General features: G+C 53.0%; 56 protein-coding genes, 1 rRNA gene and 1 pseudogene (1 of these 58 cut by a window edge). 29 read left to right on the forward strand and 29 right to left on the reverse strand.

Annotated features, from left to right (window positions below; genetic code table 11):
- Nucleotide 1 precedes the first annotated feature (1 nt).
- Nucleotides 2-117, forward strand: a 5S ribosomal RNA gene (gene rrf / locus ACHHZ6_RS21495).
- A gap of 99 nt (nt 118-216) precedes the next feature.
- On the opposite strand, the gene mobB is transcribed toward rrf, so the two are convergent.
- Together mobB and mobA are read right to left on the reverse strand one after the other, a co-directional pair.
- Nucleotides 217-720, reverse strand: a complete 504-nt coding sequence (gene mobB / locus ACHHZ6_RS21500; protein WP_182273223.1) for a molybdopterin-guanine dinucleotide biosynthesis protein MobB — start codon at nt 718-720, stop codon at nt 217-219.
- Entirely contained in the window at nt 717-1,301 is a 585-nt protein-coding gene (mobA, locus tag ACHHZ6_RS21505) for a molybdenum cofactor guanylyltransferase MobA (RefSeq protein WP_182273224.1), read from the reverse strand. The genes mobB and mobA overlap by 4 nt, the downstream gene beginning before the upstream one ends.
- A gap of 68 nt (nt 1,302-1,369) precedes the next feature.
- Here mobA and ACHHZ6_RS21510 point away from each other — a divergent pair, with 68 nt between their 5' ends.
- From ACHHZ6_RS21510 to dsbA, 3 genes are all read left to right on the forward strand, one after another.
- Nucleotides 1,370-1,639: a YihD family protein gene (locus ACHHZ6_RS21510; protein WP_010436801.1), complete on the forward strand. Its 270-nt coding sequence runs from the start codon at nt 1,370-1,372 to the stop codon at nt 1,637-1,639.
- Nucleotides 1,640-1,714: 75 nt separating this feature from the next.
- Complete coding sequence (locus ACHHZ6_RS21515) at nt 1,715-2,701, forward strand: serine/threonine protein kinase (protein ID WP_182919147.1); 987 nt, start codon at nt 1,715-1,717, stop codon at nt 2,699-2,701.
- A gap of 27 nt (nt 2,702-2,728) precedes the next feature.
- On the forward strand, nt 2,729-3,352 hold the full coding sequence (gene dsbA / locus ACHHZ6_RS21520) for a thiol:disulfide interchange protein DsbA (RefSeq protein ID WP_395122989.1): 624 nt from the start codon (nt 2,729-2,731) through the stop codon (nt 3,350-3,352).
- 23 nt (nt 3,353-3,375) lie between these two features.
- Here dsbA and ACHHZ6_RS21525 read toward each other — a convergent pair whose 3' ends face one another.
- The gene (locus tag ACHHZ6_RS21525; protein ID WP_182273227.1) at nt 3,376-4,284 is read right to left on the reverse strand and encodes an acyltransferase; all 909 of its coding nucleotides are present in this window, start codon (nt 4,282-4,284) and stop codon (nt 3,376-3,378) included.
- 438 nt (nt 4,285-4,722) lie between these two features.
- Between ACHHZ6_RS21525 and polA the strand changes: the two genes are divergently transcribed.
- Complete coding sequence (polA, locus tag ACHHZ6_RS21530; protein WP_182273228.1) at nt 4,723-7,515, forward strand: DNA polymerase I; 2,793 nt, start codon at nt 4,723-4,725, stop codon at nt 7,513-7,515.
- A 312-nt stretch (nt 7,516-7,827) separates the two neighbouring features.
- Here the strand turns inward: polA and yihA are convergent, their stop codons facing one another.
- On the reverse strand, nt 7,828-8,457 hold the full coding sequence (gene yihA / locus ACHHZ6_RS21535) for a ribosome biogenesis GTP-binding protein YihA/YsxC (protein WP_182273229.1): 630 nt from the start codon (nt 8,455-8,457) through the stop codon (nt 7,828-7,830).
- Between the two features lie 580 nt (nt 8,458-9,037).
- On the opposite strand from yihA, the gene yihI reads away from it, so the two are divergent.
- Together yihI and hemN are read left to right on the forward strand one after the other, a co-directional pair.
- On the forward strand, nt 9,038-9,553 hold the full coding sequence (gene yihI, locus ACHHZ6_RS21540; protein ID WP_182273230.1) for a Der GTPase-activating protein YihI: 516 nt from the start codon (nt 9,038-9,040) through the stop codon (nt 9,551-9,553).
- A 188-nt stretch (nt 9,554-9,741) separates the two neighbouring features.
- Complete coding sequence (gene hemN / locus ACHHZ6_RS21545) at nt 9,742-11,115, forward strand: oxygen-independent coproporphyrinogen III oxidase (RefSeq protein ID WP_182919143.1); 1,374 nt, start codon at nt 9,742-9,744, stop codon at nt 11,113-11,115.
- 99 nt (nt 11,116-11,214) lie between these two features.
- On the opposite strand, the gene ACHHZ6_RS21550 is transcribed toward hemN, so the two are convergent.
- From ACHHZ6_RS21550 to glnA, 4 genes are all read right to left on the reverse strand, one after another.
- On the reverse strand, nt 11,215-11,325 hold the full coding sequence (locus ACHHZ6_RS21550) for a YshB family small membrane protein (RefSeq protein WP_148422545.1): 111 nt from the start codon (nt 11,323-11,325) through the stop codon (nt 11,215-11,217).
- 109 nt (nt 11,326-11,434) lie between these two features.
- Complete coding sequence (glnG, locus tag ACHHZ6_RS21555) at nt 11,435-12,847, reverse strand: nitrogen regulation protein NR(I) (RefSeq protein WP_182273232.1); 1,413 nt, start codon at nt 12,845-12,847, stop codon at nt 11,435-11,437.
- Between the two features lie 11 nt (nt 12,848-12,858).
- Nucleotides 12,859-13,908 (reverse strand): nitrogen regulation protein NR(II), encoded by a 1,050-nt coding sequence (glnL, locus tag ACHHZ6_RS21560; protein ID WP_182919142.1) that lies wholly within the window; start codon nt 13,906-13,908, stop codon nt 12,859-12,861.
- A gap of 286 nt (nt 13,909-14,194) precedes the next feature.
- Nucleotides 14,195-15,604 (reverse strand): glutamate--ammonia ligase, encoded by a 1,410-nt coding sequence (gene glnA / locus ACHHZ6_RS21565; protein ID WP_182273234.1) that lies wholly within the window; start codon nt 15,602-15,604, stop codon nt 14,195-14,197.
- 378 nt (nt 15,605-15,982) lie between these two features.
- Here glnA and typA point away from each other — a divergent pair, with 378 nt between their 5' ends.
- The 5 genes from typA to fabY all read left to right on the forward strand — a co-directional run bounded on the left by typA (nt 15,983) and on the right by fabY (nt 20,834).
- On the forward strand, nt 15,983-17,806 hold the full coding sequence (gene typA / locus ACHHZ6_RS21570) for a ribosome-dependent GTPase TypA (RefSeq protein WP_182273235.1): 1,824 nt from the start codon (nt 15,983-15,985) through the stop codon (nt 17,804-17,806).
- 133 nt (nt 17,807-17,939) lie between these two features.
- On the forward strand, nt 17,940-18,539 hold the full coding sequence (gene yihX, locus ACHHZ6_RS21575) for a glucose-1-phosphatase (RefSeq protein ID WP_182273236.1): 600 nt from the start codon (nt 17,940-17,942) through the stop codon (nt 18,537-18,539).
- Nucleotides 18,533-19,414 (forward strand): virulence factor BrkB family protein, encoded by an 882-nt coding sequence (locus tag ACHHZ6_RS21580; RefSeq protein ID WP_182273237.1) that lies wholly within the window; start codon nt 18,533-18,535, stop codon nt 19,412-19,414. Before yihX ends, ACHHZ6_RS21580 begins: the two co-directional genes overlap by 7 nt.
- Entirely contained in the window at nt 19,411-19,848 is a 438-nt protein-coding gene (dtd, locus tag ACHHZ6_RS21585; protein ID WP_182273238.1) for a D-aminoacyl-tRNA deacylase, read from the forward strand. The genes ACHHZ6_RS21580 and dtd overlap by 4 nt, the downstream gene beginning before the upstream one ends.
- 44 nt (nt 19,849-19,892) lie before the next feature.
- Nucleotides 19,893-20,834, forward strand: a complete 942-nt coding sequence (fabY, locus tag ACHHZ6_RS21590) for a fatty acid biosynthesis protein FabY (RefSeq protein WP_182273239.1) — start codon at nt 19,893-19,895, stop codon at nt 20,832-20,834.
- A 13-nt stretch (nt 20,835-20,847) separates the two neighbouring features.
- On the opposite strand, the gene ACHHZ6_RS21595 is transcribed toward fabY, so the two are convergent.
- On the reverse strand, nt 20,848-21,765 hold the full coding sequence (locus tag ACHHZ6_RS21595) for an alpha/beta hydrolase (RefSeq protein WP_182273240.1): 918 nt from the start codon (nt 21,763-21,765) through the stop codon (nt 20,848-20,850).
- A gap of 149 nt (nt 21,766-21,914) precedes the next feature.
- Between ACHHZ6_RS21595 and ACHHZ6_RS21600 the strand changes: the two are divergent.
- Nucleotides 21,915-22,155: pseudogene (locus ACHHZ6_RS21600) on the forward strand (PIN domain-containing protein); the annotation flags it as partial.
- Between the two features lie 39 nt (nt 22,156-22,194).
- Here ACHHZ6_RS21600 and fdhE read toward each other — a convergent pair.
- The 4 genes from fdhE to fdnG are packed head-to-tail and all read right to left on the reverse strand — an operon-like array spanning nt 22,195 to nt 27,718.
- Nucleotides 22,195-23,124: a formate dehydrogenase accessory protein FdhE gene (gene fdhE / locus ACHHZ6_RS21605; RefSeq protein WP_182273241.1), complete on the reverse strand. Its 930-nt coding sequence runs from the start codon at nt 23,122-23,124 to the stop codon at nt 22,195-22,197.
- The gene (gene fdoI, locus ACHHZ6_RS21610) at nt 23,121-23,756 is read right to left on the reverse strand and encodes a formate dehydrogenase cytochrome b556 subunit (RefSeq protein WP_182273242.1); all 636 of its coding nucleotides are present in this window, start codon (nt 23,754-23,756) and stop codon (nt 23,121-23,123) included. The genes fdhE and fdoI overlap by 4 nt, the downstream gene beginning before the upstream one ends.
- Nucleotides 23,753-24,655, reverse strand: coding sequence for a formate dehydrogenase subunit beta (fdxH, locus tag ACHHZ6_RS21615; protein ID WP_395122990.1), 903 nt, complete (start codon nt 24,653-24,655; stop codon nt 23,753-23,755). Before fdxH ends, fdoI begins: the two co-directional genes overlap by 4 nt.
- A gap of 12 nt (nt 24,656-24,667) precedes the next feature.
- On the reverse strand, nt 24,668-27,718 hold the full coding sequence (fdnG, locus tag ACHHZ6_RS21620) for a formate dehydrogenase-N subunit alpha (protein WP_395122991.1): 3,051 nt from the start codon (nt 27,716-27,718) through the stop codon (nt 24,668-24,670).
- Nucleotides 27,719-28,101: 383 nt separating this feature from the next.
- Here fdnG and fdhD point away from each other — a divergent pair, with 383 nt between their 5' ends.
- A complete protein-coding gene (fdhD, locus tag ACHHZ6_RS21625; protein WP_395122992.1) occupies nt 28,102-28,938 on the forward strand; it encodes a formate dehydrogenase accessory sulfurtransferase FdhD in 837 nt (278 codons plus the stop codon).
- A 114-nt stretch (nt 28,939-29,052) separates the two neighbouring features.
- The gene (locus ACHHZ6_RS21630) at nt 29,053-29,265 is read left to right on the forward strand and encodes a DUF1471 domain-containing protein (RefSeq protein ID WP_182273246.1); all 213 of its coding nucleotides are present in this window, start codon (nt 29,053-29,055) and stop codon (nt 29,263-29,265) included.
- Nucleotides 29,266-29,304: 39 nt separating this feature from the next.
- On the opposite strand, the gene ACHHZ6_RS21635 is transcribed toward ACHHZ6_RS21630, so the two are convergent.
- On the reverse strand, nt 29,305-29,628 hold the full coding sequence (locus ACHHZ6_RS21635; RefSeq protein WP_182273247.1) for an AzlD domain-containing protein: 324 nt from the start codon (nt 29,626-29,628) through the stop codon (nt 29,305-29,307).
- Nucleotides 29,628-30,287 (reverse strand): AzlC family ABC transporter permease, encoded by a 660-nt coding sequence (locus tag ACHHZ6_RS21640; protein ID WP_182273248.1) that lies wholly within the window; start codon nt 30,285-30,287, stop codon nt 29,628-29,630. The genes ACHHZ6_RS21635 and ACHHZ6_RS21640 overlap by 1 nt, the downstream gene beginning before the upstream one ends.
- Before the next feature lie 102 nt (nt 30,288-30,389).
- On the opposite strand from ACHHZ6_RS21640, the gene ACHHZ6_RS21645 reads away from it, so the two are divergent.
- The 6 genes from ACHHZ6_RS21645 (at nt 30,390) to ACHHZ6_RS21670 (ending at nt 35,836) form a co-directional block, all read left to right on the forward strand.
- Nucleotides 30,390-30,938: a helix-turn-helix domain-containing protein gene (locus ACHHZ6_RS21645; protein WP_182273249.1), complete on the forward strand. Its 549-nt coding sequence runs from the start codon at nt 30,390-30,392 to the stop codon at nt 30,936-30,938.
- Nucleotides 30,939-31,115: 177 nt separating this feature from the next.
- On the forward strand, nt 31,116-31,736 hold the full coding sequence (gene sodA, locus ACHHZ6_RS21650) for a superoxide dismutase [Mn] (protein WP_182273250.1): 621 nt from the start codon (nt 31,116-31,118) through the stop codon (nt 31,734-31,736).
- A 195-nt stretch (nt 31,737-31,931) separates the two neighbouring features.
- Nucleotides 31,932-32,609 carry a 6-hydroxyaminopurine reductase gene (gene yiiM / locus ACHHZ6_RS21655; protein ID WP_182273251.1) on the forward strand — a complete coding sequence of 226 codons (678 nt, stop codon included), beginning with the start codon at nt 31,932-31,934 and terminating at the stop codon, nt 32,607-32,609.
- Nucleotides 32,610-32,790: 181 nt separating this feature from the next.
- Nucleotides 32,791-33,495 (forward strand): UTRA domain-containing protein, encoded by a 705-nt coding sequence (locus ACHHZ6_RS21660; protein ID WP_182273252.1) that lies wholly within the window; start codon nt 32,791-32,793, stop codon nt 33,493-33,495.
- An 8-nt stretch (nt 33,496-33,503) separates the two neighbouring features.
- On the forward strand, nt 33,504-34,469 hold the full coding sequence (locus tag ACHHZ6_RS21665) for a sugar phosphate isomerase/epimerase family protein (protein WP_395122993.1): 966 nt from the start codon (nt 33,504-33,506) through the stop codon (nt 34,467-34,469).
- 116 nt (nt 34,470-34,585) lie between these two features.
- Complete coding sequence (locus ACHHZ6_RS21670; RefSeq protein ID WP_182274602.1) at nt 34,586-35,836, forward strand: MFS transporter; 1,251 nt, start codon at nt 34,586-34,588, stop codon at nt 35,834-35,836.
- Nucleotides 35,837-35,880: 44 nt separating this feature from the next.
- On the opposite strand, the gene cpxA is transcribed toward ACHHZ6_RS21670, so the two are convergent.
- Both cpxA and cpxR read right to left on the reverse strand, forming a co-directional pair.
- Nucleotides 35,881-37,254, reverse strand: coding sequence for an envelope stress sensor histidine kinase CpxA (gene cpxA, locus ACHHZ6_RS21675; RefSeq protein ID WP_182273254.1), 1,374 nt, complete (start codon nt 37,252-37,254; stop codon nt 35,881-35,883).
- The gene (cpxR, locus tag ACHHZ6_RS21680; RefSeq protein ID WP_003862004.1) at nt 37,251-37,949 is read right to left on the reverse strand and encodes an envelope stress response regulator transcription factor CpxR; all 699 of its coding nucleotides are present in this window, start codon (nt 37,947-37,949) and stop codon (nt 37,251-37,253) included. The genes cpxA and cpxR overlap by 4 nt, the downstream gene beginning before the upstream one ends.
- Before the next feature lie 149 nt (nt 37,950-38,098).
- On the opposite strand from cpxR, the gene cpxP reads away from it, so the two are divergent.
- The 6 genes from cpxP (at nt 38,099) to ACHHZ6_RS21710 (ending at nt 44,142) form a co-directional block, all read left to right on the forward strand.
- Nucleotides 38,099-38,605: a cell-envelope stress modulator CpxP gene (gene cpxP, locus ACHHZ6_RS21685; RefSeq protein ID WP_182273255.1), complete on the forward strand. Its 507-nt coding sequence runs from the start codon at nt 38,099-38,101 to the stop codon at nt 38,603-38,605.
- 149 nt (nt 38,606-38,754) lie between these two features.
- Nucleotides 38,755-39,648, forward strand: a complete 894-nt coding sequence (gene fieF, locus ACHHZ6_RS21690; RefSeq protein WP_182273256.1) for a CDF family cation-efflux transporter FieF — start codon at nt 38,755-38,757, stop codon at nt 39,646-39,648.
- Nucleotides 39,649-39,822: 174 nt separating this feature from the next.
- On the forward strand, nt 39,823-40,785 hold the full coding sequence (pfkA, locus tag ACHHZ6_RS21695; protein ID WP_182273257.1) for a 6-phosphofructokinase: 963 nt from the start codon (nt 39,823-39,825) through the stop codon (nt 40,783-40,785).
- Between the two features lie 134 nt (nt 40,786-40,919).
- On the forward strand, nt 40,920-41,909 hold the full coding sequence (locus ACHHZ6_RS21700) for a sulfate ABC transporter substrate-binding protein (RefSeq protein ID WP_395122994.1): 990 nt from the start codon (nt 40,920-40,922) through the stop codon (nt 41,907-41,909).
- Nucleotides 41,910-42,020: 111 nt separating this feature from the next.
- Entirely contained in the window at nt 42,021-42,764 is a 744-nt protein-coding gene (locus ACHHZ6_RS21705) for a CDP-diacylglycerol diphosphatase (protein WP_182273259.1), read from the forward strand.
- Nucleotides 42,765-42,837: 73 nt separating this feature from the next.
- On the forward strand, nt 42,838-44,142 hold the full coding sequence (locus ACHHZ6_RS21710) for an SLC13 family permease (RefSeq protein ID WP_395122995.1): 1,305 nt from the start codon (nt 42,838-42,840) through the stop codon (nt 44,140-44,142).
- Between the two features lie 82 nt (nt 44,143-44,224).
- Here ACHHZ6_RS21710 and tpiA read toward each other — a convergent pair whose 3' ends face one another.
- Nucleotides 44,225-44,992 carry a triose-phosphate isomerase gene (gene tpiA / locus ACHHZ6_RS21715; RefSeq protein WP_010436926.1) on the reverse strand — a complete coding sequence of 256 codons (768 nt, stop codon included), beginning with the start codon at nt 44,990-44,992 and terminating at the stop codon, nt 44,225-44,227.
- Between the two features lie 111 nt (nt 44,993-45,103).
- Nucleotides 45,104-45,700: a DUF1454 family protein gene (locus tag ACHHZ6_RS21720; protein ID WP_182273261.1), complete on the reverse strand. Its 597-nt coding sequence runs from the start codon at nt 45,698-45,700 to the stop codon at nt 45,104-45,106.
- Between the two features lie 112 nt (nt 45,701-45,812).
- Here ACHHZ6_RS21720 and ACHHZ6_RS21725 point away from each other — a divergent pair, with 112 nt between their 5' ends.
- Nucleotides 45,813-46,232 carry a DUF805 domain-containing protein gene (locus ACHHZ6_RS21725; protein WP_182273262.1) on the forward strand — a complete coding sequence of 140 codons (420 nt, stop codon included), beginning with the start codon at nt 45,813-45,815 and terminating at the stop codon, nt 46,230-46,232.
- Here ACHHZ6_RS21725 and fpr read toward each other — a convergent pair whose 3' ends face one another.
- The 4 genes from fpr to ACHHZ6_RS21745 form a co-directional block, all read right to left on the reverse strand.
- A complete protein-coding gene (gene fpr, locus ACHHZ6_RS21730) occupies nt 46,233-46,979 on the reverse strand; it encodes a ferredoxin--NADP(+) reductase (protein WP_182273263.1) in 747 nt (248 codons plus the stop codon). It abuts the gene before it with no gap.
- A 96-nt stretch (nt 46,980-47,075) separates the two neighbouring features.
- Entirely contained in the window at nt 47,076-48,086 is a 1,011-nt protein-coding gene (glpX, locus tag ACHHZ6_RS21735; RefSeq protein ID WP_182919134.1) for a class II fructose-bisphosphatase, read from the reverse strand.
- A 109-nt stretch (nt 48,087-48,195) separates the two neighbouring features.
- Nucleotides 48,196-49,704, reverse strand: coding sequence for a glycerol kinase GlpK (glpK, locus tag ACHHZ6_RS21740; RefSeq protein WP_182273265.1), 1,509 nt, complete (start codon nt 49,702-49,704; stop codon nt 48,196-48,198).
- A 21-nt stretch (nt 49,705-49,725) separates the two neighbouring features.
- Nucleotides 49,726-50,571, reverse strand: coding sequence for an MIP/aquaporin family protein (locus ACHHZ6_RS21745; RefSeq protein WP_182273266.1), 846 nt, complete (start codon nt 50,569-50,571; stop codon nt 49,726-49,728).
- A 398-nt stretch (nt 50,572-50,969) separates the two neighbouring features.
- On the opposite strand from ACHHZ6_RS21745, the gene zapB reads away from it, so the two are divergent.
- A complete protein-coding gene (zapB, locus tag ACHHZ6_RS21750; protein WP_014072349.1) occupies nt 50,970-51,209 on the forward strand; it encodes a septal ring assembly protein ZapB in 240 nt (79 codons plus the stop codon).
- A 97-nt stretch (nt 51,210-51,306) separates the two neighbouring features.
- Here the strand turns inward: zapB and rraA are convergent, their stop codons facing one another.
- From rraA to cytR, 6 genes are all read right to left on the reverse strand, one after another.
- Nucleotides 51,307-51,792 (reverse strand): ribonuclease E activity regulator RraA, encoded by a 486-nt coding sequence (gene rraA / locus ACHHZ6_RS21755; RefSeq protein WP_182273268.1) that lies wholly within the window; start codon nt 51,790-51,792, stop codon nt 51,307-51,309.
- Nucleotides 51,793-51,884: 92 nt separating this feature from the next.
- Nucleotides 51,885-52,811: a 1,4-dihydroxy-2-naphthoate polyprenyltransferase gene (menA, locus tag ACHHZ6_RS21760; protein ID WP_182920084.1), complete on the reverse strand. Its 927-nt coding sequence runs from the start codon at nt 52,809-52,811 to the stop codon at nt 51,885-51,887.
- Between the two features lie 62 nt (nt 52,812-52,873).
- Entirely contained in the window at nt 52,874-54,205 is a 1,332-nt protein-coding gene (hslU, locus tag ACHHZ6_RS21765; RefSeq protein ID WP_182273269.1) for an HslU--HslV peptidase ATPase subunit, read from the reverse strand.
- Between the two features lie 9 nt (nt 54,206-54,214).
- Nucleotides 54,215-54,745 (reverse strand): ATP-dependent protease subunit HslV, encoded by a 531-nt coding sequence (hslV, locus tag ACHHZ6_RS21770; RefSeq protein WP_182273270.1) that lies wholly within the window; start codon nt 54,743-54,745, stop codon nt 54,215-54,217.
- Nucleotides 54,746-54,839: 94 nt separating this feature from the next.
- On the reverse strand, nt 54,840-55,835 hold the full coding sequence (ftsN, locus tag ACHHZ6_RS21775) for a cell division protein FtsN (RefSeq protein WP_395122996.1): 996 nt from the start codon (nt 55,833-55,835) through the stop codon (nt 54,840-54,842).
- 93 nt (nt 55,836-55,928) lie between these two features.
- Nucleotides 55,929-56,431 carry the final stretch of a DNA-binding transcriptional regulator CytR gene (cytR, locus tag ACHHZ6_RS21780; protein ID WP_182273272.1) on the reverse strand. It continues 523 nt past the right edge of the window, so the window shows 503 of its 1,026 coding nt (coding positions 524-1,026); its start codon lies off the right edge, out of view; it ends in the stop codon at nt 55,929-55,931.

Here is a 56,431-nt window from a genome sequence, read left to right on the forward strand (position 1 = left end):
GCCTGGCGGCTTTAGCGCGGTGGTCCCACCTGACCCCATGCCGAACTCAGAAGTGAAACGCCGTAGCGCCGATGGTAGTGTGGGGTCTCCCCATGTGAGAGTAGGGAACTGCCAGGCATCAAATAAGTGAAGAGGCCATCCGGAAGGATGGCCTTTTTGCGTTTATGCACAGTAAAAACCTGCAGGCCAGGTCAGGCAAAGCCGCCGCCCGGTAAGTCAGACCGCACGCCACCTCAAAATAAATTCCGTAATCCCATCCACATCATTCAAATTCAGCACCGGTACCTCCAGGGGTAAGGCAACGTCACTGGCTACTGCAACCACATGCTCATCCAGCGTCAACTCGCTAACGTCATGCCCAGCATCACTTCTGAATAACAGGATTTTAGGCACTGCCTCATGCTTAAATCCCTCTACCAACACCAGATCCAGAGTGGAATGATCCATCCGACTGACCAGGTAAGCGAGATCCAGCGGTGCTTCATCCGGTGTTTCAGTCATCAACGCCCAGCGCTGATGACTCGCCACCATCGTTTGTGCTGCTCCTGCCTTACGCAACTCATAGCTGTCTTTGCCGGGTTTATCGACATCCATATTGTGGTGTGTGTGCTTAATCAATCCGGGACGAATACCTTTAGCACAAAGTGCAGGTATCAGTTTCTTCAGCAGCGTGGTTTTACCTGTTCCGCTCCAGGCAGAAATCGCTAATACGGGGATCATTTATTCTCCTGCATGGTCTGCAAATCTTCGGTCGTATTCACATTCACAAACGCAGATTTCAGATCGCTAAAATCAATCGGATGGCCGCCTGACTGACGCATAAACACCATCACCCTTCGCTCTCCTGTCGCCAGATAATTTTGCAGGTCAGGTACTAACGATCTGTTAATCAATGCGATAGCAGGATGATCGCGCTCGCCGTCATGCACCCAGACAACAGGGAAATCACCGCGCTGCTGCACCAGACGTTCAACCAGACAGGCCGGGATAAACGGCGTATCACACGAACAAAAGAGAAACCACTCACCCTTTGACTGTTGCATAACCGAGAGCATCCCAGCCAGCGGCCCAGGGTAATCCGCCAGGTTATCCTGATACACAGGGAACCCGCTGCGTTGGTAAATATCGATATGGCGATTAGCACTGATAGCGATTGCCGACACCTGATTTGCAAGCGTATCAGCGACATGTCGCCATAATGGCTTACCGTTGAGGAGCTGAAGACCTTTATCTTTTCCGCCCATGCGCGTTGCTCTGCCACCGGCCAACACGACCCCGATAATTTCCTGGCACTGATTCACTAATATCGCCTCTTTTATTGTGGGATTGACCCTGCTAACGTGTCTCTCTAAATGAAAGGAGCACCACCATGAAATGTAAACGTCTTAATGAAGTCATTGAACTCCTCCAGCCGGCCTGGCAAAAAGAGCCTGAGCTGAATCTGATGCAATTTTTACAGAAACTGGCGAAAGAGTCAGGTTTTGACGGTGAACTGACGGACCTTTCTGACGACATCCTGATCTACCACCTCAAAATGCGCGATTCCGCCAAAGATGCTGTCATTCCTGGTATTCAGAAAGATTATGAGGAAGATTTTAAAACCGCATTACTGCGTGCGCGTGGCGTAATTAAAGAGTAAAAGCTTGTAAGCGGCGACACCGAAATCGCCACAAGATGATATCCTGAATCATTCGTATAATTTCCGGATGATCGGATGAACGACCAGGCTTTTACTTTCCAGACATTACACCCGGATACCATTATGGATGCGCTGTTCGAGCAGGGCATCCGGGTGGATTCCGGGCTAACCCCTTTAAATAGCTACGAAAACCGCGTCTACCAATTTCAGGATGAGGATCGTCAGCGCTTCGTCGTAAAGTTCTATCGTCCTAAGCGCTGGTCTGCAGAACAAATTCAGGAAGAGCATCAGTTTGCCCACGATTTGCTGGATGACGATGTTCCCGTTGCTGCACCCCTGAAATTTAATAACCAAACGTTGCTGACGCACGAAGGGTTTTACTACGCCGTATTCCCCAGTCTGGGCGGCCGTCAGTTTGAAGCTGATAATATTGATCAAATGGAATGGGTTGCCCGTTACCTGGGACGCATTCATCAAACGGGACGTAAAAAACCGTTTATTGCCCGCCCGACTATCGGTATTCAGGAATATCTCATCGAACCCCGCCAGGTATTTGAAACCTCGGCACTCATCCCTGGCGCATTAAAGGATAATTTCCTCAACGCGACGGATAAACTTATTGATGCGGTTAAAGCCTGCTGGCGTGATGATATTTCAACGCTGCGTCTTCATGGTGATTGCCATGCAGGCAATATTCTCTGGCGTGATGGCCCACTGTTTGTCGATCTCGATGATGCGCGTATGGGACCCGCTGTTCAGGATCTGTGGATGTTGCTCAATGGCGACAAAACTGAGCAACGCATGCAGCTTGAAACTATTATTGAAGCGTATGAAGAATTTAGCCCTTTTAATTCAGACGAAATTGCCCTGATAGAACCTTTACGCGCGATGCGTTTTGTTTATTATCTTGCCTGGTTAATCAGGCGTTGGGATGACCCCGCATTCCCCCGAAATTTCCCGTGGCTTACCGGGGAGGATTACTGGCGCAACCAGATATCCACATTTACTGAGCAGGTTAAGGTTCTTCAGGAACCCCCTCTGCAATTAACGCCGATGTATTAATTGGACACACCCAGGAGAGAGTTAATCATGAAAAAAATTTGGCTGGCGCTGGCAGGTATGATTCTGGCATTTAGCGCTTCTGCTACACAGTTTACCGACGGTAAGCAGTACATCACGCTGGATAAGCCAGTGGCCGGCGAACCACAAGTTCTGGAGTTCTTCTCATTCTACTGCCCGCACTGCTATCAATTTGAAGAGGTGCTGCATGTTTCTGACAATGTGAAGAAAAAGCTGCCGGAAGGTACCAAAATGACCAAGTACCACGTTGAATTCCTGGGCCCATTGGGTAAAGACCTGACTCAGGCGTGGGCGGTTGCGATGGCGCTGGGCGTGGAAGATAAAATCACCGCTCCAATGTTTGAAGCCGTACAGAAAACCCAGACCGTTCAGACCACTGCGGATATTCGTAAAGTGTTCGTGGATGCCGGTGTGAAAGGTGAAGACTACGACGCGGCATGGAACAGTTTTGTGGTGAAATCTCTGGTTGCCCAGCAGGAAAAAGCGGCTGCTGACCTGCAGTTGCAGGGTGTTCCGGCGATGTTTGTTAATGGCAAATATCAGCTGAACATGCAGGGTATGGATACCAGCAGCATGGATATCTTCGTACAGCAGTATGCAGACACCGTGAAATACCTGGTTGGGAAGAAGTAAGATTGTTGATGTAAAAACGCCGGTCACTGACCGGCGTTTTTGCATGAAGATTTAATGTTGTCTATCTGCTCGTCTTTCTCTTTCCAGAGTGTGTTAAGCCAGAGCTGGAAACGACGTTTGAAATTCTTATCATTAACGTAATCGCCATGCAGTTCCGCTTCAATCGGTACCAGATCAACACGAACAACAATACGTGTCAGTTTGCCGCTGAGCATGTCGAAGAACGGCGTTGTGTCGTTCTCCGGGTAGCAGAGCGTGACGTTCAGTAATTTATCGAACTGCTCACCCAGCACGTTCAGCGCCATCGCAATGCCCGCAGCCTTAGGGGGCAGCAAGTTTTGATATGGGGAGCGAGTCTGTTGGCGCTTCTCTTCAGTAAAGCGGGAGCCTTCAACAAAGTTAACAATCGTCGTAGGATGCGCGCGAAACTTCTCACAGGAGCGACGTGTGGTTTCCACATCTTTACCGCGACGCTCAGGATGACGAATTAAATAACTGCGTGAATAGCGTTTCATAAACGGCATATCCAGCGCCCAACAGGCCAGACCGATAAAGGGTACCCAGGCCAGTTGTTGTTTCAGGAAGTATTTGTTCATCGGGATATGCTTGCGGAACAACACGCATAAAACCACGATATCAGCCCAGCTGTGGTGGTTGCAGATCAGCAGATACCAGTTCTTTTTGTTGAGCCTTTCCAGACCTTCAACATCCCACTTCAGGTGAGGGTTCAGGTACAGCAAGATGGCCAACCCTTCGCACCAGCAATACATCATGAAATTACAAAACGCAGACACAGCCCGCCACACCGAGGGGAGAGGTAACAGCAGTTTAATTATTCCGGCGACAATGATCGGCACAGAACAGGCGATAGTCACAAGAATAGTTAAAATGATGCTTAACAGTAATGTTATTGCAGCGAGCAATCTCGACATGATGAGCTTTTTCAGATAGTTAGCTGTAAGGAGGCGACGGTTATCCGGCGCTGGGCGCTGATTTTACCAGAAATTAGACAAAAGAATGGCGCTTTCACGCTGCGAGTTTGTGGCTTTTCCTGCTCAGCAGCGAATTTATCCATGTTTGAGCTGTTAACGGGTCTTATATCCACATAGACTAAATAGTCATCAGACAGGTATGCCAATGATGGGTAATATATAACGAATTGATTTAAAACAGGAAAATATACTGCCGCATACAATGATAGCGGCAGTTATTCATCTGAATTGAAAGTATGCACAAACTTATCCACAGTTTTATTTTTGCGAACGATCCTCACGATCGCAAAATCTTTTCCTGTATCAGGTGCTAATAACTGATGTTTTCATCCTTCTGTGGCATCCTTTACCCATAAATTGATTAAAGGCACGGACATTATGGTTCAGATCCCAGAAAACCCTCTTATTCTCGTCGACGGCTCTTCTTACCTGTATCGGGCGTATCATGCGTTTCCTCCTCTGACCAATAGCGCAGGGGAACCGACCGGCGCAATGTACGGCGTCCTGAACATGCTGCGCAGCCTGATCCTTCAGTATCAGCCAACCCATGCGGCAGTCGTTTTTGATGCGAAAGGAAAAACCTTCCGCGACGAGTTGTTTGAGCATTACAAATCTCACCGTCCACCAATGCCTGACGATCTGCGTGCGCAAATTGAGCCACTGCATACGATGGTAAAAGCGATGGGTCTGCCGCTGCTGGCCGTTTCAGGTGTTGAAGCCGATGACGTGATTGGTACGCTGGCGCGTGAAGCTGAAAAAGTGGGCCGTCCGGTACTGATCAGTACCGGTGATAAAGATATGGCGCAGCTGGTGACACCCGGGATCACCCTGATTAACACCATGACGAACACCATTCTGGGTCCAGAAGAGGTGGTTGCAAAATATGGTGTGCCACCGGAGCTGATTATCGACTTCCTTGCATTAATGGGTGACTCTTCGGATAACATCCCTGGCGTGCCAGGGGTGGGTGAAAAAACTGCACAGGCCCTTCTGCAGGGATTGGGTGGCCTGGATACGCTGTACGCCGAGTCTGACAAAATCGCGGGTCTCACCTTCCGTGGTGCGAAAACGATGGCCACGAAGCTGGAAGATAATAAAGAGGTGGCTTATCTCTCCTATCAGCTGGCGACGATCAAAACTGACGTTGAGCTTGAGCTGGGCTGTGAACAACTTGAAGTGCAGCAACCTTCAGCTGACGATCTGCTGAACCTGTTTAAGCAATATGAATTCAAGCGTTGGATCACCGACGTAGAAAGCGGCAAGTGGCTGCAGGCCAAAGGGGCTAAGCCCACAGCGAAGCCGAAAGAGACGGTTGTTGTAGTTGCAGAAGAGCAGGCAGAAGAAGAAGCCGTAACCCTCTCCTTCGACAACTATGAAACCATTCTCGAAGAGTCGCAACTGGTCGCCTGGATCGAGAAACTGAAAAAAGCGCCAGTATTTGCCTTCGATACGGAAACCGATAGCCTCGATAACATCTCTGCCAATATGGTTGGCCTGTCGTTTGCGACAGAGCCTGGTATCGCGGCCTATGTCCCTGTTGCACACGACTACCTGGACGCGCCGGATCAAATCTCGCGCGACCGTGTGCTTGAGCTGATGAAACCGATTCTTGAAGATGACAAGGCGCTGAAGGTCGGGCAAAACCTGAAATACGATCGCGGTATTCTGCAAAACTACGGCATTGAGCTGCGTGGTATCGCTTTTGATACCATGCTGGAATCCTACATTCTGGACAGCGTAGCAGGCCGTCATGATATGGATTCCTTATCTGATCGCTGGTTGAAGCATAAAACAATCACCTTTGAAGAGATTGCCGGTAAAGGCAAAAATCAGCTGACCTTTAACCAGATTGCTCTGGAAGAGGCGGGTCGCTATGCGGCAGAAGATGCCGACGTGACGCTGCAGCTGCACCTGAAGATGTGGCCAAAACTGCAGAAAGAAGAAGGCCCGCTGAATGTGTTTCGGCATATCGAGATGCCACTGGTGCCAGTACTCTCCCGCATCGAACGCAACGGCGTAAAAATCGACCCAACGGTACTGCATAACCACTCTGGCGAGCTTGCACAGCGTCTGACCGAGCTTGAGCAAAAAGCCCATGAGCTTGCAGGTGAGCCGTTTAACCTCTCATCTCCTAAACAGCTGCAAACTATTCTGTTTGAAAAGCAGGGCATCAAGCCGCTGAAGAAAACCCCTGGTGGCGCGCCATCAACCTCTGAAGAGGTGCTGGAAGAGCTGGCGCTCGATTACCCGCTGCCAAAAGTGATTCTGGAGTATCGTGGTCTGGCGAAGCTGAAATCGACCTATACCGATAAACTGCCGCTGATGATCAACCCGAAAACGGGCCGCGTACATACTTCTTACCATCAGGCGGTGGCGGCAACCGGGCGACTCTCATCGACCGATCCAAACCTGCAGAACATTCCGGTACGTAATGAGGAAGGTCGCCGCATTCGTCAGGCCTTTATCGCACCAGAGGATTACCTGATTGTCTCTGCGGACTACTCGCAAATCGAACTGCGTATTATGGCGCATCTGTCGCGTGATAAAGGTTTGCTGACGGCGTTTGCTGAAGGGAAGGATATCCACCGGGCGACGGCTGCCGAAGTGTTTGGTCTGCCGCTGGACAGTGTGACAAACGAACAGCGACGCAGCGCGAAAGCGATCAACTTCGGTCTGATTTACGGGATGAGCGCTTTTGGCCTTTCCCGCCAGCTCAACATTCCTCGCAAAGAATCGCAGAAGTATATGGATCTCTACTTTGAGCGTTATCCGGGCGTACTGGAGTACATGGAACGCACCCGAGAGCAGGCGAAAGAGAAAGGCTATGTTGAAACGCTGGACGGTCGTCGTCTCTACCTGCCGGACATCAAATCCAGTAACGCCGCGCGTCGCGCTGGCGCAGAGCGTGCTGCGATCAACGCCCCAATGCAGGGGACAGCTGCTGACATCATTAAACGCGCGATGATCGCCGTGGATGCGTGGCTGGAAAAAGAGAAGCCACGCGTGCGCATGATCATGCAGGTACACGATGAACTGGTGTTCGAAGTGCACAAAGACGAGCTTGAAACCGTATCGAAAAAGATCCACGAACTGATGGAAAGCAGCATGACACTGGACGTGCCATTGCTGGTGGAAGTGGGGAGTGGTGAAAACTGGGATCAGGCTCACTAAGAGTCAGGAGAATAACGCGCGTTTTATGTAAGTTAGCAACATAACGACGTGCGTTTTGTGACGATCATTAGAATTCCCTATGTAAAGAGTGAAAAAAAACTACAAAAAGTGCTTTGTCTACAGATAAAAAAGGGGTAGAGTTAACGACGTAGGGTACAGAGGTAAGATGTTCTATCTTTCAGACCTTTTACTTCACGTAATCGGATTTGGCTGAATATTTTAGCCGCCCCAGTCAGTAATGACTGGGGCGTTTTTTATTGCGGTAAAGAAAATTTCAGGCAAAAAAAAGCGCGGACATTGCCGCGCTCGCTATTACTCTTCTTCCGCTTCTGTCGCGGGCTCCAGCTCGTTAAACCAGCTATCGAGCTTCTGACGCAGCTTGTCCACGCCCTGCTTTTTCAGCGAGGAGAACGCTTCAACCTGCACATCACCGTTGAATGCCAGTACCGCTTCGCGAACCATATTCACCTGTGCTTTACGCGCACCGCTTGCCAGCTTATCGGCTTTTGTCAGCAGCACCAGCACAGCAATATCGCTTGCCACGGCCCAGTCGATCATCTGCTGATCGAGATCTTTCAGCGGGTGGCGAATATCCATCAGCACCACCAGGCCTTTCAGGCACTGGCGCTTTTCCAGATATTCACCCAGCGCACGTTGCCACTTGATCTTCATCTCTTCCGGTACCTGCGCATAGCCGTAGCCCGGTAAATCGACAAGACGTTTGCCTTCTGCCACTTCAAACAGGTTGATCAGCTGAGTACGGCCAGGCGTTTTTGAGGTACGCGCCAGGCTCTTCTGATTGGTCAGCGTATTCAGGGCGCTGGATTTTCCCGCATTGGAGCGGCCAGCAAATGCCACTTCAATACCCGTATCAGAAGGTAAGTGGCGAATATCAGGCGCACTGGTGACAAAATGCGTCTGTTGGTAGTTCCAGGTAGTCACGTGGTCGTCTCCAAAAATCGTAATCTGTGGGGGATTATACCCGAATGCAGACAAAAGGCTTTTCTCATCGCACTCTGCCTGTAGGCGAACACCCTGGCGGCTGTAGGAGATTTGCCATAGATGCTATAGGAGATTTAAGAGAAATCGCAGGCGTTAAAAAACACAAACTGTTTAAAATCAGATTGTTGTGCTTGAGTAATTATCCGAAAATCCTTTTTTGTACCCTCTCATTGCTTGTTAGTTTAAGCGAACAGGGTAAAGTGTGTGCCAGGGCGAGGATGCCAACAGGATAACGACTTAAGGATAAGGGTCAGGAGCGCCAGGAGGCGAAGACTCAGGATTGTCAGGATGATAAGCGCCTGGAGGCGTTTAAACAGGAAATGGAACCGTACACGGACGGTATATCCGCCAAGGGATAAACAGGGCTTGTTGTAGGCAAACACGGAATGTCTGACCCACTAAGGGTTGTGAGTCAGGAAAAAAGGCGACAGATTGCTCTGTCGCCTTTTTTCTTTGCTTGCTTTCTGCTAGATTTCGCCGCAATTCTATACTGAAGAAAACGACTTAAAGATAAAACATCATGAAAAAACCGACCTCCACAGCGGGCGCTAAACGCCCTGCAAAAGCACGCCGCAAAACGCGCGAAGAACTGAACCAGGAAGCGCGCGATCGCAAACGTGAGAAAAAGCATCGTGGTCATGCTGCGGGTAGCCGTGCGGGCGGTAGCGATGCCACGGGTGCTTCTGCAAAAGGAAAGCAGCAGAAAGATCCACGTATTGGCAGTAAAACTCCCATTCCACTGGGCGTGACAGACACCCCGGTCACTAAGCAGCACAAACCAAAGAGCGAGAAACCTATGCTTTCACCGCAGGCTGAGCTGGATTTGCTGGAGAATGATGAGCGCCTGGATGCGCTGCTGGAACGTCTCGAAGAGGGAGAAACCCTGACCGCTGAAGAGCAGTCATGGGTTGATGCCAAACTGGATCGCATTGATGAACTGATGCAGAAGCTGGGCCTGTCTTACGACGATGACGAAGATGAAGAAGAAGACGAAAAGCAGGAAGATATGATGCGTCTTCTGAAGGGTGGAAACTAACATTTGCACCTGGCAGGCACGATAGTCCTGCTTATAACCCTTCCGGTTATATGTTATCTGGTGTGGTTATTCGTTAAACTACGGCGGTTGTCGCGGCGACAGAAGTGGCTGCGCACCCGGATGATGGCCCGCAGTGGGGCCAGAACGGGCCGCCGTATACGAACGCGACACCAACGGAAGGAGTGAGCATGTCTGTACCATCTATCGACTGGGATTTGGCCCTAATCCAGAAATATAACTATTCCGGGCCGCGTTATACGTCATACCCAACTGCGCTGGAGTTCTCCGATGCTTTCGGCGAAGCGGATTTTCAGCAGGCTGTCGCGCGCTACCCTGAGCGCCCGCTGTCGCTCTACGTCCATATTCCGTTCTGCCACAAGCTCTGCTACTTCTGCGGCTGCAATAAAATCGTTACCCGTCAGCAGCACAAAGCCGATCAGTATCTGGATGTGCTCGAACAAGAAATTCTGCATCGTGCGCCACTGTTTACTGGACGCCATGTTAGCCAGCTTCACTGGGGTGGCGGTACGCCAACCTACCTGAATAAAGCGCAGATCAGCCGTTTGATGACACTGCTGCGCGGCAACTTCAATTTTAATGACGATGCTGAAATCTCGATCGAGGTTGATCCGCGCGAAATCGAGCTGGATGTACTGGATCACTTACGCGCCGAAGGGTTCAACCGCCTGAGCATGGGCGTCCAGGATTTCAACAAAGAAGTGCAGCGCCTGGTGAATCGCGAGCAGGATGAAGAATTTATCTTTGCCTTACTTAACCACGCGCGTGAAATCGGGTTTACCTCGACCAATATCGACCTGATTTACGGCCTGCCAAAGCAAACGCCAGAGAGTTTCGCCTTCACGCTGAAACGTGTGGCAGAACTCAATCCTGACCGTTTGAGCGTCTTTAACTATGCGCATCTGCCGACGCTTTTCGCCGCCCAGCGGAAAATCAAAGATGCCGATCTGCCTTCTGCTCAACAGAAGCTGGATATTTTGCAGGAAACCATCACCTCGCTGACCGAAACCGGCTATCAGTTTATCGGCATGGATCACTTTGCCCGTCCGGATGACGAACTGGCGATTGCTCAGCGTGAAGGGGTTCTGCACCGTAACTTCCAGGGGTATACCACCCAGGGTGATACCGACTTGCTGGGGATGGGCGTCTCCGCCATCAGTATGATCGGCGACTGCTACGCGCAAAACCAGAAAGAGCTGAAGCTTTATTATCAGCAGGTAGATGAAACCGGCAATGCCCTGTGGCGCGGTATCGCGTTAACGCGTGACGACTGCATTCGTCGTGATGTGATTAAGGCGCTGATCTGTAACTTCCGTCTCGGTTTTAGTGACGTAGAAGCACAATGGGATCTGCAGTTTAGCGATTATTTCGCGGAAGACCTGAAGCTGCTTGCACCGCTGGCGAAAGATGGGCTGGTGGATGTTTCGGAGAGCGCCATTGAGGTTACGCCAAAAGGGCGTCTGTTGATTCGTAATATCTGTATGTGCTTCGACGCTTACCTGCGTCAAAAGGCACGTCTGCAGCAGTTCTCACGGGTGATTTAAGATGCACTGCCGGGTGGCGTTTCGTTTACCCGGCCTGCATTTCGCGTTTAGTAGGCCGGGTAAGGCGAAGCCGCCACCCGGCTTTTCATTGGCTACCCGCTAGCTAAACAACCCAACCAGTGCCGCACACAATACCGCTGCAACGGCAGTTTGCGGTGTGTGGCTTTCGGCTGCTCCGCTAGAGAGCAAACTCACTAATGATTCCAGCATGATGGTTCCCCCCATTTCCGGGCACGATCATACAAATTTCACCGATACAGTAAAGCGCAAAATAACAGCAATTTGCGCTCAATTAATCATCTTTACACAGCGGTAAAAATCACTCCATGCCCAGCTCTTTCAGCTTACGTGTCAGGGTATTGCGTCCCCATCCCAGTAAGCGAGCGGCTTCCTGTTTATGACCCTGCGTATGACGAAGCGCGGTGGTTAACAGCGTGCGCTCCATCTCAGGCTGAGCCTCAGAGAGTAAATTTTGATGACCGGAACGCAGCGCGCGATCGGCCCACTGTGCCAGCAGCGTCGCCCAGCTGTCCGGTAGTGCGTGTCCGGTACTGCTTTCTGGCGCGGTTGCTTCAAACAGTTCAGCGGGTAAATCCTGAATCAGAACTTCCTGCCCGGCGGCCATGACGGTTAACCAGCGGCAGGTGTTTTCCAGCTGACGCACGTTGCCCGGCCAGGCCAGACGGGTAAGGGCGGCGTCAGTTTCCGGGTGTAGCTGCTTGGCTTCCACACCCAGCTCACGGGCGGCCACCTGCAGAAAATGGCGTGCCAGGCGAGGAATGTCTTCACGACGCTCGCGCAGTGGCGGAAGATGTACACGGATCACGTTCAGGCGGTGGAATAAGTCCTCGCGGAATTTCCCTTCCTGCACGCGCAGCTCCAGGTTCTGGTGCGTTGCGGCAATAATACGGACGTCCACTTTTACTGGCGCATAGCCGCCCACGCGATAAAACTGTCCGTCGGCCAGTACGCGCAGCAGGCGGGTCTGAACATCCAGCGGCATATCGCCGATTTCATCCAGGAAGAGAGTGCCTCCATCGGCCTGTTCGAAGCGCCCCTGGCGAATGGTATTTGCGCCGGTAAACGCCCCTTTTTCGTGGCCGAACAGTTCGGATTCGATCAAATCCTTCGGGATCGCCGCCATATTCAGGGCGATAAACGGCGCTTTTGCCCGCGGGCTGTGGCGGTGCAAGGCGTGGGCAACCAGCTCTTTGCCGGTACCTGATTCACCGTTAATCAATACGCTGATGGACGAGCGCGACAAACGACCAATGATACGAAATACATCCTGCATGGCTGGCGCTTCGCCGATGATGTCCGTTGTTGGGCCAAAATCGGGGGTATGACGGGGCTGCTGCTGCTCCTGGTAGTGGCTAATGGCACGTTCAACCAGAGCGACAGCTTCGTCAATATCAAACGGTTTGGGCAGGTAGTCGAATGCCCCTTGCTGATAAGCGCTGACGGCTGCATCCAGATCGGAGTGCGCCGTCATTATGATGACCGGAAGCATAGGATGGCGTTGTTTGATCTGCTTTAAGAGCGCCAGCCCGTCCATTCCCGGCATGCGAATATCCGAAAGCAGAACATCCGGGGTTTTGGTGGTGAGCGCATCGAGCACTTCGCTGCCGTTCTCAAACGTCGTGCAGCTTAATCCTGCTCCGGTGAGTGCGCGTTCCAGCACCCAACGGATGGAGCTATCGTCATCGACTACCCAGACTATCCCTCGTTGCATAAACGTCACCTTTATTTTTTAATCGGCAGGAAAACCGAAAACTCGGTATGTCCCGGCCAACTGGTAAATTCAATTTTGCCAGAGTGTTGGTCGATCAAATTGCGGGCAATGGATAACCCCAGACCAGTGCCGCCTTCGCGACCGCTCACCATCGGGTAGAACAACGTGTCCTGTAAATGTGACGGAATGCCCGGCCCGTTATCCTCAACGTCGATGCGTGCTGCCAGGCGATAGCGCACGCCGTGCAGTGTCAGCTGGAATGCGGTGCGGGTGCGCAGAATGATTTCGCCCCCTTCCGGTCCCAGAGCCTGCAACGCATTGCGCACAATATTCAGCAGAACCTGTTCAATCTGGTCAGGATCGTGCGCCAGTTCCGGCAGGCTTGGGTCGTAATCACGCACCAGCGTGACGTTCTCCGGCAGTTCCATCGAGACGAGCTTCACTACCCGTTCAGCCACTTTATGAATGCTTTCTGAAACATGCATACCCGGCTGTTGCGGCCCCAGAAGACGGTCGACCAGATTGCGCAGGCGATCGGCCTGCTCAATGATGACGTTGGTGTACTCCGCAAGTGTTGGGTCGGGCAGTGCCTTGGTTAACAGCTGTGCTGCGCCGCGTAACCCTCCCAGCGGGTTTTTGATTTCATGAGCCAGCCCCCGTACCAGGTCACGGGCGGCAATTTGCTGCGCATGCTGGAGCTGTTCCTGGCTGAGGCGGCGCTGGTTGTCCATCGGTGCCATTTCAAGCAGGATGAACCCTTCAGGCAGACGCTGCGCCGTTAGCGAAAGAATATGTGAGCGTCCGTCGATCACCAGCGTCACTTCGTTATCGGTGAACCCCTGACCGGACTGCAAACTTTCCTGCATCAGGCCAATATTCAGCGAAAAATAGCTCAACAATTCCGGAAGTGGGGTACCAAACAGTTTGCGTGCGCTTTGTGCGAGCAGTTGCTGCGCCGCCGGGTTGGCGTAATGTACAGCCAGCTCGTCGTCGACCAGCAAAATACTGTTAATTAAAGAATTGAGGATCTGCCCAGCATCGGGCAGCGTGCCAGTTGCCATTCAGCAGTCTCCTGGAGTTGGTTGCACTAATTTAGTGCAGTATAGCTTTTTCGTTGCAAAAAGCGCGTGAGATCAGTTTGTTGGTGGAGAAAAAAGCCCATCCGAAGATGGGCTGAAAGTTTCCACGGCAACAAAAAATCCTCTCGCGTCTTTCTCGCCGCAGCCGCGTTGGCTGCCTTCGTTCACCCCGGTCACATAGCTATCTATGCTCCCGGGGATTCACTCAGTTGCCGCCTTGCTGCGACAAGAAATCCGCCGAGTATTAATTTCTTTCTTTAATTCTGACTTAAACGCTGTAGTACAGTTCGAATTCAACTGGGTGCGGAGTCATACGCACACGGTCGTTCTCTTCAATACGCAGAGCGATGTAAGCATCGATAGCGTCGTCAGTGAACACACCACCAGCAGTCAGGAACTCGCGGTCAGCGTCCAGCGCGTTCAGTGCTTCTTCCAGAGAACCGGCAACCTGTGGGATCTCTTTCGCTTCTTCTGGCGGCAGGTCATACAGGTTTTTGTCCATTGCTTCGCCTGGGTGGATCTTGTTCTTGATACCGTCCAGACCGGCCATCAGCAGTGCTGCGAAGCACAGGTATGGGTTAGCCGCTGGATCCGGGAAGCGAACTTCGATACGACGCGCTTTCGGAGAAGCCACCACCGGGATACGGATAGAAGCAGAACGGTTACGTGCAGAGTATGCCAGCATCACTGGTGCTTCGTAGCCCGGAACCAGACGCTTGTAAGAGTTGGTGGTTGGGTTCGCCAGGGCGTTGATTGCCTTAGCGTGTTTGATTACGCCGCCAATGTAGAACAGTGCCTGCTCAGACAGACCTGCATACTTATCGCCAGAGAACAGGTTGGTACCGTTCTTGGACAGGGACATGTGGCAGTGCATACCGGAACCGTTATCGCCGAACATTGGTTTTGGCATGAAGGTTGCGGTCTTACCGAAACGGTGCGCAACGTTGTGCACAACGTATTTGTAGATCTGAATCTCATCCGCTTTCTTGGTCATGGTGTTGAAGCGGGTTGCGATTTCGTTCTGGCCAGCAGTTGCGACTTCGTGGTGGTGTGCTTCAACCACCAGGCCCATCTCTTCCATCACCAGACACATGGTAGAACGAATGTCCTGTGAAGAATCGACCGGAGGAACCGGGAAGTAACCGCCTTTCACGCCAGGGCGGTGACCTTTGTTACCACCTTCGTATTTGGTGGAAGAGTTCCATGCGCCTTCGATATCATCGATAGCAACGTGGGAACCAGAAATTGAAGCGCCGAAACGAATGTCGTCAAACAGGAAGAACTCTGGTTCTGGCCCGAACAGAACGGTGTCTGCGATGCCGGTAGAACGCAGATACTCTTCAGCGCGTTTAGCGATGGAGCGTGGGTCGCGATCGTAACCCTGCAGCGTGCCTGGCTCGAGGATATCGCAGCGGATGATCAGCGTCGGCTCTTCGAAGAATGGGTCAATGAGTGCAGTCGTCGCGTCCGGCATCAGAACCATGTCGGATTCGTTAATGCCTTTCCAGCCGCCAATGGAGGAGCCGTCAAACATTTTGCCTTCTTCAAAGAACTCGGCGTTCACCTGATGAGCAGGAATAGTGACGTGCTGTTCTTTACCTTTGGTATCGGTGAAGCGCAGATCAACAAACTTCACTTCATGTTCGTTCAGCATCGTCAAAACGTGTTCAGCGGACATACTTAACTCTCCAGATTGGTCATTGTCGTCGTGGTAACGAGGTCTTCAATTTCTGTTTGTACTGGCCGTGTGCCATGTATTTTTATAAAGCGAAATCTGTGCCAACTTTTAAAATACCCCCAAAAGGCGTTATCATGCGCACCATAGTGCAAAAGGGCTGCACCATGATAGTCATGTTGCACCAGTATAGTGCTTCAATGTGAACATTGAGCACCATATTGGTGCAATTTACGTGAAAGCGCCCTTTTACCGCTCCGTGAAAGCGATCACAAAGCATCCCTGCAATACTTGTTTGCGGGGGATGTTTGTGATCCTGTTTTGTAGTGCGATTAATCCGTGTACAATAACGCGCTATTTCTAAATGCCTGAGGCAAAGTTGTGATCGAAAATTTGCGTAACATCGCCATCATCGCGCACGTTGACCATGGTAAAACTACCCTGGTTGATAAGCTGCTGCAGCAATCCGGTACGTTTGATGCGCGTGCCGAAACCCAAGAACGCGTGATGGACTCCAACGATTTGGAGAAAGAGCGTGGGATTACCATCCTCGCGAAAAACACCGCGATTAAATGGAATGACTACCGTATCAACATCGTTGATACCCCAGGGCACGCCGACTTCGGTGGTGAAGTTGAACGTGTAATGTCCATGGTAGACTCCGTTCTGCTGGTCGTTGACGCAATGGATGGCCCAATGCCACAGACGCGCTTCGTGACCAAAAAAGCATTTGCCCACGGTCTGAAGCCAATCGTAGTTATCAACAAAGTTGACCGTCCTGGCGCGCGTCCTGACTGGGTTGTTGACCAGGTATTCGACCTGTTCGTTAACCTCGACGCGACTGACGAGCAGCTGGACTTCCCTATCGTTTATGCTTCTGCGCTGAACGGTATCGCAGGTCTGGATCACGAGAACATGGCTGAAGACATGACCCCGCTGTACCAGGCGATTGTTGACCGTGTTCCTGCACCAAACGTTGATCTCGACGGCACCCTGCAGATGCAGATCTCTCAGCTCGACTACAACAACTACGTTGGTGTTATCGGCATTGGTCGTATCAAGCGCGGTAAAGTTAAGCCTAACCAGCAGGTTACTATCATCGATAGCGAAGGCAAAACCCGTAACGGTAAAGTCGGTAAAGTGCTGACTCACCTGGGTCTGGAGCGTATCGATAGCGACGTGGCTGAAGCAGGCGACATCATCGCGATCACCGGTCTGGGTGAGCTGAACATCTCCGACACCATCTGCGACCCGCAGAATGTTGAAGCGCTGCCAGCCCTGTCCGTTGATGAACCAACCGTATCCATGTTCTTCAACGTCAACACCTCTCCGTTCTGTGGTAAAGAAGGTAAGTTCGTTACCTCTCGTCAGATCCTTGACCGCCTGAACAAAGAGCTGGTGCACAACGTTGCACTGCGCGTTGAAGAAACACCAGACGCTGACGCATTCCGCGTTTCCGGTCGTGGTGAGCTGCACCTGTCTGTTCTTATCGAAAACATGCGTCGTGAAGGTTTCGAGATGGCGGTTTCCCGTCCGAAAGTTATCTTCCGCGAAATCGACGGCCGTAAACAAGAGCCGTTCGAAAACGTAACGCTGGACGTTGAAGAGCAGCACCAGGGTTCTGTCATGCAGGCTCTGGGTGAGCGTAAAGGCGACCTGAAAAACATGAATCCAGATGGCAAAGGCCGCGTACGTCTCGACTACGTGATCCCAAGCCGTGGCCTGATCGGCTTCCGTTCAGAGTTCATGACCATGACTTCTGGTACCGGTCTGCTGTACTCCACCTTCAGCCACTACGACGACGTTCGTCCAGGCGACGTGGGCCAGCGTAACAACGGCGTTCTGATCTCCAACGGTCAGGGTAAAGCGGTTGCATTCGCACTGTTCAGCCTGCAGGACCGCGGTAAGCTGTTCCTGGGTCACGGTGCTGAAGTTTACGAAGGCCAGATCATCGGTATTCACAGCCGTTCTAACGACCTGACTGTAAACTGCCTGACCGGTAAGAAACTGACCAACATGCGTGCGTCCGGTACTGACGAAGCAACGGTTCTGGTTCCACCGATCAAGATGACCCTGGAGCAAGCTCTGGAATTCATCGATGACGACGAACTGGTAGAAGTGACTCCACAGTCTATCCGTATCCGTAAACGTCACCTGACTGAGAACGACCGTAAACGTGCAATGCGCGGTGCGAAAGAAGAGTAATTCACTCCTCTTTTAGTCTGCAAAACCCCGTCCTTGTGGCGGGGTTTTTCTTTTTCTGACCTGGGTTCTGGCGCATAGCCAAACCTTATCTTTCCCGCTACAGTTACTTTTCCACGGCGAGCAGGAGATAAACATGCTTTATATCTTTGACTTAGGAAATGTAATCGTCGATATCGATTTTAATCGTGTGCTGGGTACATGGAGTGATTTCAGCCGTGTTCCACTGGCGACGTTAAAACAGAGTTTCGCGATGGGGGAGACTTTCCATCAGCACGAGCGCGGCGAGATCAGCGACGAAGAATTCGCTGAACGTTTCTGTCATGAAATGGAGCTGCCGTTAAGCTATGAGCAGTTCTCCCACGGCTGGCAGGCGGTGTTTGTTGCGATCCGCCCGGACGTCATCGTCACCATGAAAAAACTGCGTGAGCAGGGGCATCGGGTAGTGGTTCTGTCAAATACCAACCGTCTGCACACCACGTTCTGGCCAGATGAATACCCTGAAGTGCGTGCGGCGGCAGATAAAATCTATCTCTCCCAGGAGATGGGCATGCGCAAACCCGAAGCGCGAATTTATCAGGCTGTTCTCCAGGCGGAGGGATTCTCTGCGGCCGATGCGGTCTTTTTCGACGACAACGCCGATAATATAGAGGGAGCTAACCAGTTAGGTATCACGTCAATTCTGGTGACCGGAAAAGAGACGATACCGAACTACTTTGCGAAGCAGCTATGCTAAAAACCGTTCAGCAAAAAGCCACTCACCATACCCGCCCGTTGCGTGCGTGGCTAAAACTCCTCTGGCACCGCATTGACGAGGACAACATGACGACGCTGGCGGGGAACCTCGCGTATGTGTCGTTACTCTCACTGGTGCCGCTGGTGGCCGTCGTCTTTGCGCTTTTTTCTGCTTTTCCGATGTTTGCAGATGTCAGCCTGCAGCTTCGTCATTTTGTCTTTGCGAACTTCATTCCTGCCACTGGCGATGTTATACAGAACTATATTGAGCAGTTCGTTGCCAACTCCAGCAAGATGACGGCAGTGGGGGCGTGCGGCCTGATCGTGACGTCGCTGCTTCTGATGTATGCCATTGATAATGCGCTTAACACCATCTGGCACAGTAAAAAAGTGCGCCCGAAAGTGTACTCTTTTGCCGTGTACTGGATGATTTTAACGCTCGGCCCGTTGTTAGCGGGTGCGAGCCTGGCTATCAGCTCGTATCTTCTTTCGTTGCGCTGGGCCAGTGACTTAAACGGCGTTATTGATAATGTTCTGCGAATCTTCCCGCTGATTTTATCGTGGTTCTCTTTCTGGCTGCTCTACAGTGTGGTACCGACCACTCGCGTGCCTAACCGCGACGCTATCGTCGGGGCGCTAGTGGCGGCGGCGTTCTTTGAACTGGGCAAAAAAGGCTTTGCCCTCTACATCACCATGTTCCCTTCTTATCAGCTGATTTACGGCGTGCTGGCGGTGATCCCCATTTTGTTTGTCTGGGTTTACTGGACCTGGTGTATCGTCTTGCTTGGTGCCGAAATAACTGTCACTCTCGGCATATATCGCGAACTCAAAAAAGCAGCTGAAGCTGAAAAACAACAAGAAGAAAACCAACCATGATTGCATTGATACAGCGCGTAACCCGTGCCAGCGTCACCGTGGAGGATGAGGTGACGGGTGAAATTGGCCCAGGACTTTTGGTGTTGTTAGGTGTCGAAAAGGATGACGACGAACAAAAAGCTAACCGCTTGTGTGAGCGTGTGCTGGGTTACCGCATTTTCAGTGATGCGGAAGGCAAGATGAACCTGAACGTCCAGCAGGCGGGTGGCAGTGTGCTGGTTGTTTCCCAGTTTACGCTGGCCGCAGATACCGAGCGCGGCATGCGTCCTGGCTTCTCCAGGGGGGCTGCCCCGGATCGTGCAGAAGCACTTTATGAGTATTTTGTTGAGCGTTGTCGCCAGCAGGAAATGAATACGCAAACCGGACGATTCGCTGCAGATATGCAGGTCTCGCTGGTGAACGATGGCCCCGTCACATTCTGGCTCCAGATATGAGCCAGTTGGCGGCGTGGCCGCGGGTAACAAGAGAGAGTACAGCTATGTATCACCTTCGAGTACCGCAAACGGAAGAAGAGTTAGAGGTGTATTACCAGTTCCGCTGGGAAATGCTGCGCAAGCCATTACATCAACCGAAAGGATCTGAACGCGACGCCTGGGACGCAATGGCGCATCACCAGATGGTGGTGGATGAAGAGGGTAACCTTGTCGCCGTCGGGCGTCTGTATATCAACGCGGATAACGAAGCGTCTATTCGCTTTATGGCTGTCCACCCCTCTGTGCAGGACAAAGGTCTGGGGACACTGATGGCGATGACCCTGGAGTCAGTTGCCCGTCAGGAAGGCGTTAAGCGCGTAACCTGTAGTGCCCGCGAGGATGCCGTGGAGTTCTTCGCCAAGCTCGGTTTTGTTAACCAGGGTGAAATCACCACACCGCAAACCACACCGGTGCGCCACTTTCTGATGATTAAACCCGTCGCCACGCTGGATGATATTCTGCACCGTGCCGACTGGTGCGGTCAGTTACAGCAGGCCTGGTATCAACACATCCCCCTGAGTGAAAAGATGGGGGTACGCATTCAGCAGTACACCGGGCAAAAATTTATGACCACGATGCCGGAAACCGGCAATCAGAACCCACACCACACGCTGTTTGCTGGCAGTCTGTTCTCACTGGCTACGCTCACCGGTTGGGGGCTTATCTGGTTGATGCTGCGCGAACGTCATCTTGGTGGCACCATCATTCTGGCAGATGCCCACATTCGCTACAGCGCGCCAATTAGCGGCAAGCCGAGCGCCGTTGCCGATCTCGGTTCGCTGGGAGGCGATCTCGACCGTCTGGCACGTGGACGCAAAGCTCGGGTGCAGATGCAGGTAGAGCTGTTCGGTGATGAAACGTCGGGCGCGATATTTGAAGGAACTTACATCGTTCTCCCTGCGAAGCCGTTTGGTGCGTATGAAGAGGGTGGGAACGAGGAGGAGTAATCTCCTCCCGCTGTTATCGCCTGGCGTTTTCAATCCGCCAGGCGATATCCCTCATTACGTCTTGCGCCGAATGGCTGATTCCGCCGAGCTGAAAGAAGCCATGGATGACTCCCAGCCAGCGCTGAGCGGTACATACCACCCCCTGCTCTGTCAGATACTGATAAAGCATCTCCCCCTCATCACATAGCGGATCATACTCGGCGGTAATAATGTGTACTGGCGGAAGACCGTTAAAATCATCCCGCCACAGTGGGCTGGCTTCTGGATGCTGACGATCGGTGTCTGCCAGATACATTTCATATCCGCTGAGCAGGGTATCGCGGGTGATAATATAATCTGTGCCATTGAGGGTGTAACTTTCAAAACTCGCCGTGGCGTCGAGCATGGGATAGATAAGTATGAGCTGCGCAGGTTGCCAGAGACCTTTGGCCTTTAGCCGTAGCGCCGTCACCAGCGCCAGATGCCCTCCCGCACTGTCCCCGCAAAGCGTGATCCGGTTTTTATCTACACCCAACGTGTTCGCATATTGCCAGACCAGTATCGCACCTCTTTCTGCGTCGTCATGCGCGGTGGGGAAGGTATGCTCTGGTGCCAGTCTGTACTGAACCGCAATCACCCGGCAATTGCCGTACCAGGCTAGCTGACGGAGTTGGTTATCATGCGTATCAAAGCCGCCGCTGATAAAGCACCCACCGTGATAGTAGATGGTAGCAGGTAATGTTTCAGGCGCGTTGGGGGGCGAAAATACACGAATAATAAGGCCCTCAAGAACATGCGTTTCAACGTGTATGCGAGTTTCTACCTCTCCGGCAAGTCCCGTACTGGCAACATACCCCGCTCGTCGGGCATTAATATTCTGATGACGTGATGAGGGCCGGCCTGCAGCGATAAATTCCTGAACCAGTTGTTCAATCCCTTTTTCCAGTGCCATGACAGAGTCTCTTTGACTGTATGAATATACAGTTTTATAGCCTGGTTTATTGCTGATGAAAACAAAGAAATTTGGTGAAACCAGAGATCTGGAAAGCGGCTCGCAAATGCGAGAGCTGTTTTTGTTATCTGCTTTGACCCTACAAAAAGGTAGGCGCTTGTAAACATGGTCATGAGACGAAAACAGCAGCGGTAATGGGCGCGTTTGAAATGATCGATGTCTCGCGGGATATTGCTGAAAGAAGCAGTCTTACTGCGTGAGAAATATGGGATGAAGCTTCCAGACGCCATCATCCTGGCGACTGCTCAGAGCAGAAACTGCCCGCTGATTTCACGAAATACCAAAGACTTTGCGGGTATTGCTGGGGTCATTTCCCCTTATCAACTGTAAGCCGGGCAAGCTTGCGCCGCCCGGCGCTGTCACAAGGGATTACTCCCCTTCACCCGGGAACAGGAACGGGTTGATAGAGCTGCGGGCAAAGCCCTCTTGCTCCATTTTGGCGTCCAGAATCAGCGAGGCGAGATCGTCGGCCACGGCTTCGACTTTCGGGTCTTTTTCCTGATACAGAATTTTCAGGTAGGTACCACAGTCGCCGCAGCTTTCGGCTTTCACCGCTGCGTCTTCGTTTTCCAGCGACCAGTAGTTGAGATCGCGGGTCTGCTCGCAGTTGCTGCACTTCACGCGCACCACATGCCACTCGGTTTCACACAGGTTGCAGTGCAGGTAGCGTAGCCCCTGGGTGGTACCAATTTGCACCATGCTGGAAACCGGCATCGAGCCACACACCGGGCAGAACTGGCGCGCTTCACCATATTCGGCACGGGCCTTGCCTGGGATGAGGCTTGCCATTTGCGCCCAGTAGAGCGACAACGCAGCCCAGATAAACGGTGCTTTATCACTGCTGACCAGCGAGAAATCAGAAGCAAACAGCGCGCTCGCCATCTCTTCCAGTTCCATATCGGAGGCTTTTTCCAGATTCTCAATAACCGCCAGCGCGGTACCGCTCATCTCCGGTTTTAGCTCAGCAATCAGCGAATGCAGCAGTGTGTGCCAGTGCTTATCGCGCGGCAGTACGTGAATATCCAGCGGCGGTTTACCTTGCTCGCTGGCTTCTTTAATGCGCGCGGTCAGATCCATTTGCAGCGGATGGTCGTACAGCACCACTTCCTGCGCGTGGGCAATGAGCGCGGCAAAACGCAGAAAATCGCCCAGAGGGTTGTTCTCTGCCAGCTCGCGCAGACGCTCTGCGCGGCGGTTATAGAGGTTCTTGAGTCTGGGGAATAACAACGGCGGAATATATTCCGCCGTGCGTTTCTCGCTCGAACCCAGCTCATCTTGCGGGATTATGCGAATACTCATTCAGATGACTTTTCCTGTTTCTGGCGGACTTCACGGTACCAGCGCGGGTGATGTTTCTTCGCCCACGTACTGGTTACCCAGCCTTCCACCATCGCGGTAATGGTGCCTTTCACCCAAAGGGCGGCGTAAATATGCACCATGATAACCACAATTAACGCCACTGCGGCAAATGAATGCAGCATCAGCGCGAATCGGATCACCGGGATTGAGAAAGCAGGCGCAAAGTACGGACGCCAGATGATCACACCGCTTACCAGCAACAGGACCAGGAAGATAATCGCCGCCCAGAATACGCATTTCTGGCCGAAGTTATAACGCCCGGTATCACCCACTTCCTCGTTGACGACGATCTTACGAATATTCTTCGCCCAAAAGATATCATCCCGATTGATTAGGTTATGGTGCCAGTATCGGAAAAACATGATGATGAACGACGCGAACATGATGACGCCAACAAACGGGTGCAGTATACGCGCCAGCTGTGGTGTCCCCATGATCTGCATCAGCCAGTTGAAGGACGGGAAGAAGAACCCTAGCCCGCTTATCGCCGCCAGCATGAAACAGAAGGCGGTGACCCAGTGGTTGATGCGTTCCGGCGCGGAGTAGCGCACGATGGTGTCACGTTTTCTCATTTGCGCACCTCGTCTTTCTCTTCATGCGTGTCGTCGTCTTCCTCTTCCGCGCGGTTCGGGCCGACACCGACGTAGTGGAAGATACTTGCTGCGAAGGTGGCAGCAAAACCGACCGCTGCCAGCGGTTTCCAGATGCCTTTCCAGAACTTAACGGTGGCGCTGATTTCCGGGTTCTCCGGCAGGCCGTGATACAGATTCGGCTTGTCGGCGTGATGCAGTACGTACATGACGTGCGTTCCGCCAACACCGGCCGGATCGTACAGGCCTGCGTTATCGTAACCACGGGTTTTCAGCTCGCCTACGCGCTCAGCCGCCAGCGTTTTCATATCCTCTTTAGAGCCAAAGTGGATAGCACCGGTTGGGCAGGTCTTCACACAGGCGGGTTCCTGACCGACGTTGACGCGGTCAACACACAGCGTACATTTGTAGACGCGGTTGTCTTCCGGGTTCAGTCGTGGCACGTTGAACGGGCAGCCCGCGATGCAGTAGCCACAGCCAATGCACTGCTCGGACTGGAAGTCGACGATGCCATTAGCATACTGAATGATAGCCCCTTCCGACGGACACGCCTTCAGGCAACCCGGATCCGCACAGTGCATACAGCCGTCTTTGCGGATCAGCCATTCCAGTTTGTCGTTCTGCTCCACTTCCGAGAAACGCATCACCGTCCAGGACTTCGCGGTCAAATCCGCCGGGTTGTCGTACACCCCAACGTTATGACCCACTTCGTCACGGATATCGTTCCACTCTGAACAGGCCACCTGACAGGCTTTACAGCCGATACAGGTGGTCACGTCGATAAGTTTCGCCACTTCCTGCTGGTGGTCCCGCGCCTGTGGCGCGGGTGTGAAACCGTTAGTCGCGGAACGACGGATAATGTCTTGAGATTGATAAGCCATAAGTCGTCTCCGTTACACCTTTTCCACGTTCACGAGGAAGGCCTTAAACTCCGGCGTCTGCGTGTTCGCATCACCGACGAACGGCGTCAGGGTGTTCGCAATAAACCCTTTTTTCGCCACGCCCTCATAACCCCAGTGGATCGGGATGCCGATGGTATCCACCTGCTGACCGTGAACGTTCAGCGTACGAATACGCTTGGTCACTACGGCCTTGGCCTTGATATAGCCACGGTTAGAAGAGACCTTCACGGTATCACCATGTGCGATGCCGAGCTTGTTCGCCAGCTTCTCACCGATCTCCACAAACTGTTCCGGCTGCGCGATAGCATTAAGCAGCGCGTGCTTGGTCCAGTAGTGGAAGTGTTCGGTCAGGCGATAAGTGGTGCCCACGTACGGGAACTTGTCTTTTTTACCCAGCGCTTCAAAATCGCCCTTAAAGATACGGGCTGCCGGGTTAGAGACCACGTTCGGGTGCAGCGGGTTGGTGCCCAGCGGCGTCTCAAACGGCTCGTAGTGTTCCGGGAACGGGCCTTCAGCCATTTTATCAATAGCAAACAGACGCCCCATCCCTTCAGGCTGCATGATAAACGGCCCGACATCGCTGCCTGGTGCGGCAGTGCTGTAGTCCGGAATATCCACGCCACCCCATTTCGCGCCATCCCATTTCAGAAGCTGACGCTTCGGATCCCACGGGTTACCCTGCGGATCTGCGGAGGCACGGTTATAGAGAATGCGACGGTTCAGCGGCCACGCCCATGCCCAGCCCAGCGTATTACCAAGGCCCGACGGGTCGGCGTTATCGCGGTTGGCCATCTGGTTACCTTTCGGCGTCCAGCTACCGGCAAAGATCCAGCAGCCGCTGGAGGTAGTACCGTCATCACGCAGGTGCGCGAAGGTGCTGAGCTGTTCGCCTTTCTTCGCCAGGACTGCACCGGTGGCCGGGTCGATAACATCCGCCAGTGCCTTACCGTTGCTCTCCATCGCCACTTCTTCCGGTGATGGGTTTTCCGGTGTCGAGTAGTTCCAGGTCATGTTCAGAACCGGTTCAGGGTTCGCACCGCCTTCTGCCGCGTACATCTTACGCAGGCGCAGGAAGATGCCGGCCAGGATCTCGCCGTCGTTCATGGCAATGCCCGGGGCGTCCGCACCTTTCCAGTGCCACTGCAGCCAGCGGCCGGAGTTGACGATAGAACCGTTCTCTTCCGCGAAGCAGGTGGATGGCAGGCGGAACACTTCGGTCTGAATCTTCGATGGGTCGACATCGTTCGATTCACCGTGGTTCTGCCAGAAGGTCGAGGTTTCGGTATTGAGTGGGTCAATCGTTACCAGGAACTTCAGTTTTGACAGAGAGGCCACAACCTTGTTCTTGTTCGGGAATGACGCCACCGGGTTAAAGCCCTGGCACAGATAGCCGTTGACCTTGCCCTGGTTCATCATCTCGAAGTACTGAAGAACATCGTAACCTTTGTCCCACTTCGGCAGCCAGTCGTAGCCCCAGCTGTTTTCAGCTGTCGCTTTGTCACCGAAGAATGCCTTCATCATGGAGACGAAGAACTTCGGATAGTTGCCCCAGTAGTTCACCTGGCCCTGGAGCAGCGGTTTTGGCGTGCTGGCTGTCAGGTAGGTTTGCAGATCAGTCTGTTTTTCGTTTGGCAGCGTCATGTAGCCGGTCAGGCTTTGTGACAGCAGGCCGAGGTCAGTCAGACCCTGAATATTGGAGTGACCGCGCAGGGCATTTACGCCGCCGCCTGCCATGCCCATGTTGCCGAGCAGCAGCTGAACCATCGCCATCGTACGGATGTTCTGCGCACCGATAGAGTGCTGTGTCCAGCCGAGGGCGTACAGGAACGATGCGGTTTTATCTTTCGCACTGGTTTCGGCGATAAGCTCACACACTTTCAGGAAGTCAGCCTTCGGCGTACCACAGATGTTTTCGACAACGTCCGGTGTATAGCGTGAAACGTGCTCTTTCAGCAGGTTCCATACACAACGCGGGTGTTGCAGGGTGGTGTCGCGTTTCGCAAAGCCGTTTTCATCCAGCTCGTAGTTCCAGCTGGTTTTGTCGTACTTGCGTTTTTCGGCGTCATAACCGCTGAACAGGCCATCTTCGAAGTGATAATCCTCACGCACGATCAGGCTGGCGTTGGTATACGCCTCAGTGTATTCGCGGTTATATTTTTCGTTGGTCATCAGGTACAGCAATACGCCTGACAGGAAAGTGATGTCAGTACCTGAACGAATAGGGGTGTAGAAATCCGCCACTGACGCAGTACGCGTAAAGCGGGGATCGATCACAATCAGTTTCGCACCGTTGTGGATTTTGGCTTCCATCGCCCAGCGGAACCCGACAGGGTGCGCTTCAGCGGCGTTACCGCCCATCACCACAATAAGGTTGGCGTTCTTGATGTCAACCCAGTGGTTGGTCATCGCACCGCGACCAAATGTTGGAGCAAGACTTGCTACCGTTGGTCCGTGTCAGACACGCGCCTGGTTGTCGACTGCGAGCATACCGAGTGCACGCGTAAATTTCTGGGTTAAGTAGCCGGTTTCGTTACTGGAAGCGGAAGCACACAGCATCCCGGTGGAGAGCCAGCGGTTGACCGTGACGCCATTGGCGTTCTGGGCAATAAAGTTGGCATCGCGGTCTTCTTTAATCAGTTTTGCGATGCGGTCAAATGCATCATCCCAGCTGATTTGCTGCCATTTGTCGGAACCTGGGGCGCGGTATTCAGGGAATTTCAGGCGGCTTTCTGAGTGAATAAAGTCCACCAGACCGGCCCCTTTCGGGCATAACGCCCCGCGATTGACCGGATGATCCGGGTCACCTTCGATGTGGAAGATAGACGCTTTGGCGTTTTTCGCGCCGTCGCCGAGGCTATACATCAACAGCCCGCAACCGACAGAGCAGTATGTACAGGTATTACGGGTTTCGCGGATGCGCAGCAGTTTGTACTGCCGCGTCTCCGCCAGCGCTACGCCGGGGGCAAAGCCCAGCGCCGCTGCCGTGGTGCCTGCCATACCGCCAGCGCAGATCTTAAAGAACTGCCTTCTGCTGACCTGCATGGGTCACTCCTTGTTTCGACATTGCTTACATATGTAGTTTTAACTTCACGGTTGTTTTTTCAACCACAAAGAAGAAAATTTGTTCTAATCCCTCAATCCCACGAGGGATATCATCAGAATACCACAATGTCGGTAAGCCTGTTCCAATGGCGTTAATACAAAGTGAACGTATTATCACCCTGCTGATTATAAAATGTGATATTAGTCACGTTATTAACCCTGCATGTTAAAGGGGTGTATCATGGTCTTCGTTGCACCTCTCCCAAATGAGTAGGTAAACTTGATGGGGATGGGCGCTTAAAAGTTGATCCATACTATGCGTAAGGTCTGCACTTTGTGATGCAATAGCAGGCTCACCTCCGTGGTTGTTCAGGAATACCGTTGTGTCTAAACAAAATCGTGCTCCCCACTCGTCGCCACTACCCGCTGGTATTGTGGAACTGCCGGTACACAGACCCCCCCACATTACCCATGCCACGCCTGATTTTCTGGCGGAGGAAGTCCCGGTTGCACTGGTCTACAACGGTATTTCCCACGTTGTAATGATGGCCTCTCCGAAAGATCTCGATCTGTTCGCCATTGGGTTTTCCCTCTCCGAAGGGATAATTGAGCACCCTCAGGAGATCTACGGCATGGACGTGGTTCAGGCCTGCAATGGACTGGAAGTACAAATCGAACTTTCCAGCCGCCGCTTTATGGGGCTGAAAGAGCGCCGTCGGGCGCTGGCCGGGCGTACTGGCTGCGGAGTGTGTGGTGTAGAACAGCTCAACGATATCGGCAAACCTGTTGTGCCTCTGCCGTTTACCCAGACCTTCAACCTTGCGAACCTCAATAAAGCGCTTGAGCACCTTAATGATGTTCAACCCATCGGCCAGTTGAGCGGTTGTACGCACGCGGCGGCGTGGGTGTTGCCGTCGGGGGATATTGTCGGGGGGCATGAGGACGTTGGCCGCCATGTGGCGCTGGATAAGCTGCTTGGTCGCCGTGCGCGTGAAAGTGAAATCTGGCAGCAGGGAGCGGCATTAGTATCCAGCCGTGCCAGCTATGAAATGGTGCAAAAATCCGCGATGTGCGGCGTTGAAATTCTGTTTGCGGTGTCGGCAGCAACGACGCTGGCAGTGGAGGTGGCTGAGCGCTGCAACCTGACGCTGGTGGGGTTCTGTAAACCGGGAAGGGCGACGATTTATACTCATCCTCAACGATTGATTATTGATCAGTAATTTTGAATGAGTTTGGCAAATCCTTCCGCTTTTAGTTGTCGGTGATGAGGTCTAGTATTTATCTCATCAAGGCGACACGCCTTATCCAAACAACTAATTGAAAGGGTTTATATCATGAAAAGCATCAAAACTTTTGTCGCTGTAATCGCTCTGTCTGCTTCTTTTGGTTCTTTCGCTGCTCAGACGGTCACGGCAACTGCCTCTACCATTGATGGTGCAGAAGCAAAAATCGCCGCTCAGGCTCAGGAAGCGGGCGCGTCGTCCTACAAAATTACCCAGGCGTTTTCCGGTAACCGTGTACACATGACCGCTGAACTGAACAAATAAGCCTGTCACACCGTCGAAAGAGCGCCCCCGGGCGCTTTTTTAGTTTATGCCCGCCAGACGCAATAGCGCAGTGACCACCGCCGCCGCAACGATCACCACAATTAACGGCATCTTGCGCCAGGCCAGGAATACCGCAAACGCCACGCCCAGCACCCGCGCCATCCCGGCAAAGTGTTCCCCTTCATAAAACGTTGTCGCCAGCGCGACGGAAAACAGTAATACCGTTGCTGCATCAGAAAGCAGCGCCTGGGAGCGCTCTGACAATGCCAGTCGGCTGCCGATTTTTGCCCCGCCAAGACGCATCAGATACGTCCCCGCAGACAAAATGGCGATACCGAGAATAAAGACCGTTATGTTTTCCATTATTTTTTCCTCGCGGCAAGGCCCAGTAAAGCGAGCAGAACCGGTAAACCCGCCGGGGTAAATGGCACGGCGGCCAGCGACAAGACTGCGCCGCTGCAGGCGCGGATCAGCGTGGTTCGGTTTTTAAACGCGGGAACGACCAGCGCCAGCAAAATGGCCGGGAATACGGCATCCAGCCCGATGGTTTCCGGGGCGGGCAGCAGTTTGCCGACCATTGCGCCCAGTAGCGCACCCAACGGCCAGATGACCGCGATGCCTAAACCGCACAGCCAGTAGGCTGCTTTACGCTGTTCGGGCGTTTTTTGCGACAGGCCAAACACCACGCTTTCGTCGTTCATGATGTGGCATCCCAGAAGGCTCGCACCGCGTTTGCCGACCAGCTCACGCACCGTGACGCCAAACGGCACATGGCGTGCGTTAACCAGTAACCCGGCAGCCGCTGCCGCCAGCGGGTTACCACCGCTAGCCACAATACCGATAAACATAAATTCTGAAGCCCCTGCCAGCACGGTGAGGGAAAGCACAAACGGTACCCAGAGCGGGAAACCGTATGCCATCGCCAGCGAGCCGTAGGACATTCCGACAACGCCAACCGCCAGACAAACAAGGATGATTGCTTTTATGGTGTCGCTTTTAAGGCAGGAGAGGTGGTGCTTCATACAGTTTTAGCCATATCGAACGTATTTCCATTATAATGAACGCATCAGAAGTGTTTTACAAGATGAACGATTCGTTCGATATAAAGAACAAGAGGCCGTTTTATGACGCAGCCAATTTGCGTGATCGCCAGCAGTCTGGTGCGAGAACGTCTGCGAACCGGGCTTTCACTGGCGGAAATTGCCCGCCGTGCCGGGATCGCCAAATCAACGCTCTCCCAGCTGGAGTCCGGCAATGGTAACCCTAGCCTGGAGACGCTCTGGTCGCTTTGTGTGGCGCTGGACATTCCTTTCGCCCGCTTGCTTGAGCCGCAGCAGCCAACCACTCAGGTGATCCGCCGGGGGGAAGGAACGAAGGTGGTCGCCGGGCAGGCCAACTATGAGGCCATTTTGCTGGCAGCGTGCCCACCGGGTGCCCGCCGTGATATCTATCTGTTGCAGACCCAGCCGGGTGCAGACCGTATTTCCCAGCCACATTCTCCAGGTTCAGTTGAGCATATTATCGTCACACAGGGGCGGGCGATAGTGGGCCCGCTTGACGCACCGGAAGAGCTGGGAGAAGGGGATTACATAAGCTATCCCGCCGACCAGTTGCATATCTTTAAGGCGCTGGAGCCGGACACCTGTGCTTTGCTGGTCGCGGAACAAAATTAACGAAATAACGCATTAACTGCATGATAAATTTAATAATTAATCCATTTGTCAAAGCGCGATAACCTTATAGAAATTACGGCATTGATAATCATTTTCAATACCATTTAATTAACTATAATGAACCAACTGCTTACGCGGCATTAACAGTTGTGCCGCCCGACACTAATGGAGAGGATTATGAGTTATACACTGCCATCCCTGCCGTATGCCTACGACGCACTGGAACCGCATTTTGACAAGCAGACGATGGAAATCCATCACACTAAACACCACCAGGCCTATGTAAACAACGCGAATGCCGCGCTGGAAAGCCTGCCAGAGTTCGCTAACCTGTCTGCTGAAGAGCTGATCGCTAAACTGGATCAGTTGCCAGCGGACAAGAAAACCGTTCTGCGTAATAACGCTGGCGGCCACGCTAACCACAGTCTTTTCTGGAAAGGCCTGAAAACCGGTACCACCCTGCAGGGCGACCTGAAAGCGGCTATTGAGCGCGACTTCGGTTCCGTTGATAACTTCAAAGCGGAATTCGAAAAAGCTGCTGCAACCCGTTTCGGCTCTGGCTGGGCGTGGCTGGTACTGAAAGGTGACAAACTGGCGATTGTTTCTACCGCTAACCAGGATTCCCCGTTGATGGGGGAAGCGATCTCTGGCGCATCCGGTTTCCCAATCGTGGGTCTGGACGTGTGGGAACACGCTTACTACCTGAAATTCCAGAACCGCCGCCCGGACTACATCAAAGCCTTCTGGGACGTGGTGAACTGGGACGAAGCCGCAGCGCGTTTTGCCGCGAAAAAATAAGGTTGCATTGCCACCTCTGAGAAGCGAGTCTGATGACTCGCTTTTTTTGTATCTGTATACCCGTCATACTTCAAGTTGTAGGTGCGTTGGCTGCGCTCGCTCACCCCAGTCACTTACTGGAGTCAGCTCCTGGGGATTCACTCTCTTGCCGCCTTCCTACAACTCGAATTATTTAGGGTATATAAAGGAGTCGCGATGCATTACCCGGTGAATGTGTTTACAGGCAAGGTCAGGGATTACGACGGTAGCCGCCCAAGCGCCATCGCCAAAATTCAGGTCGATGGTGAGCTGACGTTAACCGACCTTGGGCTTGCGGGTGACGAGCAGGCCGAAGCGAAAATCCACGGCGGGCCTGAGCGCGCGCTGTGCCACTATCCTCGCGAACATTATCGTCACTGGATAGCCGAATTCCCCGAGCAGGCGGATTTGTTTGTCGCACCCGCGTTCGGTGAGAACCTCTCGACCGAAGGGCTGACCGAAAAGAACGTCTTTATTGGCGATATCTTTCGCTGGGGTGAGGCGCTGATTCAGGTCACGCAGCCGCGCTCACCGTGCTTCAAGCTTAACTTCCATTTCGGCATTAGTGATATGTCAGCTCAGCTGCAAAGCGTGGGCAAAACCGGCTGGCTGTACCGCGTGGTGCTGGCTGGGCAGGTTTCGGCGGATGCACCGCTGGAGCTGGCGTCACGCCTGAGTGATGTCTCTGTGTACGACGCCTGCGCAATTGCCTGGCATATGCCGTTTGATGACGAACAGTATCATCGTCTGTTGTCGGCTGCGGGGCTATCGACCAGCTGGACAAGAACGATGCAGAGGCGACGTATTAGCGGGCAGATCGAGGATAATTCGCGGAGATTGTGGGGGAAACAGTAATTATTGCAAGAACAAGAGTGCCCGCCTGAATCTGGAGGGCATCGCCATTCTGGTGGTGTCCTCGCTAACGATGAACTTGCTACCTGGCCCACAAAAATGGCGTCAGCCTGCCGAAAAAGCTTGAGAATTTTCCCTGCTCAAATATTGTGTCTTCAAATTGGTTTAAACCAGATTGTGAGACATGAAAGAAAAAAACTATGTTGATCTCCTGAGAGACCGCTTCGAAAACTGGCTAGCGGCTAATGATTTTCCGCCGGGTTCCCGACTTCCCTCTGAGCGCGAATTGTGCGAATTGCTGGATGCGAAACGCATGACCTTAAGGCAGGTGTTAATTGAGCTTGAGGTCGCGGCGCGTATTTTTCGCAAGAACCGCAGCGGGTGGTTCATCTCTCCTCGTCGATTCATCTACAACCCAAAATCGCTCTCCAGCTTTAATGCGGAGGCGCGTGCGCAGGGACGAAAACCGTCCTGGGGTTATTTGACTAAAGACGTTGTCGATACCGCACCCCGCCATATTGAGAAAGCATTTTCTTCGTCCAGGGCTCCCTACCTGATAACCGGCTGGTGTGGGCTGGATGATCATAAAGTTTTTTACCATGAGTCCTGGATTGACGCCGATGCCGCCCCGGGTTTTATGGATAAGCTGGAAAATCACGCATTTTCTAAAGTCTGGGAAGAGAGTTTTGGGCTTACCTTGACCATCAAAGAGATGATTTTCAAACCCGTCAATATGCCGGAGCTTGCCTGCAAAGAGTTGGGCGTAGCACCTAATACGTACGGTATTTTGGTAGAGAAGCATCGTGCCACGTCTGAAAAAAAAGTGGTTCAGGTTGATCTGGAGTACTGGAGACTTGAATCCGTCGAACTGGTTATTCGTGATGAGTGAGAAAGATTATGGAAAACATTATCAGAGAAAAACTGGCTGAGCGCGCAAGAAACATCCGCCTTTATTTGCATGCATATGCCTTTCATTTAAATATGCGTTACGAAAGAATTCTTCCTGAAGATTTACTGGATATTGCACATCAGTATCATTTAACGGGTGTGAAAGTACATGTTGAAGATGGTGAATCCTTTTCACTGAAAAATATGCGGCCAGAGCAGTTGGCTTCGTTTAAAAAGAAAGCCGAACTGTACGGGCTCGATATTCATATTGAAACCAGTGCATCAGATAAAAAGACGCTGGATGAAGCTATTTATATCGCGCAGGCCACAGGTGCTACCTCCGTCAGATTTTATCCGCGTTATGAAGGCTATTTAAATTCGGTGCTGGAAAAAATCTCCCGGGATATAGCTTATCTGGCGCAGTTTGATAATAGTGGTATCCAGTTTACGATTGAACAACACGAAGATCTCAAAGGACATGAACTGGTTACACTGGTAAAAAACAGTGGTATGAAAAATCTCTCCATACTCTTTGATTTTGGCAATATGATAAATGCCAATGAACAACCCATGACAGCGCTACGGACAATGTCACCTTACATCACTCAGGTTCATATCAAGGATGCCAGAGTGATAAAAGAGGGTAAGGGATGGGCACATGAAGCCTGCAGTACGGGGCTCGGCGATCTCCCTGTCGAGATGATGCTGCGTGAACTTTTACTGTTGGGTGAAGACCAGCCGCAGGTCACTTCTTTCGGTCTGGAAGAAGAGGTTGATTATTACGCGCCAGCATTTCGTTTTGATGACGAAGGCGATAATCCCTGGATACCGTGGCGTGACGCAAGTTTCACTCCGCTTCCTGATAATGACCTGGTTGATGCTCGTCTGGCACAGGAGAAAGAGAATGCTATTTCTCAGATCGATTTTATTCGTAACCTGTGTGCGAAGTTTATAAATATAAAACAACCTGCTTAATTTATTTAACTGTGTCTTGATGCATCTTATGGCTTCCTTTTTTTCAGGAATAGCCATGTTTTTATATTGCTGAACGGTTTTCTCTCTAAATTGCAGTGAGGGTGTCGAATATGTTCATGAATAAATGGGCTCGTCTGTGCTTTTTGGTTTTGGGTGGTGGAACGATATTTAAGCTTTCCAGCATGAAGGATGTTTTTTATGTGCCAATGCAAAATGACTGGGGGCTGACAAACACACAAATAGGACTCAGTTTTACGGTATATACCATTGTACAAACCACAGGGCTTTTCCTTTCTTTATACATTGCTGATCGCTATTCTAAGAAGATCCTTCTGCCCTTCGGGTTAATTGGTGTGGGACTGTGTGGGCTATATTTATCCACGCTTCCATCGTTCACTGGCTATCTTATTTGCTTTGCGGCGATGGCCTTCTTTGCTGATGTGGTGTACTGGCCTGTGTTATTAAAAGCTGTACGCCTGTTAGGAACAAAAGAAGAACAGGGGCGGTTGTTCGGGCTTCTGGAGGCAGGGCGCGGTGTGGTGGATGTTATTGTCGCATCAGGTGCGCTGTTTGTCTTCGTTCACTTTGGTGAAGGGAAGGCAGGGATGCAGGCAGGCTTGCTCTACTACACGGTTATCACTCTTATGGCCGGGGTGATAACCTACTTCATCGTTGATGATGACCACGTCAAAAGCGGTGAAGGAAGCAGCACAAACATTGAAACCCTGAGAGGCATTAAACATGTTCTGACTTGCCCGAACGTCTGGTTAGCGTCATTTGGCATTTTCTTCGTGTATGCAGCTTACTGCGGTTTAACCTATTTCATTCCGTTCCTGAAAGACATCTACATGCTTCCGGTTGCGCTGGTGGGGGCGTACGGGATCATTAACCAGTATGCCCTCAAAATGGTGGGTGGGCCGGTGGGCGGTTTCCTGGCGGATAAAGTGGCTAAGTCCCCTACGGTCTACCTGAAATGGACGTTCTTGATTTCTGCCATTGCGATGATGTTGTTTATGCAACTCCCTCATCAGTCGATGAACGTTTACATCGGGATGATTGCAACATTAGGGTTTGGTGCCATCATCTTCTCGCAGCGAGCTATTTTCTTTGCCCCGATGGATGAAATTGGAACGCCACGGCAGTATGCCGGTTCGGCAATGGCATTTGGTTGTATTATCGGTTATATGCCAGCGATGTTTGCGTATACCCTCTATGGCTGGATTCTGGATAACTTTAAAGGGATTACCGGCTACAACTATGTGTTCAGCGTGATGATTGGCTTTAGTCTCTTAGGATTTGCGTGTTCAACATTGCTGGTGAAACGCATCAAGAAACAGAAAGTTATGCCAGTCAGTGCGGAGGCATAACATCATGAATCGCGTCCCCCGACACCGTATCGGGGGACGTGTGATCAGGAACGTTTATACAGCGGTAGCCACAGCGTTAATCGCAATCCACCCAGCGGGCTGTCATCGGCTTTCACCCAGCCACGGTGTTGCTGCATGGCGGTTTCCACAATCGCCAGACCCAGCCCGGTACCGCCAGATTCACGGTCACGTGCTTCGTCAGTACGGTAGAACGGCCGGAAAATCTGTTCACGATCTTCCGGGCTCACGCCTGGACCATCGTCATCCACAGTGATGGTGATCCCGTCTTTATCCACCGAAAACGCCACTTCAATCTTCGTATGTGAGTAGCGCAGGGCGTTACGCACAATATTCTCCAGCGCGCTTTCCAGCGTGTTGGGGTTACCGTACAGCGGCCACGGCCCTGGCGGGAAGTTGACGGTGAACGATTTGCCCATCTGCTCCGCTTCGAATGCGGCGTTGTCCAGCACTTCATGCCACAGGTGATTGGCTTTCACCGTTTCACTGACCAGCGCATTTTTTTGCTGATTGCGTGACATCACCAGCAGGTCGTTGATCATGCTGTCCAGACGGTGCGCTTCCGTTTCGATGCGCTCCAGCTCTTTGCTTTCGCCGCTGCGGCGACGCAGCAGCGCGGTACCAAGCTGCAGTCGCGTGAGCGGCGTGCGCAGTTCGTGTGAGATATCCGAGAGCAGGCGTTGCTGCGCGGTCATCATGCGCTCAAGCGCGGTGATCATCTGGTTGAAGCTGGCTCCGGCGGCCAGGAATTCCTGTGGCCCGGCTTCCAGTTCAGGGTGCTGGCGCAGGTTACCCTGTGCCACTTCGTCAGCCGCGTTTTTCAGCTTACGCGCCGGTTTCGCCAGGCTCCACGCCAGCCATAACAGCAGCGGTGAACTGACCAGCATCGTGACAATCAGCAGCAGGAGCGGACGGTCAAACAGCAGGTTGATGAAATCAGACTGGGAATTGCTCGCAGGGCGAATCAGGTAGAGCTGGTAGTTGTCTTCCCCATCCCTGACGGAGAAAGGGCCAACCATTTCGACACGGCCATATTTCTTTTTCTGTGGGTGATCGGCGTTATCTGCCTGGCCAATGAAGTTGCGGATGATCTGCATTTCATTGCGATCGGCCCCAATGACGCGACCTTCGCTGGTGACCAGCAACAGGCGCTGTCCTGGCGGTGCCCACTTGTCGATAGCGCGAAACAGCCTGCGCCACCACATTAAATCGTTCGGCGGATCGTTTGCCAGCTCGGCTTCGACGTGCTGCTCGATCATCACGCCCTGACGTTGCTCGCTGTCGAGAAGCTCCGTCATCTGGCGTGAGTCGAGTTTTGGCAACATCAAAACGAGCATTAAAACCAGTGCCAGCGTCAGCCAGAAGATGGCGAAAATGCGGGCGGTTAAACTTCCTATCATGAAGCGGAAACCATCAGATAACCACGACCACGCAGGGTTTTAAACCACGGGTGACCGTCTTTACGCTCCGGCAGCTTACGGCGCAGGTTCGAGATATGCATATCAATGGCACGGTCAAACGGCGTGAGGCGTTTACCCAGCACTTCCTGGCTTAAGTGTTCACGCGATACCACCTGGCCGAGATGCTGCGCCAGCAGATAAAGCAGGGTGAACTCCGTGCCGGTCAGTTCCAGCGTCTCGCCGTCGAAGCTTGCTTCCTGGCGACCCGGGTTCAGGCTCAGGGAGTCCACTTCCAGCGTTGGTGAGCTGTTGTCGGTATTCTGCTGCTGTTCGCTCCAGTGGGAACGACGCAGGATAGCGCGAATACGGGCAACCAGTTCACGGTCGTTGAATGGTTTAGGTAAATAGTCATCCGCACCCAGCTCAAGGCCGAGTACGCGGTCAAGTTCACTGCCGCGCGCGGTCAGCATAATGACAGGGGTCTGGTGTGTCTGGCGAAGCTCTTTCAGCGTATCAATGCCGTTTTTCTTCGGCATCATGACGTCGAGCAAAAGTAAATCGATGCTGTCATCAAGGAGACTCAGCGCCTGCTCGCCATCATGGGCGACCAGAACGTTGAAACCTTCCATGTCGAGCAACTCCTTTAAAAGGGATGTGAGCTCTCGGTCATCATCAACTAACAGGATTTTATTCATTGTTTAATACCTCCGAGGCAGAAATTACGACATCAAGGCTGTCTAATCCATGACTTTACGTTGTTTTACACCCCCTGACGCATGTTTGCAGCCTGAATCGTAGACTGTCTCTCGTTGAATCGCGACACGAAAGATTTTGGGAGCAAGTGATGCGCAAAGTTACCGCTGCCGTCATGGCCTCAACGCTGGCGTTCAGTGCGTTTAGCCAGGCTGCTGTAGCTATCACCAGCGACAACGGGCTTCCCGAAGAGGGGACAGCGCAGCACAGTAGCCAAAGCCATATGTTTGACGGCATAAGTTTAACCGAACATCAGCGTCAACAGATGCGAGATCTGATGCAGAGGGCAAGACAAGACCAGCCCCCTGTTAATGTTAGCGAAATGGAGACAATGCATCGCCTTGTCACCGCCGATAATTTTGACGAAAGCGCTGTGCGCGCTCAGGCAGAAAAAATGGCACAGATACAGGTTGCCCGCCAGGTTGAAATGGCCAGGGTTCGCAACCAGATGTTCCATCTGCTATCGCCCGAGCAGCAAGCGGTTTTGAACGAGAAACATCAGCAACGAATGGATCAGTTGCGTAAGGTTGCACGGATGCAGCGAAGCTCAGAAACGACGTTTTTCAGTAGCAATAGCAGTACCCGTAGTAACCAGTAAACCCTGTTTTCCTTGCCATAGACACCATCCCTGTCTTCCCCCACATGATGTGGGGGTTTTTTTTGCCCTTCAAACTTGTTAACCGTTTATTCATCCGTTGACTCCTCAAGCTTCCGTTATACTAGCGGCATGACATGACAGGAGTTTTTATGAATCAATCCTATGGACGGCTGGTAAGCCGGGCAGCAATTGCGGCGACCGTCATGGCTTCCTGCCTGCTGCTGATTAAAATCTTTGCCTGGTGGTATACCGGTTCGGTCAGTATTCTGGCAGCACTGGTGGACTCTCTGATGGATATCGCCGCCTCGCTGACGAACCTGCTGGTGGTGCGCTACTCGCTACAACCGGCAGATGAAGAGCACACGTTCGGGCATGGGAAGGCTGAATCGCTGGCCGCCCTGGCGCAGAGTATGTTTATCTCCGGTTCGGCGCTATTCCTGTTTTTGACCGGTATTCAGCACCTGGTTTCACCGTCGCCGATGAACGATCCTGGCGTGGGCGTGGTGGTGACAGTTGTTGCACTTATATGCACACTGGTTCTTGTTACGTTCCAGCGTTGGGTGGTACGTAAAACGCAAAGCCAGGCTGTAAGGGCGGATATGCTTCATTATCAGTCTGATGTTATGATGAATGGCGCTATTCTTATTGCGCTCGGTCTTGCCTGGTATGGATGGCATCGCGCCGATGCATTATTCGCATTAGGGATTGGGATCTATATTTTATATAGTGCCTTACGGATGGGTTATGAGGCGGTACAGTCGCTTCTCGACCGTGCGCTTCCCGATGCTGAGCGACAAGAAATCATTGAAATCGTGACGAGCTGGCCTGGCGTCAGTGGAGCGCACGATCTCCGTACGCGGCAGTCAGGGCCGACCCGCTTTATTCAGATTCATATTGAAATGGAAGACAACCTGCCGCTGGTTCAGGCTCACGTCATAGCTGAACAGGTAGAGCAGGCGATTTTGCAGCGTTTTCCTGGTTCAGACGTCATCATTCACCAGGATCCCTGCTCGGTTGTACCCGGGTACGTTGGGCTTTCGTAATTCGTTGTAAAAAAGTGAGCCAGGCCAGCATTTTGTGTATAAATTACCGCCATTTGGTCTGACCTGAATCAATTCAGCTGGAAGTGATTGATATACTATTTGCAGTATTCGTTGGTCGAACAGTTTCTTCCGGCAAAAGATTTCAATTTTGCATTCCTAAGTTCAGAGGTAGTCATGATTAAGAAAATCGGTGTGTTGACAAGCGGCGGTGATGCGCCGGGCATGAACGCGGCAATTCGTGGGGTTGTCCGTTCAGCGCTGACGGAAGGTCTGGAAGTTTTTGGTATCTATGACGGTTATCTGGGTCTGTATGAAGATCGCATGGTGCAGCTCGACCGTTACAGCGTGTCGGACATGATTAACCGTGGCGGTACCTTCCTCGGCTCTGCACGCTTCCCGGAATTCCGCGATGAACACGTCCGTGAAGTGGCTATCGAGAACATGAAAAAACGTGGCCTGGACGCCCTGGTGGTTATCGGTGGTGACGGCTCCTATATGGGTGCAAAACGTCTGACTGAGATGGGCTTCCCGTGCATCGGTCTGCCAGGCACGATCGACAACGACATCAAAGGTACTGACTACACCATCGGTTATTTCACCGCGCTGGGTACCGTCGTTGAAGCGATTGACCGCCTGCGTGACACCTCTTCTTCCCACCAGCGTATCTCCATCGTGGAAGTGATGGGCCGCTACTGTGGTGACCTGACGCTGGCTGCGGCTATCGCTGGTGGCTGTGAGTTTGTGGTGGTACCGGAAGTGGAATTCAGCCGCGAAGACCTGGTTAACGAAATCAAAGCTGGTATCGCGAAAGGTAAGAAACACGCTATCGTGGCAATCACTGAGCATATCTGTGATGTTGACGAGCTGGCGAAGTACATCGAAACAGAAACCAAACGCGAAACCCGTGCCACCGTACTGGGTCACATCCAGCGTGGCGGTTCTCCAGGCCCATATGACCGTATTCTGGCGTCCCGCATGGGTGCGTACGCTATCGAACTGCTGCTGCAGGGTTACGGCGGCCGTTGCGTGGGTATTCAGAACGAAAAACTGGTTCACCATGACATCATTGACGCTATTGAAAACATGAAGCGTCCGTTCAAAGGTGACTGGTTAGACTGCGCGAAAAAACTGTACTGATCCTTCTGGCCCTCTTCTCTCTGAAGAGGGCCATTATTCCTCTATGTTATAGCCAATCTTTTTTTATTCTTTAATCATTGGTTAGCTTTCTGGCACGCTGCATTCATCCAAATACTGCACAAGAGAGCTGGGCGATGAATAAATGGGGCGTGGGTTTAACATTATTGCTGGCATCGACCAGCCTTCTGGCTAAGGATATCCAGTTACTGAACGTGTCGTACGACCCGACGCGTGAACTTTATGAGCAGTACAACAAAGCCTTCGCGGCACACTGGAAGCAAGAAACCGGTGATAACGTCGTGATTCGCCAGTCACACGGCGGTTCTGGTAAGCAGGCGACTTCGGTTATCAACGGTATTGAAGCCGACGTGGTCACGCTGGCGCTGGCCTACGACGTGGACGCGATTGCCGGGCGTGGCCGTATTGATAAAAACTGGATCAAACGTCTGCCGGACAACTCCGCACCCTATACCTCGACCATCGTTTTCCTGGTGCGTAAAGGCAACCCGAAACAAATTCATGACTGGAACGACCTGATTAAGCCGGGCGTGTCTGTCATCACCCCGAACCCGAAAAGCTCTGGCGGTGCACGCTGGAACTACCTGGCGGCCTGGGGTTACGCCCTGCACCACAATAATGGTGACCAGGCGAAGGCTCAGGAGTTCGTGAAAGCGCTGTATAAAAACGTCGAAGTACTGGATTCCGGCGCGCGCGGCGCAACCAATACCTTCGTTGAACGCGGTATTGGTGATGTGCTGATTGCCTGGGAAAACGAAGCCCTGCTGGCGACTCATGCGCTGGGCAAAGACAAATTCGAAATCGTCACCCCGAGTGAATCGATTCTCGCCGAGCCGACCGTCTCCGTGGTCGACAAAGTGGTTGAGAAGAAAGACACCAAAGCGGTGGCTGAAGCGTACCTGAAGTATCTCTACTCGCCAGAAGGCCAGGACATTGCGGCGAAGAACTTCTATCGCCCACGCGATCCGGCGGTTGCGAAGAAATACGAAAACGCATTCCCGAAACTGAAACTCTTCACAATTGATGAGACGTTTGGTGGCTGGACAAAAGCGCAGAAAGAACACTTCTCCAACGGCGGAACGTTCGACCAGATCAGCCAGCGCTAGGTGTTTTGCAAAGAACGACACGGTGACCCGGTGTGAGAAATCCGCCGGGTTTTTTATTTGGTCATCATTTTGCGTTACTCTTCCACTTCAAATGGATACGGGGAACGCGTTGTGAAAAAAATAATTGTACTGGTTCTGGTTGCCATCGCACTTGCCGTGGGTGGCTGGTTCTGGATGACATCGGGTAACCCGAACGCGTTGCGGCATATCGTTCTTGACCAGTGTTTGCCTAATCAGCTGCAGCATCGTAACCCGGCACCGTGCGCGCAGGTGAAACCTGACGCGGGCTATGTCGTGTTCAAAGACCGTAACGGGCCGCTGCAATATCTGCTGATGCCGACGTACCGCATCAACGGCACAGAAAGCCCACTCCTGACCGAGCCCCACACACCGAACTTCTTCTGGCTGGCGTGGCAGTCACGTAGTTTTATGCGCCTTAAACGTGGTTCTGACGTGCCCGACAGTGCCATTTCACTGACCATCAATTCCCCAACCGGGCGCACGCAGAACCATTTCCATATTCACATCTCCTGCCTGCGGCCAGACGTGCGCGCGAAGCTCGATGCCAGCCAGGGGCAAATCAGCACCCAGTGGCTGCCGCTTCCCGGTGGACTGGAAGGGCATGAGTATCTTGCCCGTCGGGTGACGGAAAATGAGCTGGTGCAACGCAGCCCGTTTATGATGCTGGCGGAAGAACTGCCGGAAGCACGCGATCACATGGGACGCTTTGCGCTGGCGATGGCGCAGCAGTCGGACGGCTCATTTGTGTTGCTGGCGACCGAGCGTAACGTGCTGATGCTTAACCGGGCCTCGGCAGAGGAATTGCAGGATCATCAATGCAATATTCTGAAGTGACCCCACTATAAATAGCGTTTACTCGTCCTGCCTGTCACCGTAGACTTGCTGAAAAAAACGACAGGAGACAGGCATGTCGCTCTGGTTAAGTTACCCTCTGCTACTACCCTCATTGATTGTTGGCGTCACCATCGTGCTGTGGGCGACGTCTCTGTTACCGGAATTTATCACCGCACTGCTGTTTTTTGCTGCGGCAATGACCGCCAAAATCGCCCCACCGGAGGTGATCTTTGGCGGTTTTGCCTCGTCCGCATTCTGGCTGGTGTTTAGCGGTTTTGTGCTTGGCGTGGCGATCCGCAAAACCGGTCTGGCGGACAGAGCCGCGCGGGCGCTGTCGGCAAAGCTCACCGATTCCTGGGTGCAGATGGTGGCAAGCGTGGTGTTGCTGAGTTATGCACTGGCGTTTGTGATGCCGTCGAACATGGGGCGTATTGCGCTGCTGATGCCAATCGTTGCGGCGATGGCAAAACGGGCCAGCATCGCTGACGGCTCGCGCGCCTGGTTTGGTCTGGCACTGGCCGTCGGGTTCGGTACTTTCCAGCTTTCGGCAACTATCCTGCCCGCTAACGTACCCAACCTGGTGATGAGTGGTGCGGCGGAAGGTTCGTACGGTATTCATCTCAACTATGTGTCCTATCTGCTACTCCACACCCCCGTACTCGGTATTCTCAAAGGGGGGATTTTGATTGGCCTGATCTGCTGGCTTTTCCCCGGCAGCCCAAAACCCCCGCACGACCTGGCTCCGTCTGAACCGATGGGGCGTGACGAAAAACGTCTCGCCTGGCTGCTGGCGGTGGTACTGGTGATGTGGGTGACGGAGAGCTGGCACGGTATCGGGCCTGCGTGGACCGGGTTGGTGGCATCGGTCATTGTGTTGCTGCCACGCATTGGTTTTATCACGGGCGAAGAGTTCGCGGCGGGTGTGAATATGCGCACCTGCATTTACGTAGCGGGGATTCTTGGGCTGGCGATTGTGGTGACGCAAACCGGCATCGGTTCGGCGGTAGGTGAGGAATTGCTGCATATTATGCCGCTGGATGCCGACAGGCCGTTCACCAGCTTCCTGGCACTGACCGGGATCACCACGGCTCTCAACTTTATTATGACCGCCAACGGCGTTCCGGCGCTGTATACCACACTGGCACAGAGTTTCTCTGACGCCACCGGATTCCCGCTGCTCTCGGTGATCATGATTCAGGTGTTGGGTTATTCCACGCCGCTGTTGCCATATCAGGCATCGCCAATTGTGGTGGCTATGGGGTTAGGAAAGGTGCCTGCCAGGGCGGGGATGTCGCTCTGTCTGGCGCTGGCGATCGCAACGTATCTGGTACTGTTGCCGCTGGATTATCTGTGGTTTAGCGTGCTGGGACGTTTATAAAAAAAGCCCGGTGGCGCTAACGCTTACCGGGCCTGCGATCCTGTAGGGCGGGTTAGCGAAGCGCCACCCGCCGCAAAGGCGATTAAGCCTGTTTAGCCGCTTCTGCCGCTTTAACGATCACCGCGAAAGCGTCAGCTTTCAGGGATGCGCCGCCAACCAGTGCGCCGTCGATGTCTGGCTGGGTGAACAGCTCAGCAGCGTTAGCTGCGTTTACAGAACCGCCGTACTGGATGATAACCTGCTCAGCCACTTTTGCGTCTGCTTTAGCGATGTGGTCACGGATGAATTTGTGAACCGCCTGAGCCTGCGCTGGGGTTGCTGATTTGCCGGTACCGATAGCCCAGACTGGTTCGTAAGCGATAACTGCGCCTTCGAACGCTGCCGCGCCCTGAGTTTTCAGCACGGCGTCGATCTGACGTGCACAAACTTCTTCCGTTTTACCGGCTTCGTTTTCTGCTTCGGTTTCACCGATGCACAGAACCGGGATCAAACCCTGCTCTTTCAGCACAGCGAATTTCTTCGCGATGAATTCGTCGGATTCTTTGTGATAGGTGCGACGCTCAGAGTGGCCGATGATGATGTATTTCGCACCGATATCTTTCAGCATTTCAGCGGAGGTTTCACCGGTGAACGCACCAGACAGGTTAACGTCAACGTTCTGAGCACCCAGAACGATGTGGCTGCCGTCAGCGGCGTGTTTAGCCAGATCCAGGTACATATCCGGCGGAGCGATGGCAACCGCACAGCCCGTCACGCCAGCCAGCTCTTTACGCAGGTTCGCAACCAGTTCGTTTACCATGTGGCGGCTGCCGTTCAGTTTCCAGTTACCCATCACTAAAGGATGTCGCATTTCAATTCTCCACGCTAAATAAGCGAATTAAGGAATATGGCCACCCTGACGGGCAGCATGGTCTGTGAATCAGTATAGAGATTTTCCCCTGAAAGGCTTTGCTTTTTGTCATTAATTCGCCCCTCCGAGTGAGTCTGATAGTGCCAGCTTAATCGGTTCAACTGCGAAGGTCAGTCCCTTTTCGCCGTTATCTGCCACAACATAGCGAATAGCACCTTCGGTATCGGTGTAGTAGCGCTTGTTTTTACCGGCGGTCAGGAGTTTTTGCAGCTTTTGCTGACTTTGTGCTTTCGTTAGCGCGGGCGTAAAGACCTGCAAAACCGCGCTCATGTACTCGAGTGCTTTCGCCTTCGCGGCTTTTTGCTCCGGCCCCTGAATCGGTAACCAGGTTATCTGCATGCTTTTGATTTTTAGCGTCCCGCGCTCCAGCGCAGTAGACGCGTATAAATTCTCGTTAATCTTGCTGGCAGCACGAGTCAGAGTGGGGGTATCGCGGGCGCTATCAATAGAGCGAAATTCATCCAGTGGCAGCTTTGGGTTGGCCTGATTAAAGGCTTCGCGAAACTGGCTGATGGATTGATCAAATGACGGTGCTCCTGCCAACAGGTAGGGCGCAGTCGTTGGGGCAGATGTTTCGGCAGCATGCAGGGAAAAGCCAGCGCTCAGCATGGCGAAACACAGCAAAAGAGAATGTACCGAACTTTTCATCAATATTGCCCCTGGCCGTAATGGCTCATGATTAAATCGATATCTGGTCGGCTTGTCAAAAGGTCACAACTCCAGGGTAAAATGCGCACCATACGATAATAAGGAACCTTACATGACCATACAGCAGTGGTTGTTTTCATTCAAAGGGCGTATTGGACGCCGTGATTTCTGGATCTGGATGGTGACGTGGATTGTCGCCATGTTGCTCCTTTTTTTCATTGCCTATAACGCGTGGCTGAGTACGCAGACGGCGGCATTTGCGTTGGTGTGCCTGTTGTGGCCAACAGCCGCTGTGGTGGTGAAACGCCTGCACGATCGCGGTCGTTCCGGTGCGTGGGCATTTCTGATTATTGTGGCGTGGATGCTGGTGGCGGGGAACTGGTCGATGCTTCCGTCCATCCTCCCCTGGGTGGTGGGCAGGCTACTGCCGACCATTATCTTTGTGATGATGGTTGTCGATCTGGGCGCGTTTATCGGCACCCAGAGCGAGAACAAATACGGTAAAGATACCCTTGAGGTGAAGTACCGCTGATCACCAGTAGTGTTCGGCGGTCATATGGCCCGGTCGACGGCGAAGATGTTTTGTCATCTGCCGGGTCTCTTTCAGGAGCTGCTGCGTGTCCCGAACCATCTGCGGGTTACCGCACAGCATGACGTGGCTGGTTTCGGTATTCATCGGCAAGCCCACCGCCGCTTCCAGTGCACCACTCTCAATCAACGCTGGTACACGACCCGTCAGCGAACCTGCTGCGGTTTCCCGGCTGACGACGGTCTGAATTTTCAATTTCCCGCCATACTGTTGTTCCAGCGCCTGCATCTGTGGCAGATAGCTTAGGTCGGCAGCATAGCGCGCGGCGTGAACCAGCACGATGTTTTTGAAGCGCTCAAGGTCTTTGCCATACTGCAGGATAGAAAGGTAAGGGCCGATAGCGGTGCCGGTTGCCAGCATCCAGAGGGTATCGCAGTCCGGGATTTCATCCAGCACAAAGAAACCTGCCGCTTCACTCACAATCTGCACATCATCGCCGGGTTTAAGTGCCGCCAGGCGCGGGCTGAGCTTACCGTCCGGGACGGTGACAAGATAAAACTCGAGATCTGGATTGTCGGGTGCGTTGACGTAAGAGTAGGCGCGTTGCACGCGCTCGCCGTCGACATCCAGCCCCAGCTTTGCGAATTGTCCGGCGGTAAACGGGTGGACGGGAGCATGCACGGTGAGACTAAATAGCGCATCGGTCCAGAATTGTATCTTTGTGATTTTACCTGTTACCCAGTCCGCCATGATCTTCTCCTGTGCTGTATCTCTGTTCTATCTTCCGTACTTGTGGTGAAGATTTCCAGCCCATATGGGCCGGAAAGCTCTATCGATCAAACGGTTTTACAGAATGTGGGTCTGTACGTCCGGGTCTTTGCGATCGAGATAGTGGATAGACTGTATACGGCGAATGGTGCGCGACTTACCGCGGATCAGCAGCGTTTCGGTGGTCGCCATGTTGCCCTTGCGGGTGATACCGTCCAGCAGATCGCCTTTGGTGATACCGGTGGCGGAGAAAATAACGTTATCGCTGCGCGCCATTTCGTCCAGAGCGAGGACTTTATTGGCTTCGATGCCCATTGCTTCACAGCGTGCCAGCTCGTCTTCGCCGATACGGCGGTTCTCTGCGCTGTCGCCTTTGACTTCATGACGCGGCAGCAGTCGCGCCTGCATATCGCCGTCCAGCGCGCGGATCACCGCAGCAGAAACCACACCTTCCGGTGCACCGCCGATACCGTAAAGCACGTCCACTTCGCTGTCTGGCATACAGGTCAGAATAGAGGCGGCCACGTCACCGTCCGGGATGGCAAATACGCGCACGCCAAGCTTTTGCATCTGCGCAATGGTCGCGTCATGGCGCGGTTTCGCCAGAATCGTTACGGTCAACTCGCTAAGTGGTTTACCCAGCGCTTTGGCTATATTGCGCAGGTTCTCTTCCAGCGGCAGGCTGAGGTCGATAGCGCCTTTCGCGCCAGGGCCGACAATCAGCTTTTCCATGTACATATCGGGTGCGTTGAGGAAACAGCCTTTGTCACCCACCGCCAGTACCGCCAGCGCGTTGGCCTGGCCCATTGCCGTCATGCGGGTCCCTTCGATCGGGTCGACGGCGATATCCACGGCATCACCTTTGCCCGTACCAACTTTTTCACCGATGTAGAGCATGGGCGCTTCGTCGATCTCGCCCTCGCCAATCACGATGGTGCCGTCGATGTTGACCTGGTTAAGCACAATGCGCATGGCATGGACAGCCGCGCCGTCAGCGGTGTTTTTGTCGCCACGACCCAGCCATTTATAGCCCGCCAGCGCGGCCGCTTCGGTCACGCGGGAAAATTCGATAGCAAGTTCACGTTTCATGAGGTACTCGTGCAGTCAAAAGGAATTGCACGAAGTTTATCACAGAGTGGCGTTGGGTGCGGTTTGGGTAACCCTCTCCCCTGTGGGGAGAAGGTTAGGTGGGGGTAAATTACTCTTCGTGATCTTCCCACGCCAGGGCGCGTTTCACCGCTTTCTTCCAGCCGTTATAACGGACGTTACGCTCGGTGGTTTCGATGCCAGGGCGGAATTCGCGTTCGATTACCGCTTTTTCCTGCAGCTCGTCCAGGTTCTGCCAGAAGCCCACGGCCAGACCAGCAAGGTAAGCCGCACCCAGCGCGGTAACTTCGCGTACTTCCGGGCGCTCTACGCGGGTACCCAGAATGTCGGCCTGGAACTGCATCAGGAAGTTGTTGGCTACCGCACCGCCATCCACGCGCAGAGCGTGCAGACGGATACCGGAGTCAGCCTGCATGGCTTCCAGAACATCACGTGTCTGGTAGGCAATGGATTCCAGCGTGGCGCGAATGATGTGGTTAGAGTTCACACCACGCGTCAGGCCGAAAATCGCGCCGCGAGCATACGGATCCCAGTAAGGTGCGCCCAGACCCGTGAACGCAGGTACCACGTATACACCGTTGGTATCTTTCACTTTGGTGGCGAAGTATTCAGAGTCGAATGCATCGCTGATAAGCTTCATCTCGTCACGCAGCCACTGAATGGATGCACCCGCCATGAACACCGCACCTTCCAGAGCGTAGTTCACTTCACCGCGTGGGCCGCAGGCGATGGTGGTCAGCAGACCGTTCTCTGATTTCACCGCTTTCTCGCCGGTGTTCATCAGCATGAAGCAGCCTGTGCCGTAGGTGTTTTTCGCCATCCCTTCCTTGACGCACAGCTGGCCGAACAGCGCCGCCTGCTGGTCACCGGCGATACCGGCGATAGGAATACGGGTACCGCCTTTACCACCGATGTTGGTCTGACCGTACACTTCAGAAGACTTACGCACTTCTGGCAGCATGGCGCGTGGAATGTCCAGCGCGTCCAGCATCTTGTCATCCCACTCAAGGGTATTGATGTTGAAAAGCATGGTACGCGAGGCGTTGGTGTAGTCGGTCACGTGGACGCGTCCCTGGGTCATCTTCCAGATAAGCCAGGTATCGACGGTACCGAACAGCAGCTCGCCGCGTTTTGCTCGTTCGCGTGAACCTTCCACGTGGTCGAGGATCCACTTCACTTTGGTGCCGGAGAAATACGGGTCAACCACCAGACCGGTTGCGCTACGCACGTACTCTTCCATGCCGTCGCGTTTTAGCTGCTCACAAATTTCCGCAGTACGACGGCACTGCCAGACGATAGCATTGTAAATAGGCTTACCAGTTTCACGTTCCCAGACCACGGTTGTTTCACGCTGGTTGGTAATACCAATGGCGGCAATCTCGTCGGAACTGATATCGGCTTTTGCCAGCACTTCGACCAGCGTAGAGCTTTGTGACGCCCAGATCTCCATTGGGTCGTGTTCTACCCAGCCTGGGCGAGGATAAATTTGCTCAAATTCGCGCTGTGACACGCTGACGATATTCGCGTCATGATCCATTACGACAGCGCGGGAGCTGGTAGTGCCCTGGTCGAGCGCAACGATATATTTTTTTTCGGTCATGGTATGTGTCCCGTAGTCAGATTACAGCGAAGCTTTTTGTTGTGCGGCAGAAGTTGTTTCCTTCTCCTCTTCCACACAGGTGTCGCACGGTAAGTGGCGACCAATTAATTTGCGGTAGCTAAACGCACCCAGCGCAGCCCCGACAACCGGCGCAAACAGCGGTACCAGGAAGTAAGGAATGTCTTTGCCACCGGTGAAGGCTACGTCGCCCCAGCCTGCGATAAAGGCGAAGGCTTTTGGCCCGATATCACGCGCCGGGTTCATGGCGAAACCGGTCAGTGGGCCCATTGATGCGCCAATCACGGCAATCAGCAGGCCAATCAGCAGCGGAGCCAGCGGGCCACGCGGAATGCCGTTACCATCGTCAGTCAGCGCCAGGATAACGCCCATCAGGATAGCGGTAATCACTGTTTCAACTGCGAACGCCTGCACAAAATTGATATGCGGGTTTGGATACGTTGAGAAGATACCTGCGAGATCAATACTTTCGACACTGCCGCGCACCATATGATGTGCTTGCTCGAAGTCGATGAAAAGATTGTAATAAAGCCCGTAAACTAACGCCGCTGCACAAAACGCGCCGGCAAATTGAGAAATGATGAACGGAACAACTTTGCGTCCGTCAAAGCACGCGAACAGCCACAGTGCGATGGTTACCGCCGGGTTAAGATGTGCACCAGAAACGCCTGCGGTCAGGTAAATGGCCATTGCCACACCCAGACCCCAGATGATACTGATTTCCCACTGACCAAAACTGGCACCCGCCACTTTCAGTGCAGCGACACAGCCCACTCCGAAGAATATCAACAACCCGGTACCAAGGAACTCGGCGATGCACTGGCCTTTTAAGGTTGATGTCTGACTCATAATCGGAATCCTGAAGAAATTGATGTTTATTGTTAGCATGGCCGCCCGTGACAGCCACGATGTCCTGTAGACATAGTGTTAATTTATCGTTAACGAGCAAAAACGAGAAATATCGAAATTAAAATGTGTGGTCTGCGTCAATAAAATGAGCGTTTTCGCGCCATAAAGCGCGTTTTTGCATCAGTACGGAATGTGAGCTGAATCATTTCATTAACGAAAGGCTTAACAATTTAGGGGTATATGACGCGAACGCACCAGGACGAGGCCGAAAAGTGTTGCAAACCGCGATCTGCGCGGTGTGTTGCTGGACACAGAGCGCCGTGCTCCATACAATCGTTGGTATATGTCGTGCGCGTTTACGTTAAAGCGTCGCCTTGCAATTCAGGAGAGGTAGCATCATGTCTTTAGAAGTGTTTGAGAAACTGGAATCGAAAGTACAGCAGGCGATTGACACCATCACGCTGCTGCAAATGGAAATTGAAGAGCTGAAAGAGAAGAACAACAGTCTGGCGCAGGAAGTTCAGACCGCTCAGCACGGTCGCGAAGAACTGGAGCGCGAAAACAACCAGCTGCGTGAACAGCAGAACGGCTGGCAGGATCGCCTGCAGGCGCTGCTTGGGCGTATGGAAGAAGTCTGATTTCTCTCGGGAAATACAGATGAAAATAAGCCGGGTAAAGCGTCGACGCCACCCGGCTTTTTTATGGTTCACGCAAAGTCGCGGTGAAACAACGGTATCACTCAATATCCAGCGGATCTTCGGAAAGAATAATGCCGGTGTTATCGGCATAGAGGTGGTCGCCGGAGAAGAAGGTTACGCCGCCGAAATTCACGCGCACGTCGCTTTCGCCGATGCCTTCACCTGCCGCACCTACCGGTATGGCTGCGATGGCCTGAATGCCGAGATCCAGCTCTTCCAGGTCATCGACCTGGCGTACTGCACCGTAAACCACAATGCCTTCCCACTCGTTTTGCATGGCAAGACGGGCAAGATCGGCGTCGATGAGGGCCCGGCGCACGGAACCGCCGCCATCGACCAGCAGGATACGGCCACGGCCATTCTGTTCGAGCAGATCGTACAGCAACCCGTTATCCTCGAAACATTTCACCGTGATGATTTGCCCGCCAAACGACGACCGCCCACCAAAGTTGGAGAACAGCGGTTCAACGACGTTGACATCTTCCTGGTAGATGTCACAAAGCTCGGAGGTATCGTATTTCATAGGGTTACCGCTCTGTTGCTGCGAATGTGTTCAGTATATCGTGCGAAACGCGTTGTTGGCAAAATCATCAATTGTTAATTGATATTTGTCAGTTAACTCAGTATCTGGCTTAAAACAATCCCTAGCACGAACAACAGGTTAGTCAGCAATGCACCTTTTACCGTGCGTTCCAGCATGGGGGGCATTGCCGTCGGGCTAAGTTCCCGCATCACAAAGCGAGCCTGTTTCACCAGCATTGGCGCAGCGAGCACGAACAGCCAGCCCCACAGGCTGTGCAGGGAGATCAGGTTAAACAGGGCCAGGCAGACCAGCGCGCCAATCAACAGACACGCATGATAACGGCGGGCGTTAACCGGCCCCAGACGGACTGCCAGCGTGTTTTTGCCGTTCTCGCGGTCGCTGTCGATATCGCGCAGGTTGTTGATGTTGAGTACCGCAGTAGCCAGCAGACCGCAGGCGGTCGCCGGCAGGAACAGGGCAGGGATGAGCATATGTGCCTGTAAGTACCCGCTGCCCATCACGCTCAGCCAGCCGAAGAATACCAGCACAGAGATATCACCCAGGCCGATATAACCGTAAGGGCGCGTACCGACGGTGTAGGTAATGGCCGCGATAATCGCGAGCACACCCAGCACCATAAAGCCAATGAAATCAGCCGTTGTTTTACAGGCAACAGACACCAGCGCCAGACCGGACAGGCAAATCAGCACGACGGTGATAATCAGCGCACGTTTCATCTGCGGCTGGGTAATCACCCCTTTCTGCATTCCGCGCAGCGGCCCGATACGGTCGGGTTTATCGCTGCCTTTCTCTGCATCACCATAGTCGTTGGCGAGATTAGAGAGAATTTGCAGCAAACCAGCAGTAACAAGTGCAAGCAAGGCAACCAGCGGATCGAAATGGCCCTGCCACCAGGCAAGGGCAGTGCCGACAATGATTGCGGCAAAGGCCAGAGGAAGGGTTTTAGGGCGCAGACTTTCGAGCCACGCCTGAGTACGGCTGATATCAGTCATAGTTATTTAGCCAATAAAAATGGGGCTTTTCAGCCCCATTAACAGTGATGAGAATGCAGTAACCGCGATTATAGGATAAAACGGCTCAGATCTTCATCTGCCACTAACGCATCCAGGTGTTTACCCACATACTCTGCGTCAATGGTAATGCTTTGACCGTTAAGGTCGCTCGCATCATAAGAGATATCTTCCATCAGGCGTTCCAGCACCGTGTGCAGACGACGCGCACCAATGTTCTCGGTGGTTTCGTTGACCTGCCATGCGGCCTGGGCGATACGTTTGATACCGTCCTCGGTAAAGTCGATATTCACGCCTTCGGTGGCCATCAGTGCTTTGTACTGTACGGTCACCGACGCGTTTGGCTCGGTCAGGATACGTTCGAAATCTTCGGTGGTCAGCGCCTGCAGTTCAACGCGGATCGGCAGACGACCCTGCAGTTCCGGGATCAGGTCAGACGGGCTGGCAATCTGGAACGCACCGGAAGCGATAAACAGGATGTGGTCCGTTTTTACCATACCGTGCTTGGTGGAGACGGTGCAGCCTTCAACCAGCGGCAGCAGGTCGCGCTGTACGCCTTCGCGGGAGACGTCCGGGCCGGACGCGTTGCCGCGCTTACAGATCTTGTCGATTTCGTCGATAAACACGATACCGTGCTGCTCAACCGCATCGATAGCATCTTGCTTCAGCTCTTCCGGGTTCACCAGCTTCGCCGCTTCTTCTTCAATCAGCAGCTTCATCGCTTCTTTGATTTTCAGCTTACGCGCTTTCTGCTTCTGGCCACCCAGGTTCTGGAACATGGACTGCAGCTGGCTGGTCATCTCTTCCATGCCCGGAGGAGCCATGATTTCCACGCCCATTGGCGCAGCAGCGAGATCGATCTCAATCTCTTTGTCGTCCAGCTGACCTTCACGCAGTTTTTTGCGGAAAGCCTGACGCGCCGCCGAAGGTTCAGACTGCTGTTCAGCCTGGCCCCAGTTGTTTTTTGCTGGTGGGATCAGCACGTCGAGAATACGCTCTTCGGCCATCTCTTCGGCGCGGAAGCGGTTTTTCTCGATAGCCTGGACACGCACCATCTTGATCGCGGAATCGGTCAGATCGCGGATGATGGAGTCCACTTCTTTACCCACATAGCCCACTTCGGTGAACTTGGTGGCTTCAACTTTGATGAAGGGTGCGTTAGCCAGTTTCGCCAGACGACGGGCAATTTCGGTTTTACCGACACCGGTCGGGCCGATCATCAGAATGTTTTTCGGTGTGACTTCGTGGCGCAGCTCTTCATCAAGCTGCATACGACGCCAGCGGTTACGCAGGGCGATGGCCACAGAACGCTTAGCGTTATCCTGGCCAATAATGTGTTTGTTCAGTTCGCTGACAATTTCGCGTGGGGTCATTTCAGACATGGGAGATCCTTACGCTTTAGACGGTAATTCTTCGATGGTGTGGTTGTGGTTGGTATAGATGCAGATATCTCCTGCAATATCCAACGCTTTCACTGCGATATCACGCGCGTTCATATCGGTATTTTCCAACAGCGCACGGGCCGCAGCCTGGGCATAAGGGCCGCCAGAGCCGATGGCAATCAGGTCGTTTTCCGGCTGAATAACGTCACCGTTACCGGTGATAATCAGTGAGGCAGTTTCATCGGCCACGGCCAGCAGCGCTTCGAGCTTGCGCAGCATACGATCGGTACGCCAGTCTTTCGCCAGCTCAACGGCGGCTTTCACCAGATGACCCTGGTGCATTTCCAGTTTACGTTCAAACAGTTCAAACAGCGTGAAGGCATCAGCCGTGCCGCCCGCAAAACCGGCGATCACTTTGTCGTTATATAAACGACGGACTTTTTTCACGTTGCCTTTCATGACGGTATTACCCAGCGTGGCCTGGCCATCACCGGCAATCACCACCTGGCCGTTACGGCGTACACTTACAATTGTTGTCACGAGCAGACCCCCTGGTTACAGAATCGGGAAACAGAAGCCCTGAGCCAGTGCTCAGGGCTGAATAGAATGATAGATGGGGGGGATTTTGGGGGTTTCAACCCCCGGAGGCGAGTCGAATGCAGTTTGTGTGACCTGCCATCTTCAGACGAGAGATCGTGCCATCCGCATTTTCTTTGCCTTTGACCGGGCCAATCACCACGCGATTCCAGCCATTGTTGGTGGTTATGCGGGAATCAAAGCCTTCAAACGCCAGCTGAGCTCGTACCGTTTCGGCCTGTTCTGCACCTTTAAACGAGCCACACTGAACCATCCAGCGACGTTCGTCTTTCTTCTCAGCCGTTTGCTTCGGCGCTTCGGTCTCTTTGGTGACCGGTGCGGCCTGCTGCGTTTTCGGCTGTTGCGCGGTGGTATGCGCAGGTGTTTGCAACAGATCCTGATAAGGCTGAGCCGTTTGCTTTTGCGGCTGAGTCTTTGGCTGCTGTTGAACAGGCTGCGACTGCACCGTACGCGTCTGTTGTTGCGGCTGCTGGTACGGTTGTTCCGTCACTCGCGGCTGCGTACGAGGCTGCTGTACTGGCTGAGTTTGCGCCAACTGCTGTTGTTGAATCTGTTGCTGGACCTGACGTCGCTGCAGCGTTTGCTGACGCTGCTCCGGCGTTTGTTCGTTCCACGGCACTTCGTTCAACTGCGTAGGTTGCTGGCGCATATCGGCCTGCATTTGTGCCAACAGTTGACGCTGTTCGTCGGTGAGCTGGTTGGGGTTCACCACTTCACCACCGGCGGACGGTTCAGTCGGTGCGCGAACGCCTGGCTGGCGGCTTTCCAGCTCTTTAATATAACGCCAGCGCTCTTCCGGTTTTGGCGGCAGACCATTCCCGGCAACCTTGTTGCCCTGAAGGGCCTCAGACTCTTCTTTTTTATGGTGAGTAATAAAGTACAGACCGCCAATAAAGGCCACCAGTACAGCCGCAGCAATAGCGACCATTGCTGGCGAGACAGCAGGCAGGTTACGTTGCTTGTTCCTTGAGCTACTCTTTTTGCGTCGCGAAGGTGCCGGCTGGCCGCGACGTACATAATCTCGTTGTGCCACTATCGTTTCGCTGTATTTATTCGTTCGTCAGCCCGCCATGTTACTTAAGCGGCGGGGCTTTGACCAGATAAGGGTGTCCTAAAGGCATTTACTTTAAGTCAATGCCTGAGTCGTGCCACGAACAATCAGTTCGCAGTCCAGCAACCGTGAGCCGCTGCTAACTGCCTGACCATGCAGTTGATCCAGCAAAAGAAGCATAGCTTCACGACCAATGTCATAGCGTGGCTGCGAGACGGTTGAGAGCGGTGGATCGCAAAATTCTGAAAGCGAAATATTATCGAAACCAATAATCGATAAATCTTTTGGTATGCGCAGGCCGCGACGTTTGGCATACGATAATGCACCCAGTGCCATCACGTCACTGTGACAGAACACGGCAGTAGGCGGTTCAGGCAGTGCCAGAAGTTTTTCCAGCGCTTGTCCACCGGCTTCAAAGGTGAAATCGCCACGCGCGATGTAGTGTGGATCGACAGTGACGCCCGTGCGGCGTAGCGCCTGAACGTAGCCCTGCAGGCGGTAGTGACACAGCGGCATCTCTTCCGGCCCGGCAATGCAGCCAATACGCTTATGCCCCAGCTCCTGGAGATAGTTCACGG

It is taken from the genome of Enterobacter cloacae complex sp. 2024EL-00214 (assembly GCF_043945575.1).
GTDB lineage: Bacteria > Pseudomonadota > Gammaproteobacteria > Enterobacterales > Enterobacteriaceae > Enterobacter > Enterobacter cloacae_P.

Excerpts from the sequence above, each read along its gene's own strand:
- mobB (WP_182273223.1), bottom strand. The coding sequence starts at position 720 with ATGATCCCCGTATTAGCGATTTCTGCCTGGAGCGGAACAGGTAAAACC.
- ACHHZ6_RS21510 (WP_010436801.1), top strand. The coding sequence starts at position 1,370 with ATGAAATGTAAACGTCTTAATGAAGTCATTGAACTCCTCCAGCCGGCC.
- ACHHZ6_RS21515 (WP_182919147.1), top strand. The coding sequence starts at position 1,715 with ATGAACGACCAGGCTTTTACTTTCCAGACATTACACCCGGATACCATT.
- dsbA (WP_395122989.1), top strand. The coding sequence starts at position 2,729 with ATGAAAAAAATTTGGCTGGCGCTGGCAGGTATGATTCTGGCATTTAGC.
- ACHHZ6_RS21525 (WP_182273227.1), bottom strand. The coding sequence starts at position 4,284 with ATGTCGAGATTGCTCGCTGCAATAACATTACTGTTAAGCATCATTTTA.
- polA (WP_182273228.1), top strand. The coding sequence starts at position 4,723 with ATGGTTCAGATCCCAGAAAACCCTCTTATTCTCGTCGACGGCTCTTCT.
- yihI (WP_182273230.1), top strand. The coding sequence starts at position 9,038 with ATGAAAAAACCGACCTCCACAGCGGGCGCTAAACGCCCTGCAAAAGCA.
- hemN (WP_182919143.1), top strand. The coding sequence starts at position 9,742 with ATGTCTGTACCATCTATCGACTGGGATTTGGCCCTAATCCAGAAATAT.
- ACHHZ6_RS21550 (WP_148422545.1), bottom strand. The coding sequence starts at position 11,325 with ATGCTGGAATCATTAGTGAGTTTGCTCTCTAGCGGAGCAGCCGAAAGC.
- glnG (WP_182273232.1), bottom strand. The coding sequence starts at position 12,847 with ATGCAACGAGGGATAGTCTGGGTAGTCGATGACGATAGCTCCATCCGT.
- glnL (WP_182919142.1), bottom strand. The coding sequence starts at position 13,908 with ATGGCAACTGGCACGCTGCCCGATGCTGGGCAGATCCTCAATTCTTTA.
- glnA (WP_182273234.1), bottom strand. The coding sequence starts at position 15,604 with ATGTCCGCTGAACACGTTTTGACGATGCTGAACGAACATGAAGTGAAG.
- yihX (WP_182273236.1), top strand. The coding sequence starts at position 17,940 with ATGCTTTATATCTTTGACTTAGGAAATGTAATCGTCGATATCGATTTT.
- ACHHZ6_RS21580 (WP_182273237.1), top strand. The coding sequence starts at position 18,533 with ATGCTAAAAACCGTTCAGCAAAAAGCCACTCACCATACCCGCCCGTTG.
- dtd (WP_182273238.1), top strand. The coding sequence starts at position 19,411 with ATGATTGCATTGATACAGCGCGTAACCCGTGCCAGCGTCACCGTGGAG.
- fabY (WP_182273239.1), top strand. The coding sequence starts at position 19,893 with ATGTATCACCTTCGAGTACCGCAAACGGAAGAAGAGTTAGAGGTGTAT.
- ACHHZ6_RS21595 (WP_182273240.1), bottom strand. The coding sequence starts at position 21,765 with ATGGCACTGGAAAAAGGGATTGAACAACTGGTTCAGGAATTTATCGCT.
- fdhE (WP_182273241.1), bottom strand. The coding sequence starts at position 23,124 with ATGAGTATTCGCATAATCCCGCAAGATGAGCTGGGTTCGAGCGAGAAA.
- fdoI (WP_182273242.1), bottom strand. The coding sequence starts at position 23,756 with ATGAGAAAACGTGACACCATCGTGCGCTACTCCGCGCCGGAACGCATC.
- fdxH (WP_395122990.1), bottom strand. The coding sequence starts at position 24,655 with ATGGCTTATCAATCTCAAGACATTATCCGTCGTTCCGCGACTAACGGT.
- ACHHZ6_RS21630 (WP_182273246.1), top strand. The coding sequence starts at position 29,053 with ATGAAAAGCATCAAAACTTTTGTCGCTGTAATCGCTCTGTCTGCTTCT.
- ACHHZ6_RS21635 (WP_182273247.1), bottom strand. The coding sequence starts at position 29,628 with ATGGAAAACATAACGGTCTTTATTCTCGGTATCGCCATTTTGTCTGCG.
- ACHHZ6_RS21640 (WP_182273248.1), bottom strand. The coding sequence starts at position 30,287 with ATGAAGCACCACCTCTCCTGCCTTAAAAGCGACACCATAAAAGCAATC.
- ACHHZ6_RS21645 (WP_182273249.1), top strand. The coding sequence starts at position 30,390 with ATGACGCAGCCAATTTGCGTGATCGCCAGCAGTCTGGTGCGAGAACGT.
- sodA (WP_182273250.1), top strand. The coding sequence starts at position 31,116 with ATGAGTTATACACTGCCATCCCTGCCGTATGCCTACGACGCACTGGAA.
- yiiM (WP_182273251.1), top strand. The coding sequence starts at position 31,932 with ATGCATTACCCGGTGAATGTGTTTACAGGCAAGGTCAGGGATTACGAC.
- ACHHZ6_RS21660 (WP_182273252.1), top strand. The coding sequence starts at position 32,791 with ATGAAAGAAAAAAACTATGTTGATCTCCTGAGAGACCGCTTCGAAAAC.
- ACHHZ6_RS21665 (WP_395122993.1), top strand. The coding sequence starts at position 33,504 with ATGGAAAACATTATCAGAGAAAAACTGGCTGAGCGCGCAAGAAACATC.
- ACHHZ6_RS21670 (WP_182274602.1), top strand. The coding sequence starts at position 34,586 with ATGAATAAATGGGCTCGTCTGTGCTTTTTGGTTTTGGGTGGTGGAACG.
- cpxA (WP_182273254.1), bottom strand. The coding sequence starts at position 37,254 with ATGATAGGAAGTTTAACCGCCCGCATTTTCGCCATCTTCTGGCTGACG.
- cpxR (WP_003862004.1), bottom strand. The coding sequence starts at position 37,949 with ATGAATAAAATCCTGTTAGTTGATGATGACCGAGAGCTCACATCCCTT.
- cpxP (WP_182273255.1), top strand. The coding sequence starts at position 38,099 with ATGCGCAAAGTTACCGCTGCCGTCATGGCCTCAACGCTGGCGTTCAGT.
- fieF (WP_182273256.1), top strand. The coding sequence starts at position 38,755 with ATGAATCAATCCTATGGACGGCTGGTAAGCCGGGCAGCAATTGCGGCG.
- pfkA (WP_182273257.1), top strand. The coding sequence starts at position 39,823 with ATGATTAAGAAAATCGGTGTGTTGACAAGCGGCGGTGATGCGCCGGGC.
- ACHHZ6_RS21700 (WP_395122994.1), top strand. The coding sequence starts at position 40,920 with ATGAATAAATGGGGCGTGGGTTTAACATTATTGCTGGCATCGACCAGC.
- ACHHZ6_RS21710 (WP_395122995.1), top strand. The coding sequence starts at position 42,838 with ATGTCGCTCTGGTTAAGTTACCCTCTGCTACTACCCTCATTGATTGTT.
- tpiA (WP_010436926.1), bottom strand. The coding sequence starts at position 44,992 with ATGCGACATCCTTTAGTGATGGGTAACTGGAAACTGAACGGCAGCCGC.
- ACHHZ6_RS21720 (WP_182273261.1), bottom strand. The coding sequence starts at position 45,700 with ATGAAAAGTTCGGTACATTCTCTTTTGCTGTGTTTCGCCATGCTGAGC.
- ACHHZ6_RS21725 (WP_182273262.1), top strand. The coding sequence starts at position 45,813 with ATGACCATACAGCAGTGGTTGTTTTCATTCAAAGGGCGTATTGGACGC.
- fpr (WP_182273263.1), bottom strand. The coding sequence starts at position 46,979 with ATGGCGGACTGGGTAACAGGTAAAATCACAAAGATACAATTCTGGACC.
- glpX (WP_182919134.1), bottom strand. The coding sequence starts at position 48,086 with ATGAAACGTGAACTTGCTATCGAATTTTCCCGCGTGACCGAAGCGGCC.
- glpK (WP_182273265.1), bottom strand. The coding sequence starts at position 49,704 with ATGACCGAAAAAAAATATATCGTTGCGCTCGACCAGGGCACTACCAGC.
- ACHHZ6_RS21745 (WP_182273266.1), bottom strand. The coding sequence starts at position 50,571 with ATGAGTCAGACATCAACCTTAAAAGGCCAGTGCATCGCCGAGTTCCTT.
- zapB (WP_014072349.1), top strand. The coding sequence starts at position 50,970 with ATGTCTTTAGAAGTGTTTGAGAAACTGGAATCGAAAGTACAGCAGGCG.
- rraA (WP_182273268.1), bottom strand. The coding sequence starts at position 51,792 with ATGAAATACGATACCTCCGAGCTTTGTGACATCTACCAGGAAGATGTC.
- hslU (WP_182273269.1), bottom strand. The coding sequence starts at position 54,205 with ATGTCTGAAATGACCCCACGCGAAATTGTCAGCGAACTGAACAAACAC.